The organism is Rhizobium alarense (genome assembly GCF_021555155.1).
Taxonomy (GTDB): domain Bacteria; phylum Pseudomonadota; class Alphaproteobacteria; order Rhizobiales; family Rhizobiaceae; genus Rhizobium_D; species Rhizobium_D alarense.
Genome location: NZ_JAKGBU010000027.1, coordinates 1 through 52,042 on the forward strand (window position 1 = coordinate 1; position 52,042 = coordinate 52,042).

Consider the following 52,042-nt stretch of genomic DNA (forward strand, 5'->3'; position numbering starts at 1 on the left):
GGCGATGGGACGCCGGAAGTAACAACGACCGCGCTCCGCCGGCGACACCGGACCGCGTCAGAACGGCTTCTGATGCAGGTCCTGTGCCGCCGCCTTCAGGCAGGCGAGGTAGAACTCGCGGTTCTTGAGCCCGTCGTCTCGCGGCGCCACGAGGCAGAGCGTGGCGATCGTCGTTCCCAGTTCGCCTCTGACGGGAACAGCGAAACAATGGGTGAAGCTGTCGACGATGCTGTTGAAGGTGAACTCTCCCGCCTTGTCCGCCGCCCTGACCTCCGCGATGAAGGCCTGCGGATCGAGCCACGTGCCGTTTGGCAGGTGAAAATCGTTCTCGGGGATCAGATTCAGGATTTCCGTGTCCGAAAGATGCGCAACCAGCAGGCGGCCCGAGGCAGTCCACGGGATCGGCACGCTGTGGCCGACATCCGCGGAGATGCGGAACGGACGGATACCCTCCTTCATGTGCACGACGGTGTATTTGTTGCCGTCGAGCATGCACAATTGTGCGGTCTCCCGCGTTTCGCCCGCCACGCGCTCCAGCGCCTTCTCGCATTCGCGGGAAAAGTCGAAATGGTTCTCATATGCCGCGCCGAGGAAGTAGAGCTTGCGGCCGAGGAAGATCCTGCCGTCGCCGCCTGAATATTCCACAATGCCGTTGCGCAGCAGCAGGTTGACGAGTTCATAGACCGATGAGCGGGGAGCCCCGATCTGCGAGGCTATCTCGTTCGGCTTCATCGGTGTGCGTGCCAGCCGCAGATGATCGAGGATTTCGAAGGCACGGTCGAGGCCGCGTGCCCGTTTTCCCGTGATGTCTTCCCTGATGGCGTCCATCGCTGCCGTCCGCGTCTTTCCGTTGTGGCCTGCCGGCCGTCTCCCGAGTCCGTTTCTAGACCGCGCCGCGTGCCTGTCAATCGTGCGTTTTGCCAGCCCGACCGGCCGCAAATCGGCAGATCACAATTTCTTCCCACGGCTCTTGCGGGTGCTGGAAAACGGCATAAGATGGCGTTGTCCAATATAACGAGTATATGTCCAATATATTGGAACAAAAGAAATGGCAAGAGCCTTGCCGAGCCAATCCAAAAAAGGGGAACGACGCATGAAACGAGATTTCTTTGACCGCACTGCACGCCCTGTCCGGCTCGTCGCTGGCATCGGCCTTTCCGCCCTCCTTCTCGCCGGCACGGCCGAAACCGCGGCGGCGGCGGCAAATTGTATCAAGGGCGACCGCAAGGCTCCCTACACCGTCGGCTGGGCGAACATTTATTCCGTACCCACCTGGATGAAGCAGACCGAAGGCACGATCGCGGCGGAAGTCGAGGAACTGAAGAAGCAGGGTCTCGTCGACAGCCTGATGATCACCGATGCGCAGGGCAATGCGCAGACGCAGATCCAGCAGATCCAGTCGATGATCGACGCGGATGTCGACGCCATCGTCGTCATCGCAGGCTCCTCGACGGCTCTCGACCGCGTGATTTCCGATGCCTGTGACAAGGGGATCGCTGTCGTCAATTTCGACAGCCTCGTCGAGACCGACAAGGTGACGGCCAAGATCAACACCGACTCCAACGAGTGGGGCAAGACGGCCGCGCAGTGGATGGTCGACCAGCTTGGCGGCAAGGGCAAGATCATCATCATGAACGGCCCGGCCGGTATTTCCGTCAGCGACGACCGCCGCAAGGGTGCGCAGCCCGTGCTCGACGCCAATCCCGGTCTCGAGGTCATTACCGAGACAAACACGGAGTACAATGTCGCGCCCGCCCAGGAGGCTATGACGAGCCTGCTCTTCGCCAACCCGGAAATCGATGGCGTGCTTTCGCTTGGCGGAGCGCTCTCCGCCGGTTCGGTCATGGCCTTCGACCGCCAGGGGCGCGAGCAGGTGCCGACCTCCGGCGAAAACGCCCGTCAGTTCCTGGAGCTCTGGAAGGAAAAAGGCCTGAAGGGCTGGGCGACGATGCAGCCGAACTGGCTCGGCGCGCTCTCCGTCTACACGGCCGTCCAGGCACTCGAAGGCAAGGATATAGCCGCCTTCGTGACGGTGCCTTTGCCGATCATCGACGACGCGAGCATCGACAGCTATCTTGCCCGGGCCGACCAGTTCCCGGCCGACGGCTATATCTATTCGGATTATGACAAGGCCCTGTTCGACAAGCTGCTGGCCCAGTAGCCGATCACGATCGGGGTCATTGCGATGACGAACGGGACAGCTCTGCTGGAGGCCCGGCAGGTATCGAAGGGTTTTTTCGGCAATCCGGTGCTCAAGGGGGTCAGCATCGCGCTCGAGCCCGGACGCATCCACGCCCTTCTGGGCGAGAATGGAGCCGGCAAATCCACCCTCATCAATCTTCTGTCCGGCGCTCTCCAGCCGGACGGAGGAGAGATCCTCATCGAAGGGCGCCCGGTCTCGCGCTACAATCCCGGTGCCGCACGTGCCGCCGGGATTGCTGTCGTGCAGCAGGAACTGAGCCTCGCCTCGGAACTCTCGATCGCGGAAAACATCGGCCTCGGAGCCTATCCGAAGAAATTCGGATTCATCGACTACAGGACGCTTCAGGCGCGGGTTGCCGACGTCTGCGCCCGCGTCGGTCTCACCGAACCGCCTGACATGCCGGTCGGCGATCTGGCACTCGGCCGCCGGCAGATGGTCGAGATCGCCAAGGCCCTGTTCCGCAATCCCCGGGTACTGATCCTCGACGAGCCGACGTCCTCGCTTTCCGCCCACGAGGCGGGGGTGCTCTCGCGGCTCGTCCGCAACCTGTCGCAGCAGGGGAGCGCGCTGCTCTACATCTCCCATCGTCTGAACGAGGTCGAAGCACTGTGTTCGCATGTCACCGTGCTGAAGGACGGCGTCGTGACGGCGGACCAGCCGCTCGCCGGCGTCGGCGGCGCCGGACTGGTGCGCCTAATGGTCGGCCGCGAGGCGGGCGACCTCTTCCCGGCATGGTGCCCTGCGGACGAAGGCGACGAACTGATCGCGTTGGCGGATTTCTCTGCCGGCATGGCGAAGGACGTGGATTTTTCCGGTCGCGCCGGCGAAATCGTCGGAATCGGCGGTCTTGTCGGCCAGGGGCAGGAGGATTTTCTCCTTGGGCTCTACGGCGCCATTCCGGCTACGGCCGCGCAGGCAAGGATCGGCCGAGAGACGGGTCCGCTGCGCCAGGTTGGCGCGGCGAATGCGGCAGGACTCGCCTATGTTCCGGCGGACCGCAAGAAGGAAGGGCTCGTTCTGCCACATTCGATCGCCGCAAACCTTCTCCTGCCGACATTCGGCCGGGCTGCCGGCCACGGCATGCGCGATGCCGCCGCGGAACGTGGGATCGTCGCGGAGCTGGCGGCGCGGCTGACGATCAAGGGGGATACCGCACGGGCGGTCCAGGCGCTTTCAGGCGGCAACCAGCAGAAGGTGGCGCTTGCCAAGTGGCTGCCGCTCCACCCGTCGATCCTGCTGCTCAACGACCCGACGCGCGGCGTCGATATCGAAACGAAGCGCGAGATCTACCTGATGCTGCGCAGCTTCGCGACGGAGGGCAAGCTGATTGTGCTGCTGAGCTCCGATACGCCCGAACTCGTGCATCTCTGTGATCGCGTCACCGTCTTTCGCGAGGGCCGTGCCGTTGCGACGCTTTCACGGGATCGGCTCTCCGAAGAGGCGATCGTCGGCGCCGCCATGGGCATCGCCCCGGAAGGAGCGGCCGCGTGAGTTTCTCCTCCCTCTACCTCTCCATTCAGCACCGTAGAAACCGTGGCCTTCTCGGGCTGTATGCCGTTGTCATCGCCTTCCTCGCTCTCTATGCGGCCTTGTTTCCGGGCATCCTCGGCATCGGCGGATTTTCGAAGTTCACACAGAACTGGTTCCCCCTCGCACTGGTGACCATCGCGCAGGCACTCATGATGCTGAACGGCGGCATTTCGCTGGCGATCGGCCCTCTGGTCAGTCTCGGCGCGGTGATTGCCGCAACGACCATGGGCGGTCCGCTGGGGGTCGTCGGCGGCATCGTCGCCGTGGCGGTTGCCGGCCTGTCGGTCGGTGCCATGATCGGCGTCATCATCGCCTATCTGCGCCTGCCCGCGATCATCGTCACCCTTGCCGGCTCCTTCATCATAGGGGGCATCGCCCTCATCGTCCTGCCGCGGCCGGGCGGCATGATCCCGGCGTGGTTTTCCGACCTGCTGGCCGGCCACACGCCGGTTGCCTTCAGCCTGCTCGTTCTGACCGTCATCGCCTGGAAGCTCTTCATCAAGATGCCGCTCGGCCTTGGCATCTATGCGGCCGGCGACAATCCGCTCGGTGCCTTTCGCTCCGGCGTTCCGGTGGACCGCGTCAGGGTCGCGGCCTTTGCGATTTCCGGCCTGCTCACCGCGCTTGCCGGCCTGTTCGTGGCAGCGCAGACCGGCTCCGGCGACCCGGTGATCGGAACCGCCTTCACGCTCAATTCCATCGCTGGCGCGGTGCTCGGCGGCGTCGGCTTTCTCGGTGGCCGCGGTACCATGAGGGGAGCGCTTTGCGGCAGCCTTCTCCTGTCGGTCATGATCAATGTGATGTTCTTCCTCGGTTTCCCGCCTGTCGCGCAATATGTCGCGCAGGGCCTCATCATCGTCGGCGCCGTCGCGATACCCGAGCTGGCGGGCAGGTGGAGGAAGGCGTCGTGACTGTTCTCAGAAACGCCTTGCGCAATCCGCCGCTGCTGACCTTCCTTCTTGTCGCGCTGGTCTGGCTCGCTGCGAGCCTCGCCTTGAGGGGATTTGGTGCCTACGGCCATCTTCGCTATCTGCTCGAGCTCGCGGCCGTGATCGGCATTGTCGCGGCCGGCCAGACGCTCGTTATCCTGACGGGCGGCATTGACCTCTCCGTCGGCGCCGTGATCACGGTGTCGGCGATCATCCTGCCGCTCATCTCGCCGGCGGCGGATCCGAGCGGCCTCGTCGGCATCGTGCTGACTCTGGCGATCGCAAGCGCCATCGGTCTCCTGAACGGTGCCGGAGCAGCCTATCTGCGCGTGCCGCCCATCATCATGACTCTTGCCATGGCAACCTTCCTGCAGGGCCTGCTCGTGATCGTCGCCGGCGGCAGTGCCGTGTCCGTGAGCAATGCCGCGGTCATCTGGCTCGGCCAGGCGAGGCCGCTTGGCGTGCCGGCCGGCGTGGTGCTCTGGATGGTCGTATCCGCCGCCACCTTTATCCTGATCCATCGCATGCCGATCGGCGCACGGTTCCTGGCGCTTGGCGCCAATCCTCTTGCCGCGCGTCTTTCCGGCGTCGGCGTCACGCGGCATACGCTCATCGTCCATACCCTCTCCGGCTTCTTCGCCGGGTTGACCGGTGTCCTGATCCTCGGCATGAACCGCCAGGGCTATGTCGGCATCGGCGATCCCTATCTCCTGACTTCGATCGCCGCCGTTGTGCTCGGCGGCACGTCTATCCTCGGCGGGCGCGGCACCTATGCCGGCACCATTCCCGGCGCGATCCTTCTGGTGACGACGACGGCGCTCATCACCGTCGTCAATGCCTCCGCCGGCTGGCGCTCCATCATGTTCGGCACCCTGATTCTTGCCCTTCTCCTCATCTCCGGCCGCGAGGCGAGGCGATGACTGCGATTTACGACGGACCGATCATCGATCCGCACCACCATCTCTGGGATCTGTCCCTTGGCCGGCATCCGTGGTTGCAGAGGCCGGTAGGTCAGGAGGCGGATATGGTTTTCGGCAGCATCGACGCGATCCGGCGCGATTACAGCGCCGCCGACTATCTGCGCGATGCGGCCGGCGAGAATATTGTTGCAACCGTGCATGTCGAAGCCGGCTGGTCCGACGACGTCCCTCTGGAGGAAAGCCGCTGGCTGGATGGCCTGGACAGGACGAACGGCGTCGCCCACCGCTACGTCGCGCGCGTGCCGCTCGATTGCACCGACGCCGCAGCGCGGCTTGCTGCGGAGGCCGAGAATCCGCGCGTCGTCGGCATACGCGACATCGTCAGCTGGCATCCCGACCCTGCGAAGAGCTTTACGCCCAAGCCGGACCGGATGGACGATCCGCGGTGGCGCGACGGCCTTCGCGCGGCAGCGCGCCACGATTTCGTCTTCGACCTGATGCTCTTTCCCTGGCAGATGGACCAAGCTGTACGTCTCGTAGCCGCGTTCCCCGAGACGCAGTTCGTGCTCGATCACTGCGGCAGCCCGGCGGAGCGAAGTGCACAGGGCATGGCCCTGTGGCGTTCGGGATTGCGTGAACTCGGACGTGCAGAAAACGTCGCCATCAAGATTTCCGACCTTGTGGCCTATGACCACGACTGGAGCGATGAAAGCCTCGCACCGGTCATCGAACATTGCCTCGACTGTTTCGGCCCGCGGCGTGCGATGTTCGCAAGCGATTTTCCCGTCGCCGGGCTGCACGCGACATTCAGCGAGATCTACGGCGTCTTCCGCCGGGCTGCTGCGCCTCTCTCTCTCGACGAGCAGCGGTCCCTGTTCTTCACCACCGCCGACCGGACCTACGGGCTCGGGCTGGCATCAAACACCGGGACAGATGAGAGCAGATATGGCTGATGCCCGCATTTCGATTGCCGGCTCCGATCCGCTCGTCGATGATCGCATGCGCGGATTCCCGGCCGGTGCAAGACCATTGCCGCTCTCGCAGATCGGGAAGCAAGGGTGGAGACCCTTCGATGGCAGGATGTCGCTGCCGCTGATCTCGCTCGATCGGGCGGCGTTTGCCGGCAATGTCCGGGCGATGATGTCCTATGCGCGGGCGGAGGGGATCGAGATCGCTCCGCACGCGAAAACCCCGATGTCGGCGGCGATCGCGGCAGAGCTGGTCGCGGCGGGCGCTTGGGGCACGACGGTTGCCGACATTCGTCAGGCATCCGTGATGCTGAAGACCGGCCTTCCGCGGCTCATCCTGGCAAACGAAATCGGGGGCCGGATGGCGGCGAGCCGGCTTGCAAGCCTTCTTGCGGGTCATCCGGACGCGGAGGTGCATGTCTTCGTCGATTCCGTCGAGCTTGTGACCGCGCTCGCCGCTGCCTGGCGGGAGAGGGATGACCTGCCGCCCCTCGGCCTTCTCGTCGAATTGGGACTGGCGCGCGCGGGCGCACGTTCCGTGCCGGCCGCCGCGACGGTTCTCGATGCGGTGCTGGCGACCGAAACCTCTCGCTTCCGCCTTGCCGGGATCGGCTCCTATGAGGGCGCCGCGGCGACGGACGATCCGGAGGAGACGAGGACACGGATCGACCGGCTGATGGTGATGACCGGCGACCTGCTTGCGCTCGCGCGGGCTCGCGCCACCGACCGCAAACTCCTTGTGACGGCGGGCGGCTCCATCTATTTCGATCTCGCCGTCAAGGCGCTGAAGCCGCTCGTCGTGTCGGACGGCAGTGCCAGGCTGGTGCTTCGAAGCGGTGCCATCTTTTTCCATGATCACGGCGTCTACGAGCGCGGTTTGGAGGCGCTGGATGTGCGCGGCGGGTTCAGGCGCGCCGGAAAGAGGGCATCGACGGCGTTCAGGCCGGCCTTGCGGCTTTGGGCCGAAGTGCTTTCCTGTCCGGAACCCGGACTTGCGATCTGCGGCATGGGGTTGCGCGACGTGGCGATGGACCAGGGACTGCCACGGCCGTTGAAAACCTATCGTGACGGCCAGTTCCAGTCCCTTCTCGATCGTGCGGCCGTGACCAGGCTCAACGACCAGCACGCGTTCGTCGCCATTCCGGCCGATACCGATATGCGCATCGGCGACGTCGTCGAATTCGGCATCTCGCATCCCTGCACCTGCCTCGACCGGCATGCGATCCTTTACGGCCTCGATCAGGATGGAACGGTCACGGCGGCCTATGCAACCTGCTTCGGCTGATCTCCGAGACCGGCGGACAAGACCGACACACCAGGAAAGGCACAGACATGATCATGCGCTATCAGAAGGCTCCCAGGATGAGGTCAGGCCGTCAGCTACGGCGGCTTCGTCTGCATCGCCGGCCAGGTCGCGGAGGGGCGCAGTGTGCAGGCATCGGGGATCAGACGCGCGCCCGCGTCGAGGCACGGCTTGTCGATCCCGACCGTCGCGTCGAGATGACGGCGGTGGCAGCCCTCTGACATTTGCGGCGGCCGCGTTCCGCTTTCGGCTGCGCTTCCATCTTCTGCGGAGTGATCCATGCATACAGGACTCGCCCATTCCATCGATTTCTCCTTGCGCGGCCGCCAATCCGGCGTTTTGGCCATTCCCCACTCGATCGACCGGTCGCCCTATTATCAAATCAGGATTCCTTATCTGCGGCTGAGGAATGGCGACGGCCCCGGCCTGCTTCTGATGGCGGGCAACCACGGGGACGAATATGAAGGCGAACTGCAGCTCGCCCGGCTGATGCGGCGCCTCCGGCCAGAGATGATCAGCGGCAGTGTGACGATCCTGCCCACCGTCAACGCACCGGCGGTGATGGCGGCGCGGCGGTGCTCGCCCCTCGACGGCGGCAACCTCAACCGGGCCTTTCCCGGCGATCCGGCAGGCACGCCGACGTCACGCTTGGCGCATTTCCTGGAGCACGAACTTTTCCCGCATCACGACGTGGTGTTCGATCTGCATTCCGGCGGCACGTCCATGGCGCATCTGCCATGCACGCTGATCGAGCGCCAGGCTGACGCCGAGCGTTTCGATCGGTCGCTTGCGCTGATGCGCGCCCTGGGAGCACATCATGCCTTCATCGCAGACAACGGCCCACAGGCGCCGACGTCGATGGGAGCCGCAGGTCGGGCCGGCGCGATAGGAATTTCGGGCGAATTCGGCGGCGGCGGCACCGTGACGCCGGCCACGATGGCCTTCACGGCACAGGCCATCGATCGCCTGATGCTGGCCCTCGGCGTCGTGCGGGCACCTGTTCTATCAGCGTCGACCGGCAACCCGCCTCCACTTCAGCTTCTGTCGCTGTCGCGTCACAGCCAGGGCCTCTATGCGACGCGCCGCGGTTGGTTCGAGCCGGCGGTCGGACTCGGAGACCGGGTGGCGGCGGGCGCAGTCGCCGGCTGGTATCACGGTCTCGAACGGCCGGAATGTGCGGAGGAGGAATTGCACTTTGCAGAGGGCGGCATCGTCATCTCGCTCCGACTGCACAGCGACTGCCAGGCCGGCGACTGCCTCATGCAGGCAGCCGAACCGATCGACGGCTAGGAGGCGAGATGGTCGACATCCGTTTCCGCCGTGCCGATGTGATAGACGGGACGGGCATGACAGGCCGGAGACGCCGACACATCGTGTCAAGCGGCCACCCCTCACGCGACAAGAAACGGCGACCCCTTGTCCACAGGCCGGCGCACCGCCGGCGTGGCGGCTCAGGCACGAACCGCGTCCACTGCGGCGCGCACCCAGTCGAGCCGTTTCGCGGGAATGAGGCCGTAGTTGTAGAAGTTGACGCCGCCGGCCCCCGCGGACACGGCAGCCTTGGCGCGGGCTGCGAGCACCTCCGGGCCCGTCACCTCCGGATAGAACACGCGCAATCCGACGCCCAGATATTTGTCGGGACCGATTGCCGTCCGCCCGGCTCTCATCACGGCGCCAATCGCCTCCGGCGTCATGTCGTAGCAGCAGAGAATTGCTCCGTCGCAGACCTTGCCGACCGCTTCGAGGTCAACGCCGCCGAGCCAGCCGTCCTTCAGGTCGATCAGCACGATCCGCGTCGCCGGGTCGGCCGTCGCGCGGATTGCCCCGATCAGGCTGGTCACCGGTTCGCTACGCCAGGACAAATAGGCGTGCAGGGCGGGAAAGGCGTCGAAGGCATCGATGCCTGCCGCTGGAAATTCCGGAAACTGCCGCTCGGGCACCGCCCGCTCGCACGTCTCGGCGATGAAGCGCCGGACGGTCCGCCGGGCGCCATCGACGTCGACCCCGGCGGCAGCGGCCCGCGCTACGCAATGGCCGCAGAAACACAACGACAGCAGGAAATCGTCTTCGGCATTGAGGCCAACACCATCCTTCTCGTGATGGTATTCATGGAAGAAGCCCATGAAGTTCGGGCTCTCCAGTTCCAGCATGTCCGGCCGATAGGCCGTCGTGACATCGCGGACGAGCGTCGTCACGTAATCGCGAGCGGCCGGGCTCGACGGGCACAGATTGTAGTGGTTGGCATTGCCGAAGGCGTTCCGCGTGACATGCTGCGGATGCAGCATGCCGAGGCGCGTATTGTGCAGGCAGACGGTCCAGCACGACACGTTCAACCCCTCTTCCCGGCGCGCCGCGACGAGGGCTGCCAGCATGTCCCCACGTTCGGCGACGTTCTTCGCCACCAGCGGCTGGATCTCCTTGCCATCCCAGAGCGCGGCCTGCGGACGGAAATAGATCGTGCCATCCTCCGGAAAATAGGCCTTCTGTGTCGGACTGCGGGGCTGGAGGAACCGGCCAGCATGGTAGGAGGTCGCAAGGCTGATGGTGTTGAGGCCGGCACGCCCACCGAGATCCGCAAGGGTGCCGGCGACGGTCTGGTCCTGAACATCCCAGGGATAGGTCCACATGGATAGCTGCATTGTCATTTCCGATTCTCGAACGGGGAATTTTAAGCAAAAAATCGAAGATCTGTAAAGTACATTTTGTATAATTTGTTAAAGTTCGACTACAAACACGAGAATTATATTTAGAATCCCATGTGATTTATAAAATAAAATTACTTCAATACATATCTATAGTAAAAATTCCCAACTTTAATTTGGCGTTCTTCCCAGGGATTGCGCGCGTCGCGCGGATGGGCAGGCCGTCGGCATCCACCGACATTTCATTACACGCCGACTCTTTTCCATGCGCTCGGAAGTCGACATCGGGCGAATGCCGACCCTGTTGATCACAGTGGATTGCGAACTCCTTCCAAAATCTGGTTGACAGAATCGTAAATCGGATATTGTATCGGTTATATCGATTAATATAAATCGCATAACGATAGATATGACAATCTTGTTTGATCCACTCGTCCATCCCTTCCCTGATCAGGCGCAGCCCGATCCCCAAACCTATTGGCTGGCCATTGCCGGCACAGGACCGGCGGACGACGGGCCGGTTACCGGCGAGATGGATGCCGAGGTGGCGATTATCGGCGGCGGCTATGCGGGACTGTCCTGTGCACTATCGCTTGCGCGTGACCACGGCATTCGTGCCGTCGTGCTGGAAGCCCGCTCTTCGGCCTGGGGCTGCAGCGGCCGCAACGGAAGCTTCGCGCGCATTTCCGGTGGCAGGGTGCCGCTCGCGCGACTTTTGGAAACCTATGGGGAAGCTTCCGCCCGCGCCTATTTCGACGAGATGAAGCAGGCGCTCGCCAATCTTAAAATCCTGATCGCCGAAGGTGGCATCGACTGCGACGTCCAGCCGGACGGCGTCTACAAGGTTGCCGCCTTCCGGGCACACGCCGAAGGCCTGCGGCGCGAGGCGCACCTCTACAACGCCACCTTCGACTATCCCGCCCGCTTCGTCCCGCCCGAGGCGCTGCCGGGCGTGCATGGCGGTGCCGAAGCCTTCGGTGCGCTCCATCTGCCGGACGGTTTTTCGCTGAACCCCCTGAAGCTCGCGCACGGCATCCATGTCCTGGCAAGGGAGCAGGGCGCCAGGATCCACGCGAATTCGCCCGTCACTGCATGGCAGACCATCAACGGCCGGCACTGGCTGAAGACGCCGTCCGGGACGGTGCGGGCGCGCCATGTCGTCGTCGCCACCAACGGCTACACGTCGCCGAAGCTCCACGCGCAGCTCGCCGGCCGCGTGCTGCCGGTCCATTCGCAGATCATCGTGACGCCGCCGCTGAGCGAAGCGCAGATCGCCGCGAGCCTGCCGTCCGGCAATTGCATGTTCGATACGCGAAGCCTGCTCTTCTACTACCGTCGCCTGCCGGACAATCGCATCCTGTTCGGTGGTCGAAGCGCCATCTCCGGCGAGGACGCGCAGGCGCCGCGCCACCGCCGGTATCTGCAGGATGCGCTCACGCGGAAGTTCCCGGCCCTGGCAGGCACCGGCGTCGACTACTGGTGGGGCGGCTGGGTTGCCGTCAGCCGTAATTCCCTGCCGTTCTGTTATGCCCTGCCGGGCGTCGACAACGCCTATGCCGCCGGCGGATATGCCGGCAGCGGCGTCTCCTTCTCGATCCATCTCGGAACTAAGCTCGCCCTTATGGCGTCGGGCAAGCCTTTCAAGACGGGCGCCTCGTTCCTGACGCGCGAGCCCCGGCGCTATCCGTTCCCGCCGCTCCTGCGGTTCGGCCAATGGATGGCCTACCGCTGGCTGCATGCAAAGGACGCACGACAGGCCAGGAAGCCCTGAACCGCCCGTTCAACACAGCAACAATCATCCGCAAAACCAAAAGGGGAATATCGATGATCATCCGCAAGATTGCCGCCGGCGCACTCGCCCTCATCTTTGCAGCCACCGCGGCGATGGCCGATCCCGTCCGGGTCGGCGTCACAACGACCGGCGTGCCTTTCACCTTCGTCGATACCGGTACGCAGCAGGTGACCGGCGCCATGGTCGATCTCGCCACGGCGATTGCCAGAGACAACGGCATGGAGCCGGCCTTCGAACTGACGGCGTTCTCGGCTCTGATCCCGAGCCTCCAGTCCGACAAGATCGACGCCATCTCGGCCGGCATGCTCGTGACCGATGCCCGCAAGGAAGTGGTGAATTTCTCGGACCCGGTCTACTCCTACGGTGACGCGATGTTCGTCGCCGCGGACAACCCGGAGAACTATACGATCGAGGCCCTGAAGGGGGAAATGGTCGGCGCGCAGATCGGCACGACGTTCGCCGATTCCCTGAATGCGCTCGGCCTATTCGGCGAGGTGACGCTCTATGACAGCATCGCCGACATCATGCGCGACGTAAAGCTCGGCCGCATCAAGGCCGGCTTCGGCGACCAGCCGATCGTCGCCTACCAGATCGCGCAGAATCCCGCACTCGGCGTCCGTCTCGTCGAGGGCTACAAGCCGATGAAGACAGGCAACGTCGCACTCGCGGTCTCGAAGGACAAGGCGGACCTCCTGGCGAAGGTCAACGCCTCGATCGCCAGGCTGAAGGCAAGCGGCGAGCTGGCGAAGATCTTCGCGAAATACGGCCTGTGAAGCGGCACGCCGGCCGCAGCCGGCGTTGCACGGCGACGGGGCGCAGCGACGTCCCGCCGCGCAAGACGGTCAATCAAGGAGACATCCGATGAACGCGTTCCTGTCGCGCGCCTCCGAGTACCTGCCGCTGCTTCTGAACGGGCTGTGGCTGACGATCCTGGTGACATTCGCGTCCCTCTGCCTCGCGACGGTCCTCGGTCTTGTCTGGGCGCTGTTGAGGACATCGGGCATCAGGGCGCTGGCCCTGCCGACCCGCGTCTTCGTCGAGTGCGTGCGCGGCATTCCGATCCTCGTCGTTCTCTTCTACATCTATTTCGTCATGCCGGACATCGGCATCGATCTGACCGCGTTGCAGGCCGGCATCGCAGGCCTTGCGCTCACCTATTCCTGCTATATCGGCGAAACGTTCCGCGCCGGCATCGAAGCAATCGATCGCGGCCAGGTGGAGGCAGCGAAGTCGATCGGCATGCGCCACGGGCTGATGATGCGGCGCGTCGTGCTGCCGCAGGCCGTGCGCATCGTCATGCCGCCCTATGCCAACAACGTGATCATGCTCCTGAAGGACTCCTCGCAGGTCTCGGTCATCACCGTTGCGGAGCTGACGATGCAGGGCAAGGCGCTTGCCTCCTCGACCTTCGACAACATGACGGTCTTCACGCTGGTTGCGCTCCTTTATCTCTGCCTGACGATTCCGCTCAACATCGTGATGCGCAGTGTCGAAACCGCGCTGGGGAAATCCCGATGATCACTTTTGAAGATGTGCACAAATCCTACGGCACGCACAGCGTTCTCAAGGGCATCGACGCGACCGTCGGAAAAGGACAGGTCGTCTGCCTGATCGGCCCTTCCGGCTCGGGCAAGTCGACGATGTTGCGCTGCGTCAACGGGCTGGAGACCTACCAGGCCGGACGCATCACGATCGGCGGCGCCACGGTCGATGCGCAGGCGGCGGACATTCACGGCATCCGGGCCCGCGTGGCCATGGTCTTCCAGCGATTCAACCTGTTTCCGCACCGCACCGCGCTCGAGAATGTCATGGAGGGTCCGCTCTACGTGTTGCGCCAGAACCGAAAGGACGTTCGCGACCGGGCGGCGGCACTTTTGAATAGCGTCGGCCTCGGCGAGAAACTCGACGCCTATCCGCACGCACTGTCGGGCGGCCAGCAGCAGCGCGTCGCCATTGCCCGTGCGCTTGCCATGCAGCCGCAGGCAATCCTCTTCGACGAGCCGACATCGGCGCTCGATCCGGAAATGGTGGGGGAGGTGCTGCAGGTCATGCGCAGCCTTGCCGAGGAGCATATGACGATGCTCGTGGTCACGCACGAAATCCAGTTCGCGCGCGAGGTCGCCGACAGCGTGCTCTTCCTCGACGGCGGCCGGATCATCGAACAGGGACCGGCACGCGAGGTGCTTCACCAGCCGCGGCACGAGCGCACGCAGGACTTCCTGCGCCGCGTCACGCACCCGATCTGAAACGCGCGATGAACGGAGGCGGTGGAAAGCCGTGGTCCGAGCCGCATGTGTTGCGGTTCCTTCGTGACACGCCGCCGCGGCGCGCTAAGACTGTGCCGGGCAACTTCCCATTCGATGAACGGATCCCATGAGCGACGCCGAAGATTCCCCGCTTTTCATCACCTCACTCGCCAAGGGCCTCTCCCTGCTGTCCGCGTTCGGCGCGGCGCGCCCTTCGATGAACCTCGTCGACATGGCCGAGGCGACGGGTCTGAACAAGAGCACGGTGCAGCGGTCGGCCTTCACGCTCGAAGCGCTCGGCTACATCGCCAAGGAGGGGCAGACCAAACGCTACCGCCTGACCGCGAAATCGCTCGAGATCGGCACGGGCTATTTGCAGACGAGCGAACTTGTCGAACGGGCCAATCCCTACCTTCATGAGTTGAACCGGGACACGCAGGAAAGCTGCAACCTTCTGGAACCCTGCGGCACCGATATGGCCTATGTGGCGCGCTTCGCGAGCCACAAGCAGATCTCCATCCATGTGCCGCTCGGCCAGCGCCTGCCGATGTACTGCACCTCGGCCGGTCGCGCCTATCTCTCGGCGCTGGGTGGCGGCGAAGCGGTCGACTGTCTGCGGACGTCCCGGCTGATTGCCTATACGCCGAATACGGTGACGGATTTCGCCCGGCTGCAGGAGATCATCGCACAGGCGCACATCGACGGCTTCGCCTATTCCAACGAGGAGTACTATGTCGGCGACATCGCGGTCGGTGCGGCCATCGTCAATGCCGAGGGCCGGCCGCTCGGCGCGGTCAATATCGCCGTGCCCTTCAGCCGCTGGACCCTCAAGGACGTGCTCGCCAACCTCGCGCCCCAGGTCGTCAACACCGCCCGCTCGATTTCCAGTGCCGCCCGCAGCCTGAAACCCCTCATCTGAACCGGGACGTCCGTTCCGGCCTGTTCTACCAAGGAGTATCCATGTCCATCCAGCGTTTCGAACCCAACGGCAAGCGCCTTAGCCATGTGCTGGTCTACAACGGCATCGCCTATGTGACCGGCCAGGTCGCCGCGGACCGGGGGCAGGACGCCGCCGGCCAGACGGCCCAGGTCCTGGCGCGCATCGACGACCTGCTTGCGAAGGCCGGCACAGACAAGTCGAAGATCCTCTATGCTCAAGTCTGGTTGAAGTATGCGGTGTCCGACTTCGCGGCGATGAACACCGTCTGGGAAGACTGGATCCCGCAGGACGCGCTGCCGGCGCGCGCCACGGTCGAAGCCAATCTCGCCGCCGAGAACATTCTCGTCGAAATCGCGGTGCAGGCCGCCGTCTGAACCTGGATCGCCGTTCTATCTCTGGTCCATCGAGCGCAGCAACTTCACCAGCCAGTCGACGAAGACCCGGACCTTGTTGCTCAGGTGGCGTGTCTGCGGGTAGACGATGTAGAGTGGCAGGCTTTCGCACTGCCACTCGGTCAGCACACGGACGAGGCGCCCGTCGGCAAGCGCCTCGCGGGCCATGAAGAGCGGCACGCGCGCAATGCCGAGCCCCGTCAGAACGGCGTTCATGTAGGTCCGGGCATCGTTGGCCGAGACGACATATTGCGGCGTGATCTCCCTGCGCTCGCCGTTGCGGATGAAATCCATCGGCATGATGCGCCCGGCCTGGGCCATCAGGTAGCCGACGGCGAAATGGCTATCCGTCAGGTCGTCCGGCTTTTCCGGCATGCCTTTCTTGTCGAGATAACGCGGTGCAGCGCAGGTGATCATCTCCATCTCCGACACCTTGCGGGCAACCAGGGACTGGTCGGTCGGCGTGCCGCCGCGCAGCGCGCAGTCGACGTTTTCCGCGATGTAGTCCACCAGCCGGTCGCCGACGCCGAGATCGATGCGGATTTGTGGATAGCGCGTATGGAAATCGCAGAGCGACGGAATGACGAGCAGGTCCGCAAAAACGCCGGCCATCTCGACGCGGAGCCGGCCAGAGGGCTGGTTTTGCGAATGCGAAAGACTGCCGTCGAGTTCATCGATTTCCGACAGGATCTGAGAGGCGCGCTCGTAGTAGAGCGCGCCGTCGGTCGTCACCATGACGCGCCGGGTCGTTCTGTTGAGGAGCGTCGTGCGCAGATGCGCCTCGAGCCCCTGGATGAGATTGGTCACGGTCGTCTTCGGCACGTCCAGTGCGGCGGCCGCGCGGGAGAAATTGCCCGTCTCGACGACACGAACGAAGACACGCATCGCTGAAAGCTGGTCCAAGCTGATATCCTTTCTACTGCAATGCAATATTATTCGAAATTTGGAACAGTGATATCCATTTCACCGACCTTATCCACTAGCAACGGGATAATAATATAAGATCCAAGTGGAGAGCAGGCACCCTTCCCGAAACGGAAGCAGGTTGTATGCGAAAGGCCAGACCGATGGTCAGTGAATGGAGGGACATGGAGGTTGATGGGCGGGAGCACCGTTCCATGCCGGTCCGTGTCTATGAAAGTGCAAACTGCGGAAAGACGCCGCCGCTTGTTCTGTATTTCAGCGGCGGTTCCTTCCTCGACAAAGATAGGAATGGCGAGAGCCCGATCGCAAGGGCCTTTGCACTTTCCGGAGCGATCGTCGTCGAGGCCGATTATGCGAAGCCGTCCGGCAACGCCTTCCCGAAGGCGCTGGAATATGCCTTTGCGGCTTTGCGGTGCCTGTGCGGCAAGCGCAAGCAGTTCGGTGGGCAGCGTTCACTGATTCTCGTTGCCGGCGAAGAAGCGGGCGGCAATGTCGCGGCGGGCGTCGCGCTGAAGGCGCGGGACCAGATGCCGGGTGAGATCGACGGGCAGATCCTGTTGTCGCCGCTCATCGATCCGCTGATGGCCACCGCCTCGTTCCGCGAGGCGGGGGAGGCGGGCATGCGGGACCGCTGGACGGAGGGCTGGAGCCACTATCTCGGGTCCGGCGGGGGGTATTGCCACCCCTATGCCGCTCCGATGCACTGCTCGCGATTGGCGGGCGTCGCGCCGGCGCTGATCCTGACGTCGCAGGACGATCCCTTGCGGGACGAGGCTGCGAGCTATGCCGAGCGTCTCCGGGCGGCCGGCGTCAAGGTCAGGAACCAGGTGCTTCCGCCCTGCACGGGATGGACGCAGATCTACAATGCGGAGACCACGGCGGGATGCGAGCCGCCGGACGAACTCCGGCGTGAATTTCAGGGTTTCGTTGAGGGACTGGAGACCAGGACCTTTTGCATTTGAGATGAAAGACCGGCCCGTTTCGGGGCCATAAGGAGATACCGATGCCGTCGAACAAGAAACGCTGGGCCCTCATGGGCGCCGGCCTGGGACTTGCTGCGTCCGTTTCGGGTGTGGCGTTTCACTTCGATCTTATGGCGGGTGCCAATGCGGCGCCCGCCGCCGCCTCCGCGGAAGTGCCCGCCGTGCCGGTGACGGTCGCGGCTGTCGAGCCGCGCAGCGTCAGCACCTGGCAGGAATTTTCCGGCCGGCTGGAGGCTGTCGATCGGGTCGAGGTCCGCTCCCGCGTCCCGGGGGCGATCCAGTCCGTGCATTTTCGGGAAGGCGCGCTGGTAAAGGCCGGCGACCTTCTGATCACGATTGACCCGGCCCCCTTCGAGGCGGCGGTTGCGCAGGCTGAAAGCCTGGTCGCCTCCGCAAAGGCCAAGCTCGATCTCGCTGACACCGAACTGGAACGCGGCCGGAAGCTCGTCGCCAAGAACACGATCTCCGACAGTGACTTCGTCCAGCGCCAGAGCGTGCGTGCCGAAGCGGTCGCCAACCTGCGGGCGGCGGAAGCGGCACTGACGACCGCCAGACTCGACCTCGGCTATACCGAAATTCGGGCGCCGATCGACGGGCGGGTCGGCAGGCGCGAGATCACCGAGGGCAACCTGGTCGCCGCCGGCCCAGGGTCCCCCGCGCTGACGACGCTCGTCTCTTCAGGCCCGATCTATGCAAGCTTCAACGCCAATGAGGAACTCGTGGCCCGCACGCTTGCCAACCTGCCCGAAACCAACGGCGTACTTCCGGCGATCGACCACGTCCCGGTCGAGATCGAGACGCTTAGCGACGACGGTACGCCGCTTGCCGGCAAGCTGCAGCTCATCGACAACGAGGTCGACAGCACAAGCGGCACGATCCGTGTCCGTGCCGTCTTCGACAATCCGGGCAACCGGCTGATCCCCGGCCAGTTCGTCCGCATCCGCATGGGCGAGCCGGTCGCGCAGGCGCGCCTGATGGTGAGCGAACGGGCCGTCGGCACGGACCAGGACAAGAAATTCGTCTTCGTCGTCGACGCCGAAAACAAGGTGAATTACCGGCAGGTCCAGCTCGGCGCTTCCGTCGACGGTCTGCGCATCGTCGAGGAAGGCCTGAGCCCTGGCGACAGGATCGTCGTCAACGGCCTCCAGCGCATCCGCGCCGGCGTCGTCGTCGATCCGCAGACCGAAGTGGCCGTCGCGCAATAGTTCCAGATACCGGCGGGCGCGGTCCGCCGGCCCGAACCACCAGTCATCCAACATTGCTCGCGGCCACTGGCCGCAGGCAGGGACCGTTGTGTCTCGATCAACCCTGGAGAGGGTACCGCCATGAACATTTCCCGGTTCTTTGTCGACCGTCCGGTCTTTGCTGCCGTGCTGTCGCTGTTGATTCTCATTGCCGGCCTCATCGGCATGCGCTCGCTGCCGATCTCGGAATATCCGGAGGTCGTGCCGCCGTCGATCGTCGTGCGCGCCCAGTATCCGGGCGCCAATCCGAAGGTCATCGCCGAGACGGTGGCAACGCCACTGGAAGAGTCGATCAACGGCGTCGAGGACATGCTCTACATGTCGAGCCAAGCGACCGCCGACGGCGTCATGACGCTTACCGTCACCTTCGCGCTGGGAACGGACCCCGACAAGGCACAGCAGCTCGTGCAGAATCGTGTCTCGCAAGCCGAACCGCGCCTGCCCTCCGAGGTTCGCTCGCTCGGCGTTACGACGGTCAAGAGCTCGCCGGACCTCATGATGGTCATCCACCTGAGTTCGCCGGACGACCGCTACGACATCACCTATCTGCGCAACTACGCGGTCCTCAACATCAAGGACCGGCTTGCCCGTATCGATGGCGTCGGCCAGGTGCAGATATTCGGCTCCGGCGACTATTCGATGCGCATCTGGATCGATCCGCAAAAGGCGGCGGAACACGGGCTTGCGGCAAGCGACATCGTCGCGGCGATCCGCCAGCAGAACGTCCAGGCGGCCGCCGGCGTCATCGGCGCCTCGCCGAGCGAATCCGGCATCGATCTGCAGCTTTCCGTCAACGCGCAGGGTCGCCTGCAATCGCCGGAGGAGTTCGGTCGCATCATCGTCAAAAGCGGCGATAACGGCGCGATCACGCGTCTGAGCGACGTCGCGCGCGTCGAACTCGGCGCTGCTGACTATTCGCTGCGCTCGCTGCTCGACAACAAGGCGGCGGTGGCCATTCCCGTCTTCCAGGCGCCGGGCTCCAATGCCATCCAGATATCCGACCAGGTGACGGAGACGATGAATGAGCTCCAGCTCGCCATGCCCGAGGGTGTCCGCTACGACATCGTCTACGACACGACGCAGTTTGTGCGCGCGTCGATCGAGAAGGTCGTCGACACGTTGCTCGAGGCGGTCGCGCTCGTCGTGCTTGTCGTCATCCTCTTCCTCCAGACCTGGCGCGCCTCGATCATTCCGCTGCTTGCCGTGCCGGTTTCGATCATCGGCACCTTCGCCGTCATGTATGTCTTCGGTTTCTCGGTCAACGCGCTGACGCTCTTCGGCCTCGTGCTGGCGATCGGCATCGTGGTGGACGACGCCATCGTCGTGGTCGAGAACGTCGAGCGCAACATCGAAAACGGCCTGTCGCCGCGCGAGGCGACTTATCGGGCGATGCGGGAGGTATCGGGCCCGATCGTCGCGATCGCGCTGGTGCTCGTTGCCGTCTTCGTGCCGCTCGCCTTCATCACCGGCCTGTCCGGCCAGTTCTACCGGCAGTTCGCACTGACGATCGCGATCTCCACGGTGATCTCGGCGATCAATTCGCTGACGCTTTCGCCCGCGCTTTCGGCGCTGCTCCTGAAGGATCATCACGCGCCGAAGGACTGGCTGACGCGCTTCATGGACAGGACGCTCGGCTGGTTCTTCCGCGGGTTCAACCGGGCCTTCGGCGCCAGCTCCAGGGCGTACGGGCGGGGCGTCGGCGGTATCCTGTCCCGCAAGAGCCTGGTGATGATCGTCTATCTTGTGCTGGCGGGTGCAACCTACCAGCTCTTCCAGGCGGTTCCCGGCGGCTTCGTACCGGCGCAGGACAAGCAGTACCTGATCGGCTTCGCCCAGCTTCCGGACGCGGCGACCCTCGACCGGACGGAAGACGTGATCGAGCGAATGAGCGAGATTACGCTCGCACAGCCCGGCGTCGAGCACGCCATCGCTTTCCCGGGGCTTTCGATCAACGGCTTCACCAACGGCTCGAACGCCGGCATCGTCTTCGTCGGTCTCGCGCCCTTCGAGGAACGTACGACGCCCGAGCTTTCCGCCGGCGCGATCGCCATGCAGCTGAACCAGAAATTCGGGGCGATCCAGGACGCCTTCATCGCCATGTTCCCGCCGCCGCCCGTCCAGGGCCTCGGCACGACCGGCGGCTTCAAGCTGCAGATCGAGGACCGTGCGGGCCTCGGTTACCAGGCACTGGACGAGGCGACAAAGGCCTTCCTCGGAAAGGCCTACCAGACGCCGGAGCTCGCAGGTCTCTTCTCGAGCTTCCAGATCAACGTGCCGCAGCTCTATGCAGACCTCGACCGCGAGAAGGCGGAGCAGCTCGGCGTGTCGGTCACCGACGTCTTCGAGACGCTGCAGATCTATCTCGGCTCGCTCTATGTCAACGACTTCAACGCGTTCGGCCGGACGTACAGCGTGCGGGTGCAGGCGGATGCGAAGTTCCGTGCTCGGGCGGAGGACATCGGCGCGCTCAAGGTCCGGTCGCAGTCCGGCGAGATGATCCCGCTTGCGACGCTGCTCAAGGTGGAGGCGACGACCGGACCGGAGCGCACCACGCGCTACAACGGCTTCCTCGCCGCCGATATCAACGGCGGCCCGGCACCCGGTTTCTCGTCCGGCCAGGCGCAGGCAGCCGTCGAGCGGATTGCCGACGAGACGCTGCCGTCCGGCATCGGCTTCGAGTGGACGGATCTGACCTATCAGCAGATCCTTGCCGGTAACTCGGGCGTCATCGTCTTCCCGCTCGCCCTGCTGCTCGTCTATCTCGTGCTTGCTGCACAGTACGAGAGCCTGACGCTCCCGCTTGCCATCATCCTGATCGTGCCGATGGGGCTGCTTGCCGCCCTGACGGGCGTCTGGCTCACGGGCGGAGACAACAACATCTTCACCCAGATCGGGCTCGTGGTGCTCGTGGGGCTTTCGGCGAAGAATGCGATCCTGATCGTCGAATTCGCCCGCGAGCTGGAATTCGAGGGGCGCACGCCGGTTCAGGCGGCAATCGAGGCGAGCCGTCTGCGCCTGCGGCCGATCCTCATGACGTCCGCGGCGTTCATCATGGGTGTCGTGCCGCTCGTCGTTTCGACCGGCGCGGGCGCCGAGATGCGGGCCGCCATGGGCATCGCCGTCTTCTCGGGCATGATCGGCGTCACCTTCTTCGGCATCTTCATGACGCCGGTCTTCTACGTGCTCGTCCGCCGGCTCGCGGGCAACCGCGCGCTGCGGCGGATGGAGGAACCCGAGTTGGCGCATGCGCCGGCCGAGTAGGCGATCCCGAAGACCGCCACGCACCCATCCCGGTTCCGCCGGGATGGGTTTTTCATGCCGGACGGTAAACGCGCGCGGCGGTATCGTGCAGCATCTCCCGGGCGGCCTCCGGCCCATGCCCTTCGGCTGCAGCGCGATGCGCCGAGAGCACCGAAGGAAAGTCGGTCCAGAGCTTTTCGATCGGAAAGTTGGAGCCGAACATCAGGCGGTTGCTGCCGAGGATTTCCACGGCATTGTCGACGATGAGCGCAATGAGCGCGGGGTCGTTGCGGTGAATAAAGGTGCCGAGGCCGGAAAGCTTGGCGTAGAAATTCGGCAGTCCGGAAAAATGCGAGAGGCCCGCCTTCCACGCCGCCACGGTTTCCGGCGCATCGTCCGTCAGCATGCCGCAATGGGTGAGGATGAAATCAGTCTCCGGGTTTTCCGCGACGAGCGCCGCGCCGTTCTTCATCTGGGCCGGGAAGAGCTGGAGATCGAAGGAGAAGCCGTAGTCCCTGAGCCGGGCGATGTTCCTGCAGACGTTTGCATCCAGCACCTGCTCGGGTCCCGGCGCGAAGCGGTAGGCCGGCACCTCGTGCCAGTGAAGCTGCATGCGCACGCCGCGCACCAGCGGATAGGCCTTCAGCCGGTCGAGCTGCGGACGCACGTCCTCGACCGAGATATCCGCATAGCCGACGATGGCGTGCGGCCAGCCGCTGCGCGCGGCCGTTTCGCTGAGCCAGGCGACCTCCTTCTCGAAATCCGCCTTCGCCCAGTTGGTCTGCACATAGACCGCTTTCTCGACGGCCTGTCCGTCGATCTCACCCAGATATTCCTCGATCGGATAGTCGCGCTGGATCGGCTCGTAGGGTCCGAAGATGCGTGGCACCATCGGACCGTTCAGCCATGGCTGGTCGGCGCGGCGCCAGATGTGAAAGTGCGAGTCAATGACCGGCTGCATGGGTCTTCTCCTTCCAGACGACCGACGCCTTCGGCGCCGGCCAGTCGAGCGTGAGCAGGAAATCGGCGATCGTTTCCGCCGAGGAGCCGTCAACCAGATCGTCGAGCCACTGCAGCACGGCGGCAAGCGCCGCCGTCTCGGGCCGGAAGCGCGGATCGCCGGCAAGCGGAGTGGCGAGCGACAGGCGATGCGCGAGGCCCGAGAGCCGGCGCATGGCGACCTCGAAGTCCGCGTGTCCGCCGCGCTCCAGGCCATCAGAGGCGATGACGACGAGGGCGCCGCGCGAAAGTGCTGCAAAACGCGGCACGGCGAGAAAGGCTTTCAGTGCCGGCCCGATGCGCGTGCCGCCGTTCCAGTCGTCGACGAGGCCCGCAGCGCGGGCAAGCGCCTGGTCCCGGTCGCGAAGGCGAAGCGCGGGCGTGATGCGGGTGAGCCGCGTGCCAATCGTGAAGATTTCCGCGCGCGGGGCGGACTGGCAGGCCGCATGGGCGAGCGCCAGAAACTCGTCCGTATGGCCGCGCATCGAGCCTGAGATGTCGATGACCAGCACGAGACGGCGGGCGATCTCCTGCCGTCGCCGGAGGCGCGGCACCGCCAGATCGCCGTCGGCGCGCACGATGTCGCGCATCGAGCGGCGTAGATCGACGGCTCCCTTCGTCCGCGTGCGCAGATGTCGGAAGGCGCGGCGTCGGGGCAGGGAGCCGGGCAGGTGTCGCCGGAAGCTCTTCAGGATGTCGTCGCTCGTCTCGAAGTCGCGCCCGGCGAGCCGCTCGATCGCCGAGGCATGCGCGCCGCCCTTCTCCTGCCGCAACGACGCATCGCCGCCGGCATCAGCGCCGCCCCGGTCCTTGACGACGGTTTCTTCCTCGTCCTCGCTTGCGGCGGCAGCCACTTTCGTTTCCCCGTGGAAGACCGCGCGGAAGAGCGCGTCGAAGGCGCCCATGCGGTCGATGGAGGGCGCCAGCGTTGCGATCGCCGCGCGGCGGATGTGCTCCATGCTCTTGGGTCCGAGCAGGGTGACGGCCGCGAGGAAGCTTTCCGTCTGGTCCGGCGAGACGGCAAAACCGTTCCGGCGCAGCACGAATACGAAATCGAGGAAAGGGGCGCAGGCGCGGGGCAGGAGGGTTAGCGGCATGATGCAGGCTCCTCTCACTTCGCGCCTGCGGGAAGAAGGTGGCCCGAAGGGTCGGATGAGGGGGTGCGTGAAGCGCCACGAGCAGATGCCGCAAAGACCCCCTCATCGCCTCGCATGCGCTCGGCATGTCTCCCCGCCGGGGAGAAGAGGGAGGAAGGACGGCCGCTCATGCCAGTGCCTCCTCGAGGATGGGCGGCAATTCGCTTCTCATATAGGCGAGGTCCTCCTCGTCCTTCAGCAGGACGCCGATCGCCCGGCGGAAGGCTTCCGGCCAGGGGCTGCCGCCCTTTTCCAGGACGGTCGCGGCGTTGGCCCATTCGACGGCTTCCGAAATGCCGGGTGGCTTGGCGAGCGGGCGGGCGCGGATGGCGTTGACGGCGCGCGCCACCGCAAGGGCCGTCGCCTCCGCGACATCGGACGCACGCGTTAGGATGATCGCCGCCTCACGCTCGGAATCGGGATAGGCGATCCAGTGATAGACGCAGCGCCGACGCAGCGCCTCGGCAAGCTCTCGCGTGCGGTTAGAGGTGAGGATGACGACCGGTGGCTCGGCGGCCCGCACGGTGCCGCGCTCGGGAATGGAGATCTGGAAATCCGAGAGATATTCGAGCAGCAATGCCTCGAATTCATGGTCGGAACGGTCGATCTCGTCGACCAGAAGCACGGTCTTTTCCGGGTGACGCAGCGAGCGGAGCAGCGGCCGCTCGATCAGGAAGCGGTCGGCATAGATGTCGATGTCGGCCGCGCCGGCCTGGCGGATCGCCAGAAGCTGGCGCTGGTAGTTCCACTCGTAGAGCGCATGCTGCGCGTCGATGCCCTCGTAGCATTGCAGGCGGATGAGGTCGCGGCCGAGGATTTCGGCCACGGCCTTCGCCGCCTCCGTCTTGCCGACACCCGGCATGCCTTCCAAGAGCAGCGGCTTGCCGAGACGGATCGCCAGAAAGACGGCGGTCGCCAGCGGCTCGTCGGCAATGTAGCGGCAATCCTCGAAGCGGTCTGCCACCGTCTCCGGGGACTCGAGCACGTCATTTGCCGACCCCTCCCGCATGGCGGCGCTCAATGGCTCGCCGCGGTCTGTCGAAGCGCGCGCAAAATACGTTCCGGCGTGATCGGCAGCGTGTCGATGCGCACGCCGACCGCGTCGAAGATCGCGTTGGCGATCGCCGGGATCTGCGGGTTCGCGCACATCTCGCCGGGGCCTTTGGCGCCATAGGGACCGTCCGCCGCCGGGCGCTCCAGCACGACGATCTCGGTTTCCGCGAGATCGCCGGGGCCGGGCATCAGATATTCGTTGAAGTCGCGCCCGCCATGCTCGCGGCTCGGATAATAGGGCTCCGTCGTCTCGTAAAGCGCGTGGCTGATGCCCATCCACGAGCCGCCGACGAGCTGCTGTTCCACCATCTTCGGGTTCAGCGCGCGGCCGATCTCGAAGACGTTCTTGACGGATTTGACGGTGACCTCGCCGGTCTCGTCGTCCACTTCTACATCCGCGACGGTACAGGCATGGGCGTAGCAGGTGGAGGGCTTCATCGCGCCCGTCGCCGTATCCGGATAGGAACGCGGGATCAGGAACATGCCGCGCCCGGAAATCGACCGTCCGTGCTTGAAATGGGCGGCGAGCGCCGTGTCGAAGATCGAGATGGAGCGCTGCGGCGCGCCCTTGACGTGGATATTGCCTTCGCCGTCCGTGTCGAGGTCGGCGGCATCCGTCTCCAGTTCTTCCGCCGCCACCTCCAGCATGACCTGCCGTGCTTCCCGTGCCGCCTCGATCACGGCGTTGCCGGCGCGGTGCGTGCCGCGCGAGGCAAACGTGCCCATGCAGTGCGGGCCGGTATCGGTATCGGCCGTGTCGATGATGACGCGATCGACCGGCACGCCGATCGTCTCGGCGCAGATCTGCGACATGACCTGCTTCAGCCCCTGGCCGAGATCGACCGAGGAGAGCGAGACCATGAAATTGCCGGTTGGCGTCGAATGCACCAGCGCCTGCGTCGGGTCGCCGCCGAGGTTCATGCCGGTCGGGTAGTTGACGGCCGCGACGCCGCGGCCTTTCCGGATCGTCATCGCTCACCCCTCCCTGACGGCGGAGGACATCCGCATGTATTTGTCCGCCACCGGCCAGTGGCCGATCCTGGAGGCCTCCTGCATGCATTCGATCAGCGCCGCGCCTTCCGTCTTCTGGCGGTGCGCCTTCATGTCGCCGTCGCGATAGGCGTTGACGAAGCGGAATTCGAACGGGTCCATGCCGACGAGCCGCGCCAGCTTGTCCATCTGCACTTCGAGCGCGAAGTCGCCGATGGTGACGCCGAAGCCGCGCATGGCGCTGGATGGCGTGCGGTTGGTGTAGACGCAGTAGCTGTCCACCCAGACATTCGGCACCGTATAGGGGCCGGGGAAATGCGCGGCCGATTTCTGCGCGCCGTAGGGCGAGTGGCGCGAATAGGCGCCTGCGTCGATATAGGCCTTGACGTAGCGGGCGACGATGCGGCCGTCCTTCGTCACGCCGTCCTTGATGACGAGCTTTTCGGCGGCGCGGGGCGAGGAGACCTGCATCTCCTCCTCGCGGCTGTAGATGAAGGAGACGGGGCGGCCCGTCAGCTTGGCGCCGAGGATGGCGATCGGCTCGACGGTCACGTCCACCTTGCCGCCGAAGCCGCCGCCGACGGTGCCGCCGACCATGTGCAGCTTGGCACCCTCCATCTGGAGGATGATCGAGGTGTTGTCGAGCGTGAAGAACATCGCCTGCGTGTTGGTATAGCAGGTGAAGCGGCCATTGCCCTCGGGCATGACGATGCAGCCCGTCGTCTCGGTCGGCGCATGTTCGATCGGCCCTGAACCGTAGGTCTCCTCGAGGATATGGTCGGCCTCGGCGAAGCCCGCCTCGACATCGCCGAAGCGCACCTTGCGGCACTCGCCGCTGTCGTAGCGATAATAGTTCTGGCCGTGATATTCGTTGACGATGGGCGCGCCGGGCACCAGCGCATCGTCGATGCTGAGCACCGGTTCCAGCACCTCGTAGTCGACCTTCACCTTGGCTGCGGCTTCGCTCGCGGCGCGTTCGCTGTCGGCGAGGATCGCGACGATCGCCTCGCCCTTCCAGCGCACCTTGTCGGTGGCCAGCACCGTCTCGTCCTCCGGCCCGACCTGGATCAAGGTGAGGATCGTGTAGACATTGTGCGGCACGTCGGCGGCCGTCAGGATGCGCACGACGCCCGAATGCGTCTCGGCCTCGGACAGGTCGATGCCGCGGATGCGGGCGTGGTGATGGGGGCTGCGGACCATCCTCAGGTGCAGCAGACCCGGAAAGGTCCGGTCGGCGAAATAGCTCGTCGTGCCGGTGACATGGCCAAGCGCGTCGACGCGGAGAGTAGGCCGGCCGATCTCCTTCAGATCGTCCTTCCGCTCGTCGGCGAAATAGGATTTGCGGACGTCCATCATGTCCTCCCTCAGGCCGCGTTGACGGAATTGGCGCGGGCGGCGGTCAGCACCGCCTGGATGATCGGCTCGTAGCCGGTGCAGCGACAGATATTGCCGGCGAGCGCATCGACGACATCCTCGCGCGACGGCTGCGGGTTGCTGTCGAGCAGCGCCCTGGCGGCCATCAGCATGCCGGGCGTGCAGAAGCCGCACTGGGTGGCGAAGCCCTCGTTGAAGGCGCGCTGCAGCGGATGCAGCACACCGCCTTCCGCCAGCCCCGCCGTCGTCTCGATCGCCGCGCCCTCGCAGGTTTCGGCAAGTGTCAGGCAGGAAAGGCGGAGTTCGCCGTCGATCAGCACGGAACAGCTTCCGCAGGTGCCCTGCTGGCAGCCGCCCTTGACCGACATGTCGCCGATCTTCTCGCGCAGCGCTTTCAGCAGCGTCGTGCCGCTCTCGACGAATTCCGCCCGTTCCTCGCCGTTGAGCGTGAACTGAACCGGTACCTTGGCCATTATGTCCTCCCTAGAGCATTTCCAGTCGATGCGCATTCGCATCGACGTCGGATAATGCGGCAAAAACAAAGAACTAGCGCGTCTTCGGTGATCCGGATTGCACCGGAAATGCGCTAGTGCGTTCCGGTGTCCGTTCAGGCGAGCAGCAACCGGCCGAGATGCACCGGCAGAACCTCTGCCCGATACCAGGCGCTGGCGATCGCATCGGTCACCGGCTCCATGCCGTCCGAAGCGACCGCAAGCGCGTCGCCGATGCCGTCCGCCGTCCGCGGCCTGCCGGCGAGTGCCGCCTCGACCGCGGGCGCGCGCACCGGCCGGTCGGCCATGCAGCCATAGGCGATACGGGCGCTGTCGATCGTTCCGTTTCTCTCGTCGAGAAGCGCGGCAATCGTGACGACGGAGACGCCCTTCGGCTTGACGCGCGAAACCTTGAGGAAGCGCAGCGCCCCGTCTGCCGGCAGCGCGAAACTGACCGCCGTCAGCACGGAGCGGGCATGGACCGTGTCGCGGTCGCGCAGGAAGTCCTCCAGCGGTAGCGTCTTGCCTCCGATTGCGACCGTCGCGTCGAGCGCCAGCAACGCCACGCCCAGATCGCCATAGGGGGCGGGGGCATAGAGATTGCCGCCGACCGTCGCCATGTTGCGGATCGCCGGTCCGCCGACCGCGTGCGCCGCGTCGGCCAGACAGTGAAGGCGCTTGTCCGCAAGGATGCGGCCCATGGTGACGGACGCGCCGAGCGTTACCCTGCCGCCTTCGACGGTGATTGCCGAAAGGGAGGGATCGGTGCTGCGCACATAGCGCGAGAAGGAGACGTCGCCCTCGTTGGCGTGGCGCACGATGAGCGTGCCGCCGCCGAGATAGCGTGCCGCCGCGTCGGACGAAAGGGCAGCGCCCGCGGCATCCGCCGTCGCACAGGTCTGAAGCGTCAGGGGCATGGCATCCTCCTCCAGGGTTTTTTGGCGTCAGGGGTTTTCGGCGAAATGGGTCTTCAGCGCGTTGAAGCCGCCCTGGAAGACATTGGTGCCCATGCCTTCGGCCACCTTGTCGGCCTCGGCCGCCGGCGCATCGAAGGTGGCGGTCCATTCGGCATAGGTGCGCTCGCCGTCGGTCACGCGCTTCAGTGTCAGCGTGGCGGTGTGGTTGCTGATCGGCTGCGGCGTTTCGAGGATGCTGTAGCTGACGGAGTGCTCGGCGTCGGAAAAGGCGGTCAGCTTCTCGCGCAGCGTTGCGCCGGAGATAAGCTCGAACTTGCGCACACAGCCGATCTCGTCGGCCGGGCGGCCGTCCTCGATCTCGCTCTTCACCATGCGCGGATGCCAGGAAGGCAGGCCGTTGAAATCGCGGATGCGCGCCCAGACCTTTTCGATCGGGGCGTCGATGACGGAAGAAACGGTAACTGTCGGCATGATGGGCTTCCCTGTCTGGTCCTGATGGGACGATGATAGGGTAGCGGCAAGGCGAGGCTTATCGATCGGTCTGGAGCGCTGATCGCTCCGTCTGATATTCGCTACGGCGCAACAGTTTAACGACAGAGCTCCGCGCCGCGGCGCGACGGCACCATGCGGCCTTCATTGGCGGCGGAGCGGTAGACGGTCGGGGGCACGCCGGTGTGTTCGCGGAAGAAGCGCGAGAAATTGCCCTGCGACGAGAAGCCGAGATTGCAGGCGACCGAGATCATCGATTCGTCGGAGGACTGGAGACAGCGCATCGCCTCGGCGATCCGGAGCGTGTTCCAGTAGACGTTGGGGGTCACGCTCATTTGTTCCTTGAAGAGCGCGAAGAAATGCGGGCGCGACAGGCCGACGCTGCGGGCCACCTGGTCGAAGCAGATGCGCTCGCCGACATTGGCCTCCATCAGCGCTAAGGCCTTGCGGATGCGGAAGTCGCGGCCGCCGCGGGCAATCTCCGAGCCGCGGGCCGGGCGGCAGGCGTCGGCTGCATCCATCACATGGTCGATCAGGCGCTCGACCTCGTAGCCCACCATCTCGTCCTCGCCGTCGACGAGCCGTTCGGGCAGCGTCATCGCCGCATCGACCAGCCAGCCGGGAAGCGGGATCGCCGGATCGGTGAAGGCAAGCGCGCCTGCGGCCATGCCGCGCCGTGCTCGCAGCCATTCCCGGTCGATATAGAAGGCCAGGAACTGGCCGGGGTCCTCGCCGTCGTCGAAGGTGTGGTTGTGCGGCTCGAAAGAATTGATGCCGATGGCGACGCCGGGTTCGGGCACCAGCGTCCGGTTGCCGACCGTCATGCTGCCGGCGCAGCCGGCAAGCCAGATCACGATATGGATTTCCGGATGGGCGTGCGTGACGAGATTGCCGCCGACATTCAGAAGCGAAACATGGCCGAACGGGCCCCGAAAGAGCCTGATGGATTCCGTCATCTGTTCCTCCCGCGAATGAGACCTCCCGTTTCGACGCGCCCGGCGCGCCGTCATCCGCTTGACCGGAGTTTGGGTCTTTCGACCGGGGGCGTCAACCCGGAGCGGACCTGCGGCAGCGACGGTCGGCAGGCCGCCGGGCCGATATTCAGACTGATCGATTGGCGGGGCGTCCATTACGCCGCCGCCTGCCAGCCGTCGCGGATATGGCGGTAGCCGTCGCGGTAGACCGCCTCCGGCGTCTCGGAGAAGTCGCGCCAGACCTTGGTTGCCGCCGCGAGGTCCTTCAGCGCGCGGCCGAAGGCCTCGATGGTCAGCCAGCCGTCATAGCCGTTTTCGCGCAGCGCCCGGAACGTCTCCGCCCAGGGGATATTGCCGCGCCCCGGCACGCCGCGGTCGTTCTCCGAAATGTGCACATGCACGATGCGGTCCCTGTTGCGGGTGAAGGCGCCGATCGGATCGGCTTCCTCGATATTGCTGTGAAACGTGTCGTACATGGCGCGGATGTTCGGGTGGCCGACCGCGTCGATATGCGCGGCAAGGTCGTCCATCGTGTTGAAGAGATAACACTCGAAGCGGTTCAGCGCCTCGAGCCCGATGGTCACGCCGTGCTTGCCGGCATGGTCGCCGATGGCGCGCTGCGAGGAGACCGAGCGTTTCAGTTCCGCAGCTGTCGGGCCGTTGCCGGAGAACTGGCCGAGCGTCGAATGCAGCGGACCGCTCAGCGTGTCGGCACCGAGAGCCTCGGCGCAGTCGATCGCCCATTTCATGTAGTCGATGCCGCGCCTGCGCGTTGCCGTATCCGGCGAGATCAGGTTCATCGCAGGGTCGCCCATGGCGGAGACGGCGGTGCGCTCCAGGCCGATCCGGTCGAGCAGGTCGCCGAGCCGGCGATAATCGTCGGGCGTGCCCTCGAAGATCGGGATCTCGACGCCGTCGAAGCCGGTTTGCCTGATGTCGCGCAACAGCTTTTCGTGCTTCCGTCCGACGCTGGTCGTCCAGAGAAACATGCACATGCCGATCTTCATCCTGTCCTCCCTGCGGCCTCTGTCGGGCCTTGATGCGGCGAACCGTCTCCTCCACGATTGCCGCAATCTGGTCATACCAAATCTGAGCATCTGGTCAAGCCAGTGCCGCTTACGTGGTGCGAGCAGAGTCGTCCGAGACAATCTCATACTCTCGGATAAATGGCGGAAAATGAAGAAAAATACGGATAGGCGCACCTGTCTTGCGAGGCGGGTTGAATTGCGCTAGAGCTTAAGGCAACGACAATTGGCCAAACCAGATTGCCCTATGGCGGTTGGAGAGGCGACAAGCAGGAGGCCCTGCACGGTCATTCGCGCATGTGCAGGCGCCGCAACAGTCTGGGAGGACGTTCATGCATCTTTCGACGCACAACTGGATGCGGGCAGAGCCGCTCGCCGTCACGCTGAAGCGCATCAAGAAATATGGCTACGAGAGCATCGAGATCTCCGGCGAGCCGACGCAATATGACGTCAAGGAGACGCGCGCGCTCTTGAAGGAGCACGGCATCCGCTGCTGGGGCGCGGTGACGCTGACGCTCGGCGAGCGCAATCTTGCGGCGAAGGACGAGGGCCAGCGGGCGAAGTCGGTCGATTACGTCAAGAGCGTCATCACCATGGTGAGCGAACTGGAAGGCGAGATCATCACTCTGGTGCCGGCAACCGTCGGCAAGGTCGTTCCGGACGGGACGGAGGAGGAAGAATGGAAATGGGTGGTGGACGCCACCAGGGAGTGCTTCGCCCATGCCCAGAAAAGGGGTGTGCGCATCGCCGTCGAGCCGCTCAACCGTTTCGAGACCTATTTCTTCAACCGCGCGGCCCAGGCATTGGCGCTTGCCGATGCGGTCAGCCCCGAATGTGGCGTCTGCCTCGATGCCTTCCACCTCAATATCGAGGAAGAGGACATGTATGATGCGATCCGGCTTGCCGGAAAGCGCCTGTTCGATTTCCACGTCGCCGACAACAACCGCTTCGCTGCCGGCCTCGGCCAGCTCGACTGGCCGAAGATCATCGGCACGCTGAAGGAGATCGGCTACGACGGCGCCGTTACCAACGAGTTCGTGGCGCCCGTCGACCGCACGCCGGCCGCCAAATATCCGGACATGGTCGAGCGCAACCCGGTCGATATTCCACCCGAGCAGTTGAAGTTCATCCAGGATCACGGATCGAGCCTGCTGACGGAGAAATTCTACGACGACCAGATGCGCATCACCGCCGAAACCATCCTGCCGCTGATCAAGTGAGGCCGGGCGAACAGCATCACCTTGCGGCCGGTCGGCCGTAGGGCGGGGGATCCGAGACATGCGCATCAAGACAGTAGAGGCCTGGTGGGTCAGCATCCCCATCGAGGCGAACCGCCAGCACCGCAGCGACTTCGGACGGCTGACCACCTTCGACGCCGCGATCCTGCGCATCGAGACGGATGACGGCATCGTCGGCTGGGGCGAGGGCAAGAATGCCGCCGGCAGCGCCGGCACCTACGGCACGCTGGTGCACATGCTGAACCACGAGGTGGGGCCGAAGCTGATCGGCCGCGATCCGGCGGACATCTCGGCGATCTGGGAGATGCTCTATAACGGCGTGCGCCACGAGACGGCGGCCTCGTCCGGCCATGCCATGCCGGAACTGTCGCGGCGCGGTCTTTCGGTCGCCGCGATCAGCGCCGTCGACATCGCGCTCTGGGACATCCTCGGCAAGTCGCTGGGCGTGCCGGTCTGGAAGCTCTTGGGCGGCCGCAAGGCGGACCGGTTGCCGGCCTATGCCTCGGGCGGCTGGGAGAATGCCGAGAAGATCGGCGACCAGCTTCAGTCCTATATCGCGGCCGGCGGCTTCCGGTCGGTGAAGATGCGGGTCGGCGCCATGGACGGCGCGCCGCCGGTCTCTGCGGCCCGCGTCAGGGCGGCGCGCAGGGCGCTGGGGTCCGGCGTCGACCTGATGGTCGATGCGCACGGGACCTATACGGTGGCCGATGCGAAACGCTTCATCCAGCTCGTCGCCGATTGCGATCTCGCCTGGTTCGAGGAACCGGTCATCGCCGACGACAAGCTAGGCATGGCGGAGGTGCGGGCGGCCGGCAACGTGCCGATCGCGGCCGGCGAAAGCGAGGCGACGCGCTTTGCCTTTCGCGACCTTGCCATGCAGCGCGCGGTGGATATATTCCAGCCCGATCCGGCCTTTTGCGGCGGGATCACCGAGGCGATGCGCATTGCGGCGCTCGCCAGTGCCTTCAACCTGCGTTTCGCGCCGCATCTGTGGGCCGGCGCGCCCTGCTTCTTCTCCGGGCTGCATCTCTGCGCGGCCGCGCCTTCCAGTTTCGTCATCGAATATTCGCTCGGCGCGAACCCGATGATCCATGACCTCGTCGAGGAGACAGTGTCCGTTTCGGACGGTATGATAGCGATTCCTGAAAAACCCGGCCTCGGATTCACGATCGACGAGCGGGTTCTGGAGGCTCACGCGCGAAGAGTGTGACGATGAAAGAAAACTCCCTGCTCTCCGACCTGGCGGCCTATCTCTTTTCGCATTCGAGCGACAACGGTCGCACGCCTTCGGAACGGGAACTTGCCGAACATTTCACGGTCAGCCGCGGCCAGATCCGCGAGGCGCTGGCGATCCTCGAGGCAATGCGCATCGTCGAGCGCCGGGCGAAATCCGGCATCTACCTGACGAAGACCGAAGCGAGCGTGGAGGCAATGGCGCTTTTCGCGCGCGCCGGCGTGCCGCTCGATCCGATCCTGATCTACGAGACCGTGGAACTGCGCAAGATTCACGAGATCAAGGCGGCGGAACTCGCCTGCCTGCGCGCGACCGAGGAGAACTACGAGCGGCTGCGGGAGATTCTCGCCATATCAGAGGCAAAGATTTCTGCCGGCGAGGGGCTGGCCCGCGAGGACCGCGATTTCCATCTGGAGATCGTGCGGGCGACGAAGAACAGCGTCTTCCACCGGGTCTGCAGCGTCTATTACACGATGGGCGAACAGCGCCTGCCGATCTATTTCGGCGACGTCGCGCGCAGCCGGCGCTCGCATGAGGAGCACATTCGCATCTACGAGGCGCTGCTCGCCCGCGACGGCAATCTCGCCCAGGCACTGATGAACGCGCATCTGCAAGGGGCCGAGAGCTACTGGAAGGGCCTGATCGGCGGACCGGCGACGGCAGCCGAATAGGCGAACCGGCGGGGAGGGCCGATGAGCTTCATCTTTTCGACGCATGCCCTGCATCCGGAGGCCGAGGCCATGCTGAAGGCTGCCGGCGAGCTGCGCATCGCGTCCAGTCCCGATCCCGAAACGCTGCTTGACGAAGGGCGCGGGGTGGAAATCCTGATCGTGCGCGCGCCAATCCCGCCCGCCTTCTTCGACGACGCCCCAAACCTCCGCGCCGCGATCCGCCACGGCGCCGGGCTCGACATGATCCCGATCGACGCGGCGACGCGGGCCGGCGTGCTCGTCGCCAACGTGCCGGCCGTCAATGCGCCGACGGTCGCGGAACACGTCTTCATGGTTACGCTCGCCTTGTTGCGGCAATTCCGGCCGATGGATCGCGACCTTCGGACAAAGGGCTGGACGGCCGGGCGGGCGCATTCCGACCGCGCGATGGATCTCGGCGGCCGCACGATCGGCATCGTCGGCATGGGCAATGTCGGCACGGCGATCTTCCGCATCGCCAGACACGGTTTCGGCATGGAAGTCGTCGCCAACTCCCGCTCGCCGGGAAGCCTGCCGGAAGGCGCGCGCTTTCTTGCCCTCGACGATCTCGTTGCAGCCGCCGACATCGTCGTGCTCTGTTGTCCGTTGACGCCGGAAACGACGGGCCTGCTCAACCGGGAGCGCATCGCGCGCATGAAGCCGGGGGCGATCCTCGTCAATGTCTCGCGCGGCCCCGTCGTCGATGACGCAGCCCTGATCGAGGCGTTGCAGGAGGCACGGCTTGGCGGTGCTGCACTGGACGTGTTCTCGACCCAGCCGCTGCTGGCGGATCATCCCTATTTCGGCTTCGACAATGTCATTGTCACCCCGCACCTCGCCGGCCTCACGGAGGAAAGCATGATGCGCATGGGCACGGGGGCGGCGGCGGAGGCGGTCCGGATTCTGAACGGCGGGCTGCCGGTCAACCTGCGCAACCCGGATGTGGTCGAGCATTATCGCCGGCGATTCCCCGCATAACCCTGTTTGCGGCGTCAGTCGCGATCCGGAGCGCCGAGCGGAAAGTATTGCCGATAGGGTCGGGCCTCGTCGACGGCGCGTGCGAAGGACGGTCTTTGCAGCAGGCGCTTGCGGTAGGCATGCAGGTTGCCGAAAGCCGCATCGATCCGATGCGTCCAGTCGGCATAGAAGAGCGACGGGGCGGCGGCGCAGTCGGCGAGGGTGAAGGTATCTCCAACCGCCCATGTCCGCCCTTCGAGATATCCCTCTAGCCAGGCATAGGCGCGCTCGAGCATGCCCCGTGCCTCCTGGTCGCCGTAAGGGTCGCGGTCGGTTTCGGGCCGGATGGCGTTGAAGACGATCCTCTGCTGCGGAGTCGACACGTAGTTGTCGAAGACCCGGTCGAGCATGCGGACCTCGATCGCGGCCTCCGGGTCGTCGGGTATGAGTTTCACGGGACCGGGATAGTGCCGGCCGAGATATTCGATGACGATGGAGGCTTCGAGAATCGTCCGGTCGCCGTCCACGAGGATCGGGAAGCGCTTGACCGGCCAGCGCGCCTCGAAATCGGCGAGTGTCTCGGGCTCGTTGTGGTCGAGCAGGCGATAGTCGAAGTCGGTCCCGTTCTCGTAGAGCGCGATCAATGTCTTCTGACAATAGGACGAGAAGGGGTGGGCGTAGAGAACAGGTTTCATCGCGGCCTCCACATGTGATACGGGGGCCTTTTCTCATATCCGATTGCAAAATGCAATCAGCTTTGCGAACATTAGCTGGCATGGCGCAGGCTGATGCCGCTGCCGCCGTCGAAGAGCAGGACATTCTCCGGGTTCCAGGAGAAGCGCACGGTATCGTCGATCTTGAGATTGGTCCCGGCCGACATCGTCGCCTGCAGCACGGTTCCGCCGGCGCGAAGCGTCACGATCTTCTCGACGCCATGATTCTCCACGTCGTGCACCCGGGCCTCGCCCGGCGCGCCGCTTTCGAGAACGAGGTCCTCGGGGCGAATGCCGAAGGTGAGGGACCGCCCGTCCGTCACAGCACCATGGCCGCTTGCAAGCGGCAGGCGGTACCCTTCGTCGGCGACGGCCTCGTTTCCGGCGAGTTTTCCGGGGATCAGGTTCATCGGCGGCGAGCCGACGGCGCGCGCGACAAAGGTGTTCCTCGGATTGCGATAGATTTCCTGCGGCGTGCCGGTCTGAACGAGATGGCCGTTGTTGAGCACGCCGATCTTGTCGCCCATCGACATCGCCTCGATCTGGTCGTGGGTGACGAAGAGAAAGGTTGCGCCGAGGTTCATCTGCAGGTTTTTCAGCTCCGTGCGCAACGCCTCGCGCAGCTTCGCGTCGAGCGCCGAGAGCGGCTCGTCCATCAGGAAGACACGTGGCTTGCGCACGATGGCGCGACCGATCGAGACGCGCTGCATCTCGCCGCCCGACAGCCGGTCCGTCTTGCGGTCGAGCAGGTGCTCGATGCGCAAAGTTTTGGCAACCCGGTCGACACGTTCCTTGATCTCGGCCGGCTCGACACGCCGGATGTGGGATTTCAGCGGAAATTCCAGGTTCTCGCGGACCGTATAACGCGGATAGAGCGAATATTGCTGGAGAACGAGTGCCACATCACGTTCCGCCGCGCCCCAGTCGGCGACATCCTGGCCGTCGACGAGGATCCGTCCGCCGGTTGGCCTTTCCAAGCCGGCGATCAGTCTCAGCGTCGTCGTCTTGCCGGCGCCCGTCTGACCGAGCAGCACGAAGAACTCGCCGTCGGCGATTTCGAGATCAAGATTCCTCAGTGCAGTGTGCTGGCCGAAGGTCTTGGTGATACCCTTGAGTTCGATATGCGCCATCAGAGTCGGATCCCGAGCGACGAACCGGTCGCCGTGTTGAAGAAATGCGCCTGGGCGGGGTCGATGCGCGCCCAGACGGTGTCGCCGGCCCGCGGCACGAAGCCGCTCTTGGTGCGGGCCCGCAGCATCTGCTCGCCCACCTTGAGGTCGACGATGTCATGCGAGCCGAGCGGTTCGATGATATGCGCCTCGACCGGCATGAAGCCGTCGCGGGCCTCGCGCACGACGATGACGCCCTCCGGTCGTACGCCGAGCGTGAGATTGTCGTTCTCGCCCTTTGCGGAAGGCAGCCGGCCGGCAAGTTCGGCCGGAAAGTCGAAAGCCCTTTGCGCGCCCTTGAGTTCCACACGAACGTGCCCCGCCTCCTCGCGGACGCTTGCCTCGGCTACATTCATCACGGGGCTTCCGACGAATTGCGCGACGAAGATGTTGGCAGGCTGTGAGTACACTTGTTCCGGCGTGCCGACCTGTTGCAGGCTGCCCTCGTGCATGATGACGATCCGATCGGCAAGCGACATGGCCTCAACCTGGTCATGCGTCACGTAGATGGTCGTCGAACCCTGCTTGATGTGCAGCCGCTTGATCTCGGCCCGCATCTCCTCGCGCAGCTTCGCGTCGAGCGCACCGATCGGCTCGTCCATCAGCATGGCCTTGGGCTTGCGCACGAGCGCGCGGCCGATCGCCACGCGCTGCATGTCGCCACCCGAAAGCGCCGACGGTTTGCGGTCAAGCAGATCGGAAATGCGTAGCACCCGCGCCATCTCGCACACGGCATTGTCGACGCCGCTCCGGCTCATTCGGGTGGCGCGGAGCGGAAAGGCGATGTTCTCATAGACCGTCATGTGCGGGTAGAGCGAGAACGACTGGAACACCATGGCGATGTCGCGGTCCGACGCCTTCATATGCTGCACCGGCTGTCCGTCGATCAGGATGTCGCCCTCGTCGATCGTCTCGAGGCCTGCGACCGCGCGCAGCGTCGTCGTCTTGCCGCAGCCCGATTGTCCGAGCAGCACGATGAACTCGTTGTCGGCGATGGCGAGATTGAGGTCCTTGATAACCTGGACGGCGCCGAAATATTTCTGGATGCCGCGAAGTTCGATCTGCGTCATGAAGTGATGCCTTCGTCTTGTTTCTCTTCCCGCGGGATCTTGGTGGTCACCATGAAGGCGATCAGCCCGACGAGCGTCATCGTCAGCCCGTAGCGGTGGAGAAAGAAGTTCCAGGGCTGGCAGAGCGCGATGATGCCGAGGATCATCAGCAACTGCGAACCGGGTTCGAGATATTTCTGGTTCAGGGTGCGGAAGGTCATTTGCGGATCGCCCCGAAGCTCATACCGCGCAGGAGATGGTTCCTGAGCAGGAAGGTGAAGATCGCAACCGGCAGCAGGAACAGGAACGTGCCCGCGGCAATCACCGTCCAGTCCGGCAGGCCGGAGCCGACCTGGCTCGGGATGAAGGGTGGCGCCGTCTGCGCGCGCCGGTTCGTCATGATCAGCGCGAAGGCATATTCGTTCCAGGCTGTGATGAAGCAGAAGACGGCGGTCGCGGCGATGCCGGTTGCGGCTTCCGGAATGACGATCTTGAAGAAGGCCTCCATGCGCGTGTAGCCATCCACGAGCGCCGCCTCCTCATATTCCTTCGGGATCTCGTCGATGAAGCCCTTCATCAGCCAGACCGAAAAGGAGAGGTTGAAGGCGGTGTAGAGAATGATCAGGCCCCAGTGCGTGTCGTTCAGGCCGACGACGCGGTACATGAGGAACATCGGGATCGCCACGACGACGGGCGGCAGCATGCGCGTCGACAGGATGAAGAAGAGCAGGTCCGCCTCCCCCTTCACCTTGAAGCGCGAGAAGCCGTAGGCTGTGAAGGTTCCCATGCCGACCGCAAGCACCGTTGAGGTGATCGCCACAATCAGGGAGTTCATGAAGCGGTTCTGATAGCCGGAAGGCTGCACCTCGCCGCGGCCGGAGCGCACGACCTTCTCGCCGCCGTCGAACACCATGCGCTCCCACCAGGGGGCGGCCGCATATTCCTCGGGCGTCGGTGGCTCGCGTAGCTGCGAGCGCTTGGTGAAAAGCTTTACGAACGGCGAAACGTCAGGCTCGAAGAGGACGGTCGGCGGGATCGTGGTGGCGAGGTTGCGCGGCTTGAAGGCCGTCGAGGTGATCCAGTAGATCGGTGCGAGGAAGATCAGCGTGATGACCAGCACGGCGGCGATCGCCACCTTGTTGAGCGCGCGCTCGGAGCGGGTCTGAACGGCCGCCATCTCAGCGCTCCTTCACTTTGTTCAGGTATTTCACGTAGATGTTGGTGATGGCGAGCACCATGATCAGAACGATGTAGGCGAGCGCGCAGGAGCGCCCCGTCTGCCATTCCTGGAAGGCCATCTTGTAGAGCCGGATCGAGATCACCTCGGTCGTCGGCTGGCTGGTCAGGATGTAGGCGAGGTCGAAGGTCTTGAAGGCCTCCATGGTGCGGAAGATGATCGCGATCATCAGGATCGGCGCCACCAGCGGCAACGTGATGCGGAAGAAGGTGTAGAACGGGCCCGCCCGGTCGATCGCCGCCGCCTCATAGAGGTGCTTCGGCACGGCGGAGAGGCCGGCGAGCGACAGCAGCATCACGAAGGGCGACCACATCCAGATATCGGTGATCGCAACGGCATAAAGCGCCATGTCCGGATTCGACAGCCACTCGAAGGAGCCAAGGCCGAGCGTATAGTTGATGATGCCGAAGGACGGATCATAGAGCAGCTTCCAAAAGAGGCCGACGACCGCCATCGAGAGCATCATCGGCAGCAGCAGAAGCGTCGTCAGCAAGCCTTTCAGCGGAATGTCACGGTTGAGCAGCATCGCCGTGCCGAAGCCGACGATCACCTGGCCGGCAACCGAAACGATGACGTATTTCGCCGTGATCGCGAAGTTCGACCAGATGAAGGGGTCGTTCAGGAGTTCGCGATAGTTTTGCAACCCGACGAAGTTTGCCGGCGCGCTGGACGAGGCCCTGAAGTCGGTGAAGGAATAGCCGAGCGAATAGATCAGCGGAAAGATGTTGAAGACGATCAGGAACAGGATCGTCGGGATGATGAAGAGATTGCGGATCCGGATATCGCTCATGCCGCGGGATGCGGCACGCGACTTCGCGTCCAGCGATGCCATGACTGCGGTAGCCAATACTCTCCTCCTCCGAGAATTCGGCGCCGGATGCCGGAAAGCATACCGATGCGCGATGTGAATGCCGAGCGTCGCGCCCGCTCGAACCGCGCCGGCGGGCACGGATGCCGAATGAAAAGGAGAGGGGACGCGGGCCCCCTCTCCAGGGGGACTACTTTTTGCGCCCGTATTTCTCGAACGTGGCGTTCCAGTCTGCAGCCAGTGCGTCGAGCGCTTCCTTCGCCGTGCCTTCGCCGGCGGTGATGTAAGGATAGATGCGCTGGTTCATCTGGATCAGCAGCTCGGCATATTCCGGCGTCGCCCAGAAGTCCTTCACCTTGAACATCGTCTCGTAGAAGGCCTTGTTATACGGCGTCGCGTTCTGGAACTCTTCCGATTCCAGCACCTTGGCGCTTGCGGTATAGCCGCCGAGTTCGGCCCAGCGCTTCTGGGTCTCGTCCTTGACGAACCATTCGAGGAATTTCATCGCCTCTTCCTGGTTCTCAGAATAGGAGACGATCGAAATGCCCTGGCCGCCGAGGGCTGCGAACTGGTCGCCGTCCGGACCGGCCGGGTTGGCGAAGAAGCCGGTGACCTTGGCGTTCGGGTTCGACGCCTCGTTCACCAGCGCCGGGAAGAAGGCGAAGTAGTTCATGCTCATCGCCGCCAGGTTCTCGGTGATCGCCTGGTTGTTCTCGACGAAGAAGGTCTTGGCCCAGCCAGGAGGCGTGAAGCCGTAGAGCTCCCGATAGGCTTCAACCGCCTTGACGTTCTTGTCCGAATTGATGATGCCGTCGACCTGGTAGCTGGCATAGTCGCCAAGCTCGCCGCCGAAGGAGAAGATCGCGTTCTCGACGCCCATAACCAGACCGTCATAGGAATTGTCGGTGTAGATCGCAATGCCGTAGCGCTTCTCGTCCGGACGGTGGAAGAATTCTGCGATATCGCGCAGCTGCTTCCAATCCTTCGGCGGCGCCAGGTCGTAGCCGTATTTCGCCTTGAACGCCTCCATTTCCTTGGGATCTTCGAACCAGTCCTTGCGATATGACCAGCCGACGGCATCGCCTTCGGCCGGGATCGACCAGTACTTTCCGGAATTCGAAGGATACTCGGCATAGTACTTGACCGTCGCCGGTGCCATAACCTCATTCAGCTTGTGCTTGTTGAAGAACTCGGTGAGGTCGACATAGTGGCCGGCCTCGGACGCGGCGCCGATCCACTGGCTGTCGCCGACGACCATGTCGTAGGCGGAACCCCGCGCGTTGAACTCGGTAAAAGCCTTGGTCTGGAAATCGGCCCAGGGCGTCGTTTCGACCGTGACCTTCACGCCCGTCTCGGCCTCGTATTCGTTCACCAGTTCCTGGAGGTAGTTGGCCGGATCCCATTCGGCCCAGAAAATCGTCAGTTCCTGAGCCTGCGCGGTTGTTCCGCAGGCCCACATCAAGCCGACGCCGGCCAAAAGGCCGGCCACAGTTTTGCGCATAACGTTTCCTCCCATTTATGCACACCACCCGCTTTGCTGCGGGCGTTCCGGTTTGGCCCATACATCCTTCCGGGTGTCGCTTGTGCGGCAGGTCCTCCTCGACCCGTCGCCCTTGCAGATATCGAGCCTGAACTTTGCGTTGCGATAATCTGGTAGTACCAAATATCGCGACCGTCAAGGACGCACGCCTGTCCGGCCAATCATCCAAACACCCGCCAGAAAAGCCTATACGCCCGCAATCATCGCGGATTTTTCATGAGCTGCTTTTCCGACAGTCTGATTAACACCGACCGCTCTGGATAGCCGCGGCAAAAGACGATCAATTGAATTGGTCAAACCAATTCTCATCCTCGGTCGGATGTTCGCCGATGTCATGTTCCGCTCTCCGCTTCCCGAACCGTCGCCTCGACAAGGGTGGAAGCCGCCCATTCCGCGACCGATTGTGCCCGTTCCGCGGTCAGGCCCCAGATGTCCTTGAGAATGACGAGCACCTCGACACCGAAGACGAGCGACAGCGCCTGAGCGAGCCGCTCCCGGGTTTCGGCGGACACTTTGCCCTCCAGGGGCGCCGTCACGCTGCGCAGGAGGTCGACGCGATGGCCGCGGGTAAAGCGCGGCTCGTTGCCGAGCGTTCCGGCCTGGCGTTGGGCCCATTGGTCGAGCGAGAGCTTCAGCGCTGCCTTGAAGGTCGCTTCGAACTCATCGATGCGCGGCATGGCGGTTGCCAGCAGATTGGCGATGCGGGTGCGGGGATCCGGCGCCTGCGAGTGCCAGTCGAGGATCGGGCCGAGCGCTTCCTGCACGACGGCGTGGACCAGGGCGGCCTGGCTCGGGAAATAGCGGTATGCCGTGGCGCGCGATACTTCCGCCGCCTCGGCCACTTCGCTGACGGAAGGCGTTATGCCGGACTGCATCAGCCGCGTCGCGGTTTCGAGCATCAGCCTGCGCGTGCGGGCCCGCGGCCCACGCTCGACGGTTGCGGTTTGTTGACGTGAGACATTCATATCGTTATGATACGCACGTCTCAAAAATTTGCAAGAGCCGCAAAGCGGCCTGCAGGAAGAGCGTTGTCCGGGCAGGAGGCCCGGATGGCGTTCGGGAGGACGGATGAAAGCGATCTACGTGGTCGGCACCGCCGACACGAAGGGCGAGGAACTGGCCTACCTGGCAGACGCCATCGTGGCGGCCGGCGGTCGTCCGCTGCGCATCGATATCGGCACGCGACGACCGACCGTCGCGGTGGACATTTCGGCCGATATGGTCGCGGCAGCACATCCGGCAGGCGCTGCGGCTGTCCTGTCCGGCGATGACCGCGGTACGGCCGTCGCCGCCATGGGGGAGGCTTTCGCGCGTTTCCTGCCGGCATGTGACGACATTGCGGGCGTCGTCGGCATCGGCGGCGGCGGCGGCACGTCGATCATCACCGCCGGCATGCGCCAGTTGCCGCTCGGACTTCCCAAGATCATGGTCTCGACGCTCGCCTCCGGCGACGTGGCGCCCTATGTGGACGTATCCGACATCGTGATGATGCCATCGGTGACGGACATGGCGGGCCTCAACCGTCTTAGCCGCGTGATCCTTCACCATGCCGCTCAGGCAATCACCGCCATGGCGAGCCGCCCGCTTGCCGAGGCCGCATCGAAACCTGTCCTGGGCCTTACCATGTTCGGCGTCACGACGCTCTGCGTCACCGCCATCGTCGAGCGACTGCGGGCCGACCATGACTGCATGGTCTTCCATGCCACCGGCACCGGCGGGCGCACCCTGGAAAAGCTTGTCGACAGCGGGCTCCTGTCCGGCGTGCTCGACATCACGACGACCGAGGTCTGCGACCTTCTGTTCGGCGGCGTGCTGCCGGCGACGAACGACCGCTTCGGCGCGATCGCGCGCAGCGGCGTGCCCTATGTCGGTTCGGTCGGGGCACTGGACATGATCAACTTCTGGGCGCCGGACACCGTGCCGGGACGATATCGTTCGCGTCTCTTCTACCGGCACAATCCGAATGTCACGCTGATGCGCACGACACCGGACGAATGCGCGGAGATCGGCCGATGGATCGGACGAAAGCTGAACCTCTGCAACGGGCCGCTTCGCCTGTTTCTGCCGGAAAAGGGGGTCTCCGCCCTCGATATCGAGGGTGGCACCTTCCACGATCCGGTCGCCGACGCCGCGCTGTTCGACGCGCTGGAGTCGACCGTCGTGCGAACCGACCGCCGGCACATCGTCCGGCTGCCGCTGCACATCAACGATCCCGCATTCGCCGAGGCCGTCGCCGCTGCCTACCGCGACATCGCCAACCCGTGAGAGAGACACCGATGCCAGCCATACCCCGCAAGACAATCCTCGAGAAATTCCGCGGCATGGTCGCGGCTGGCGTGCCGATCGTCGGCGGCGGCGCCGGCACGGGGCTGTCGGCCAAGGCGGAGGAGGCGGGCGGCATCGATCTCATCATCATCTACAATTCCGGGCGCTATCGCATGGCCGGTCGCGGGTCGGCGGCCGGCCTGCTCGCTTACGGCAATGCCAACGAGATCGTGAAGGAAATGGCGGTCGAGGTGCTGCCCGTCGTCAGGCGGACTCCAGTGCTCGCCGGTGTCAACGGCACCGATCCCTTCGTGCTGATGCCACAGTTCCTCGGTGAACTGAAGGCGATGGGCTTTTCCGGCGTGCAGAACTTCCCGACTATCGGCCTCTTCGACGGCCGGATGCGACAGAGCTTCGAGGAGACCGGCATGGGCTACGGCCTGGAGGTGGAAATGATCGCCACGGCGCACCGGCTCGACATGCTGACGACACCTTATGTCTTCAACGAGCAGGAGGCCGTCGACATGACGGCCGCCGGCGCCGATATCGTCGTCGCGCATATGGGCGTGACGACCGGCGGCACGATCGGCGCAACCTCTGCAAAGTCGCTGGATGACTGCGTCGGGGAAATCGACGCAATCGCCAAGGCGGCGCGCTCCGTCCGCAAGGATGTCATCGTGCTCTGCCACGGCGGGCCGATCTCGATGCCACAGGATGCGCGCCATATCCTAGAGCGCTGCCCCGGCTGCAACGGCTTCTACGGCGCGAGCTCGATGGAGCGTCTGCCGGCCGAGACGGCGATCCGCAAGCAGACGGAGGAATTCAAGTCGCTGACCATCGGCACTGTGGTCTGAGGCGAAGCATGCGGGAGGAGGCCGTTTCATGGCGAAGGACAGGTATTTTCTTTACCCGAAGGACGTCAACGCCTTCGGTTTCGACTGGGGAAGACTGGCATTGACCGTGGCGCCTGAGGTCAACGGGGCAAGCCGCTTTTCCGGAGGGGTGGTCGACCTCCCGAGCGGCGAGGGGCATGCCCGCCACAACCATCCGGGCGCAGAAGAGATCATCTTCGTGATCTCCGGTGAGGGCGAGCAGATGGTCGAGGACGACGCCGGCAATCCCATCACGAGGACGGTCGGCCCCGGCTGTACCGTCTACGTACCGGAGAACCGATATCATTCGACGAAGAACACCGGCGCCGGGCCGATGCAGCTCTTCGTCGTCTATTCGCCGGCGGGGCCGGAGCTGGCGCTTCGCGACCTGCCCGACTTCCGTCTGATCCCGCCCGCACCCTGAGCGGGCCGTCGGTTTCTGGGAGGATACCGTGAACATCAGTGCAAGAGAAACACGTCCGACAGCGCCGCCATTCGATACAGCCAAGCTCGACCGGCTCATGGAGGCAGCAGGCATCGACGTCATCGTCGCCACCTCCAAGCACAACACGCAGTACCTGCTTGGCGGCTACAAATTCATCTTCTTTGCCGCCATGGACGCGATCGGCCACAGCCGCTACCTGCCGGTCGTGGTCTACGAGAAGGGTGCTCCGGATCATTCGGCCTATGTGGGAAACCGCATGGAAGGCGGCGAACACCAGAACAATCCGTTCTGGACGCCGGCCGTGCACACGGCTTCCTGGGGCACGCTCGATGCGGCCGCGCTGGCGGTCGAGCACCTGAAAAAGATCGGCAGGGCCGGCGCGCGGATCGGCATCGAGCCAGCCTTCCTGCCGTCGGACGCCCGCGATCTGCTGGCTTCGCGGCTCGAGGGTGCGCGGTTCGTCGACGCGACGCATACGCTCGAGCGGCTGCGTGCCGTCAAGTCACCGGAGGAACTCGCCAAACTCAAGCGCGCTTCCGACCTCATCACCGCCTCGATGCTGGCGACGATTTCGGCGGCCCGCGACGGCTCGACCAAGACCGAGATCATCGAGCGGCTTCGCCGCGAGGAAACCAACCGTGGCCTGCATTTCGAATATTGCCTGCTGACGCTCGGCGCCAGCCACAACCGCGCAGCCTCGCCGCAGACCTGGAAGACGGGCGAGGTGCTGTCGGTCGATTCCGGCGGCAACTATCACGGCTATATCGGGGACCTCTGCCGCATGGCCGTTCTCGGCGACCCGGATGCGGAACTGGAGGATCTGTTGGCGGAGGTCGAGACGATCCAGCAGGCAGCCTTCGCGAAGGTCAAAGCCGGTACAGCGGGCAGCGAGATGATCGTCGCGGCTGAGGCGCTGCTCAAGGCCTCTCCTTCGGCTGCCTTCACCGATTTCTTCTGCCATGGCATGGGCATCATCACGCACGAAGCGCCGTTCCTGATGACCAACCATCCGGTCGCCTATGACGGCATCGATGCCGACCAACCCCTGGAGGCGGGCATGGTGATTTCGGTCGAGACGACCATGCTCCATCCAAGACGCGGCTTCATCAAGCTGGAGGACACGCTGGCGATCACCGAAAGCGGCTACGAGATGTTCGGCGATCGCGGACGCGGCTGGAACCGCGGCGGGGCGCGGTAGGACAGAGGACGTCGCACCCTACCGCAGGGCAAACATGCGCCCGATCGTCGCGCCGTCGGTGCGGTCGATGCGGCAGGCAATCCCCTCGCTCTGCCGGTCACCTGCAACGAGCACGACGGAGACCGGCTCCGCGGGACGGAGATTGCCGGAAAAGAAGACGTCGCGGCGCGAGACGGAGTGCGCCGCGTCGGGGTGCCAGGCATCCAGCGCCCGCGTGCACATCGCCTGGAATTCCGCGAAATAGAACAGGCCGGCACCGTTGAATTCCTCGCTGATGCTCGGCGTGAACCGAAACCTCGGTGATGGGGCCCCGGCTTCCAGATCCATCCCCAGATAACGGTCGACACTGCCGCGCCGCAGGGCCGCCGCCGTTTCGGCGAGCGCACAGCAGGCCGTTCCGGTCAGCGGATTTCCGGTGCGCTCGACGCGGACCAGCGAGTGATTGTCGTCGGTCCTGTCGCGCCGGACGAAGGTCGAGATCAACTCCACCTCGGCGACCGGTTGCTCGCCGCATGCGATCTTGTGAAGGCTCATGACCTGGCTGCGGGAGACCGGTGCGAGGAACGAGCGGATGGCCAAAACGTCGTTGGCGCGAACGGTCCCGAGCCGCGCCTGCCTGAGCGAGGTGGCGCAGATCGCGGCATAGGCCGCCGTCCCGTCCGGCGTGCGGAAATCCGCGTCCCCCATGCCGAGATGCCTGGCGAGCATCAGCCAGTGGCGGTGGCCGAGTTCCTTCATCAGCCACGTCTCGGAGAGGCCGTGCGCATTGAGGTGCGGCATGCCGACCAGAAGATGCGGTTCGAGCGCACGCTCCATCAGCTCGCCTGCACTCGGCAGCCGCGCGGGAAAGTCGATGAGCGTCGCGTTCATCATCGGTTGCCTGCCGCCATCTTGGCCGCCGTCTTGATTGTCGGCACACCGGTTGCGAGGCGTGCCGCGAGACGCCCGACGACATGCTCCGCGTCCTTGCCGACGCTGAGGAAACGTCCCGAACCCCAGGTCCAGAGCCACGGAAGGCCGAGGACGTAAATCCCGTCGACCGCCGTCACGCCGCGCCGGTGGACTGGATAGGCATTGCCGTCGAAGATCGGCAACCCGACAAACGACCAGTCCGGACTGAAGCCGGTCGCCCAGACGACGGATGTAATGCCGGCCGCGGCCAGGTCTACGTCCGTGATCTCGGTTTCGGGCTGCCAGACCGGCTCGTACACGGAGCCCGCCGGCGCCGCGATGCCCTTCTCTGCGATGTGGCGGTCGATCAGCGCATTGATGCCGTTATAGACCCGGTCTGCACCGTCGAGATTTTCCTTCAGGTTCGGCTCGAACAGCATGCGCCCGCCGGAGACGCCCGACATGCGGCCATAGAGCGCCATGCCTTCCAGCGCGAACTTCCTGAGGTCGATGTCCCGCCCACCGTCCCGGCCGGTCAGATAGTGGTTCGTGTCGTGTTTCTTCTTCGTCATCCCGTCGTGCTCGACAGTGATGTCGTACTGGCCGATGTCCGACAGCCAGTCGACCACATCGCGGCCGCGGTAGAAGCGCGCGCAGCGCGGCGCGTTGCCGGTGGCGAGATGCACCTTGCGGCCGGACAGATGCAGGTCCTCGGCGATCTGGCAGCCCGACTGGCCGGAGCCGACGACCAGCACCGCGCCCTCCGGCAACTGCGTCGGGTTGCGGTAGGCCGCGGTGTGGATCTGTATGACGGCTTCCGGCAGACGCTCGGCGGCGCGTGGAATGGCGGGCCGCGCATAGAGGCTGGTCGCGAGGATCACCGCATCGGCGGTCACCGTGCCGGCGCTCGTCTCGATACGGAAGCAGTCGCCCTGCCGCTCCAGCGCGGTCACGGCCGTTTCCTCGCACAGAGGGGCGTCCACCTTGCTGACGAACCGGTCGATATAGCCGAGGATCTCGTCCCTCACCATGAAGCCGTGCGGGTCGTCGCCGTCGTAGGGATGGTCCGGAAGCTGGCATTGCCAGTTAGGCGTCACAAGGCAGAAGGCGTCCCAGCGTTCCTCCTTCCATTTATGCGCCGCCGTCTTCTTCTCGAAGACCACGTGGTCGATGCCGTGTTTTTTAAGATAGTGGCTCGCCGAGAGGCCAGCCTGCCCGCCGCCGACCACGACGGCGCTGTAGTGGGGTTCAAGGTTCAATGTCATGTCGCTACCTTTCAGGTCAGGAAGGCTTCGAGGCGGACCGCGGCGTCAGGCCGGTCGCGGAAGGCGGAGGCTGCGTCTTCGATGCGGGCGAGTTGGCCGAGCGCGCGGGAACAGGAAATGCCGTATTTCGCCCGAACCCGATCGCTGGCGACCGTCAGCGCGTCGCGGCTGCGGGCGAGGAAATCGGCCAGCGGGTAGGTCTCGCCCTCCGCGAAATAGTCCTGGATCACCAGTGACGGCGAGTAGCAGGTCTCGCTGCGCCCATCGGGCCAGGTGACGACGAAACGCATTTCAGGCATGGGCGGGCTCCAGAAGGCGTTCATAGGGGACAAGATGCGCGGCGGCGGTTGCCTCCCAGCCATGTCGTGCGGCGACGGCGAGCCCGCGGGCGACGACCCGCATGCGGACGGGCTCGACCAGCGACAGCGCCATGCCCTCGGCGATGGAGGCGGGATGGCCGGGGTCGCACCAGATCGCGTCCTCGTCGCCGAGATATTCGGTGAAGGGTGGGATCGAGGAGACGACGGCCGGCGTTCCGCTCGCCATCGCCTCCAGCACGACGAGGCCGAAGCCCTCCTTCACCGATGCGAAGACCAGCGTATCGGCAACCCGGTAGAGCGCCGGCATGTCGCTGTCCGCAACCGTTCCGATCAGGTGCACGGCGGCGGCGTGCTCGCCGAGTGCCGAGAGCTTTTCGCGGAAAACGGACTGGTAGTCGCCATGGTCGAGAAGCGACGCGCCGCCGGCGATGACGAACTGGGCGTCCGGTCGGATCGCGCGCACCTGACGGAAGGCCTCGAGCATCGCGAGCGTGTTCTTGCGGGCCTCGACGCCGCCGACCGCCAGAAAGACCGGACCTGGCGGCAGGTCGAGGTGCGCGGCAAGATCGGTCGCATCGACCGTCGGTGAAAAGCGAACCGTATCAACACCGTTGCCGACATTGATTGCCGCAATTGCACGTCTCCCGGCAAGCTCGCGCTGCCAGAGCGCGCTGACCGTGAAGAAGGCGTCCGCGCGCTCGATGGATCGATCCTGCAGGGCCATCAGCCGTGGATCGGAAAAACTGTCGATGTGATGCACGGTGCGGGCGAAGGTCGGGATAGACCCGCGCTCCTTGAGCGTCGCGAGCGCGTTTCCCGAAATGCCGTCATGGGCATGAAAGAGGTCGAAGTCCCGTGCGGCCGGGCTTTCGAAGTACGTCACGTAGTTGGCGATGCGCTGCTCAACCGTGGCCGTCATGTCAGGCAGGGCAGGAGCAACCGGGATACAGACCGCGCGGCAGGACGGCGTTCGAAAGAATCCCTTGCCGGCGGCGTCAGGTGCATGCAGCACGACCTCGTGGCCGAGACGGCAGAGCGCTTCGGACAATTGCATGGCGTGAACGACACCGCCGCGCGGATTGGTCGAGTGCGCGAGCATCGCGATGCGGAGCGGGCGGCTCATGCGGCACGCTCCGGTCCGCCGAGGCGCATGAGCGGGGTCGCCGCATGGTTGCGGACGATGGCCCGGCTGCCCTTTGCCGCGATGGCGACATCGCTTCCCTCCACGACGGTCCCGATCACGGCGGCGCTGATGCCGCGGGCGGCGAAGCGGCTGAGGATCACGTCGGCGGAGCCCGGCACGACGGAAAGCAGATAACCGAAACTCGGGAAGGTTGCGAGCCACCGGTCGAGCGATATGCCGGACGGCAATGGTATGGCCGAAACGTCGATCTCGATGCCGACACCCGAACATTCGGCGAGCATGATTGCCGTGCCGACGATGCCGCCCTGGCTGATGTCCTTCGCCGTCCGCGCCAGCCCTGCCTCGGCGATAGCCGGCAGCAGTTCGAGATCCGCCCGCAGCCGCGCCGGCGGGGCATCGATCGCGGCCTCCCAGTTGTTGAACGGTTCGCGGTAGCGCCCGCGGTGGTCGACGGCGGCGATCAGCACGTCGCCGGGCCTGGCGTCGAAGCTGGTCAGCAGCCGTTTCGCCCGGCCCAGGATGGCAACGGAAAGCTGGCCGCGATCGGTCCTGATGTTGGTATGGCCGCCGACGATCGGCACGCCGAAGGCGCATGCCGCCGCGCGCATGCCGTCGAGCACCGGTGCCGCGCCGGTTTCCCCGTCCGCCCAGACCGCATCGACGACGGCGACGGGCCTGCCGCCCATTGCCGCGACGTCGGAGATGTTGACCATGACGCCGCACCATCCGGCAAACCAGGGGTCTGCAGCGACGAATTCGTTCATGAAACCTTCGATGGCGAAGAGAAGATAACCATCCCCGTCCGGTAGTGCCGCGCAGTCGTCACCGACCGAGACCGTCTGGCCGGAAACACCGAGCCGGGCCGCGATCGCGCCGATATCGGCCTTTGCCGCGACGCCGGCGCCGCTAGACAACCGGGCCGCGAGCGCTGTTATGTCGATCCCGGCCGTCATCACGCGGCTTTCTTCGGCAGGGCGACGAAGCCTGCTTCCGGCGTCGGGCAGGGCGGGTACCAGGCGAGGTCCGCCTTCATCCTGAGATGCGGCTTGCCGTGGAGTTCGAATTCCTCGATCGCCTCCCAATGCAGCCGGCGGAAGAGCAGGCCGTTCTGTACCTGCACATTGGCGAGAAACGTGCGGCAGCCCATCGCATGTGCGGAGGAGACGGCAAGCCGGATCAACGTCGCGCCGAGCGCACCGATCTTGCGATAGTCGGAATGGACGGCGAGCCTGGAGCCCCACCATACACCCGGCTCCGGCTCTTGAATGCGGACCGTGCCGACCAGCCGGTCGGCGGCGACGCCC

The 52,042-nt window shown here is 64.7% G+C and carries 51 protein-coding genes; 24 read left to right on the forward strand and 27 right to left on the reverse strand.

Annotated features, from left to right (window positions below):
- Nucleotides 1–57: 57 nt before the first annotated feature.
- Nucleotides 58–828 (reverse strand): IclR family transcriptional regulator, encoded by a 771-nt coding sequence (locus LXM94_RS10515; RefSeq protein WP_235771203.1) that lies wholly within the window; start codon nt 826–828, stop codon nt 58–60.
- Nucleotides 829–1,093: 265 nt separating this feature from the next.
- Between LXM94_RS10515 and LXM94_RS10520 the strand changes: the two genes are divergently transcribed.
- The 7 genes from LXM94_RS10520 (at nt 1,094) to LXM94_RS10550 (ending at nt 9,143) form a co-directional block, all read left to right on the forward strand.
- Nucleotides 1,094–2,161, forward strand: coding sequence for an ABC transporter substrate-binding protein (locus LXM94_RS10520; RefSeq protein ID WP_235771205.1), 1,068 nt, complete (start codon nt 1,094–1,096; stop codon nt 2,159–2,161).
- Nucleotides 2,162–2,185: 24 nt separating this feature from the next.
- Nucleotides 2,186–3,694: a sugar ABC transporter ATP-binding protein gene (locus tag LXM94_RS10525; RefSeq protein ID WP_235771206.1), complete on the forward strand. Its 1,509-nt coding sequence runs from the start codon at nt 2,186–2,188 to the stop codon at nt 3,692–3,694.
- On the forward strand, nt 3,691–4,644 hold the full coding sequence (locus tag LXM94_RS10530; RefSeq protein WP_235771207.1) for an ABC transporter permease: 954 nt from the start codon (nt 3,691–3,693) through the stop codon (nt 4,642–4,644). The genes LXM94_RS10525 and LXM94_RS10530 overlap by 4 nt, the downstream gene beginning before the upstream one ends.
- Nucleotides 4,641–5,582: an ABC transporter permease gene (locus tag LXM94_RS10535; RefSeq protein ID WP_235771208.1), complete on the forward strand. Its 942-nt coding sequence runs from the start codon at nt 4,641–4,643 to the stop codon at nt 5,580–5,582. The genes LXM94_RS10530 and LXM94_RS10535 overlap by 4 nt, the downstream gene beginning before the upstream one ends.
- Entirely contained in the window at nt 5,579–6,535 is a 957-nt protein-coding gene (locus tag LXM94_RS10540; protein WP_235771209.1) for an amidohydrolase family protein, read from the forward strand. The genes LXM94_RS10535 and LXM94_RS10540 overlap by 4 nt, the downstream gene beginning before the upstream one ends.
- Nucleotides 6,528–7,835 carry an alanine racemase gene (locus LXM94_RS10545; RefSeq protein WP_235771210.1) on the forward strand — a complete coding sequence of 436 codons (1,308 nt, stop codon included), beginning with the start codon at nt 6,528–6,530 and terminating at the stop codon, nt 7,833–7,835. Before LXM94_RS10540 ends, LXM94_RS10545 begins: the two co-directional genes overlap by 8 nt.
- Nucleotides 7,836–8,132: 297 nt before the next feature.
- A complete protein-coding gene (locus LXM94_RS10550) occupies nt 8,133–9,143 on the forward strand; it encodes a M14 family metallopeptidase (protein ID WP_235771211.1) in 1,011 nt (336 codons plus the stop codon).
- A gap of 161 nt (nt 9,144–9,304) precedes the next feature.
- On the opposite strand, the gene LXM94_RS10555 is transcribed toward LXM94_RS10550, so the two are convergent.
- On the reverse strand, nt 9,305–10,492 hold the full coding sequence (locus LXM94_RS10555; RefSeq protein WP_235771212.1) for a hypothetical protein: 1,188 nt from the start codon (nt 10,490–10,492) through the stop codon (nt 9,305–9,307).
- Nucleotides 10,493–10,904: 412 nt separating this feature from the next.
- On the opposite strand from LXM94_RS10555, the gene LXM94_RS10560 reads away from it, so the two are divergent.
- The 6 genes from LXM94_RS10560 (at nt 10,905) to LXM94_RS10585 (ending at nt 15,847) form a co-directional block, all read left to right on the forward strand.
- Nucleotides 10,905–12,266 carry an NAD(P)/FAD-dependent oxidoreductase gene (locus LXM94_RS10560; protein WP_235771213.1) on the forward strand — a complete coding sequence of 454 codons (1,362 nt, stop codon included), beginning with the start codon at nt 10,905–10,907 and terminating at the stop codon, nt 12,264–12,266.
- A gap of 53 nt (nt 12,267–12,319) precedes the next feature.
- On the forward strand, nt 12,320–13,060 hold the full coding sequence (locus tag LXM94_RS10565; protein ID WP_235771214.1) for an ABC transporter substrate-binding protein: 741 nt from the start codon (nt 12,320–12,322) through the stop codon (nt 13,058–13,060).
- Nucleotides 13,061–13,148: 88 nt separating this feature from the next.
- Entirely contained in the window at nt 13,149–13,805 is a 657-nt protein-coding gene (locus LXM94_RS10570) for an amino acid ABC transporter permease (protein WP_235771216.1), read from the forward strand.
- Nucleotides 13,802–14,533, forward strand: a complete 732-nt coding sequence (locus tag LXM94_RS10575; protein ID WP_235771217.1) for an amino acid ABC transporter ATP-binding protein — start codon at nt 13,802–13,804, stop codon at nt 14,531–14,533. Before LXM94_RS10570 ends, LXM94_RS10575 begins: the two co-directional genes overlap by 4 nt.
- A 127-nt stretch (nt 14,534–14,660) precedes the next feature.
- Nucleotides 14,661–15,452: an IclR family transcriptional regulator gene (locus tag LXM94_RS10580; protein ID WP_235771218.1), complete on the forward strand. Its 792-nt coding sequence runs from the start codon at nt 14,661–14,663 to the stop codon at nt 15,450–15,452.
- Nucleotides 15,453–15,493: 41 nt separating this feature from the next.
- A complete protein-coding gene (locus tag LXM94_RS10585; protein ID WP_235771219.1) occupies nt 15,494–15,847 on the forward strand; it encodes a RidA family protein in 354 nt (117 codons plus the stop codon).
- Nucleotides 15,848–15,862: 15 nt separating this feature from the next.
- Here LXM94_RS10585 and LXM94_RS10590 read toward each other — a convergent pair whose 3' ends face one another.
- Nucleotides 15,863–16,768 carry a LysR family transcriptional regulator gene (locus tag LXM94_RS10590; RefSeq protein ID WP_235771220.1) on the reverse strand — a complete coding sequence of 302 codons (906 nt, stop codon included), beginning with the start codon at nt 16,766–16,768 and terminating at the stop codon, nt 15,863–15,865.
- Nucleotides 16,769–16,932: 164 nt separating this feature from the next.
- Between LXM94_RS10590 and LXM94_RS10595 the strand changes: the two genes are divergently transcribed.
- From LXM94_RS10595 to LXM94_RS10605, 3 genes are all read left to right on the forward strand, one after another.
- On the forward strand, nt 16,933–17,751 hold the full coding sequence (locus LXM94_RS10595) for an alpha/beta hydrolase fold domain-containing protein (protein WP_408015620.1): 819 nt from the start codon (nt 16,933–16,935) through the stop codon (nt 17,749–17,751).
- A gap of 41 nt (nt 17,752–17,792) precedes the next feature.
- Entirely contained in the window at nt 17,793–18,977 is a 1,185-nt protein-coding gene (locus LXM94_RS10600; protein WP_235771222.1) for an efflux RND transporter periplasmic adaptor subunit, read from the forward strand.
- 120 nt (nt 18,978–19,097) lie between these two features.
- Nucleotides 19,098–22,277 carry an efflux RND transporter permease subunit gene (locus LXM94_RS10605; protein ID WP_235771223.1) on the forward strand — a complete coding sequence of 1,060 codons (3,180 nt, stop codon included), beginning with the start codon at nt 19,098–19,100 and terminating at the stop codon, nt 22,275–22,277.
- Between the two features lie 52 nt (nt 22,278–22,329).
- On the opposite strand, the gene LXM94_RS10610 is transcribed toward LXM94_RS10605, so the two are convergent.
- The 10 genes from LXM94_RS10610 to LXM94_RS10655 all read right to left on the reverse strand — a co-directional run bounded on the left by LXM94_RS10610 (nt 22,330) and on the right by LXM94_RS10655 (nt 31,686).
- On the reverse strand, nt 22,330–23,217 hold the full coding sequence (locus LXM94_RS10610; RefSeq protein ID WP_235771225.1) for an amidohydrolase family protein: 888 nt from the start codon (nt 23,215–23,217) through the stop codon (nt 22,330–22,332).
- Nucleotides 23,201–24,352, reverse strand: coding sequence for a vWA domain-containing protein (locus LXM94_RS10615; RefSeq protein ID WP_235771227.1), 1,152 nt, complete (start codon nt 24,350–24,352; stop codon nt 23,201–23,203). Before LXM94_RS10615 ends, LXM94_RS10610 begins: the two co-directional genes overlap by 17 nt.
- Nucleotides 24,353–24,518: 166 nt before the next feature.
- Complete coding sequence (locus LXM94_RS10620) at nt 24,519–25,400, reverse strand: AAA family ATPase (RefSeq protein WP_235771228.1); 882 nt, start codon at nt 25,398–25,400, stop codon at nt 24,519–24,521.
- 8 nt (nt 25,401–25,408) lie between these two features.
- The gene (locus tag LXM94_RS26165) at nt 25,409–26,416 is read right to left on the reverse strand and encodes a xanthine dehydrogenase family protein molybdopterin-binding subunit (RefSeq protein ID WP_329605602.1); all 1,008 of its coding nucleotides are present in this window, start codon (nt 26,414–26,416) and stop codon (nt 25,409–25,411) included.
- A gap of 3 nt (nt 26,417–26,419) precedes the next feature.
- Complete coding sequence (locus LXM94_RS26170; RefSeq protein ID WP_329605603.1) at nt 26,420–27,787, reverse strand: xanthine dehydrogenase family protein molybdopterin-binding subunit; 1,368 nt, start codon at nt 27,785–27,787, stop codon at nt 26,420–26,422.
- Between the two features lie 11 nt (nt 27,788–27,798).
- Nucleotides 27,799–28,281, reverse strand: a complete 483-nt coding sequence (locus LXM94_RS10635) for a (2Fe-2S)-binding protein (RefSeq protein WP_235771230.1) — start codon at nt 28,279–28,281, stop codon at nt 27,799–27,801.
- Nucleotides 28,282–28,415: 134 nt separating this feature from the next.
- Nucleotides 28,416–29,216 (reverse strand): FAD binding domain-containing protein, encoded by an 801-nt coding sequence (locus tag LXM94_RS10640; RefSeq protein ID WP_235771231.1) that lies wholly within the window; start codon nt 29,214–29,216, stop codon nt 28,416–28,418.
- Between the two features lie 27 nt (nt 29,217–29,243).
- Complete coding sequence (locus tag LXM94_RS10645) at nt 29,244–29,687, reverse strand: SRPBCC family protein (RefSeq protein ID WP_235771233.1); 444 nt, start codon at nt 29,685–29,687, stop codon at nt 29,244–29,246.
- Between the two features lie 116 nt (nt 29,688–29,803).
- Complete coding sequence (locus tag LXM94_RS10650) at nt 29,804–30,661, reverse strand: helix-turn-helix domain-containing protein (protein ID WP_235771235.1); 858 nt, start codon at nt 30,659–30,661, stop codon at nt 29,804–29,806.
- A 173-nt stretch (nt 30,662–30,834) separates the two neighbouring features.
- On the reverse strand, nt 30,835–31,686 hold the full coding sequence (locus LXM94_RS10655) for a sugar phosphate isomerase/epimerase family protein (protein ID WP_235771236.1): 852 nt from the start codon (nt 31,684–31,686) through the stop codon (nt 30,835–30,837).
- Nucleotides 31,687–32,036: 350 nt separating this feature from the next.
- On the opposite strand from LXM94_RS10655, the gene LXM94_RS10660 reads away from it, so the two are divergent.
- From LXM94_RS10660 to LXM94_RS10675, 4 genes are read left to right on the forward strand one after another with little or no spacing between them, the layout of a single operon-like run.
- Complete coding sequence (locus LXM94_RS10660) at nt 32,037–32,924, forward strand: sugar phosphate isomerase/epimerase family protein (RefSeq protein WP_235771238.1); 888 nt, start codon at nt 32,037–32,039, stop codon at nt 32,922–32,924.
- A gap of 58 nt (nt 32,925–32,982) precedes the next feature.
- Complete coding sequence (locus LXM94_RS10665) at nt 32,983–34,152, forward strand: mandelate racemase/muconate lactonizing enzyme family protein (RefSeq protein WP_235771240.1); 1,170 nt, start codon at nt 32,983–32,985, stop codon at nt 34,150–34,152.
- Nucleotides 34,153–34,154: 2 nt separating this feature from the next.
- Nucleotides 34,155–34,847 (forward strand): FadR/GntR family transcriptional regulator, encoded by a 693-nt coding sequence (locus LXM94_RS10670; RefSeq protein ID WP_235771241.1) that lies wholly within the window; start codon nt 34,155–34,157, stop codon nt 34,845–34,847.
- Nucleotides 34,848–34,868: 21 nt separating this feature from the next.
- The gene (locus LXM94_RS10675) at nt 34,869–35,843 is read left to right on the forward strand and encodes a hydroxyacid dehydrogenase (protein WP_235771243.1); all 975 of its coding nucleotides are present in this window, start codon (nt 34,869–34,871) and stop codon (nt 35,841–35,843) included.
- Between the two features lie 14 nt (nt 35,844–35,857).
- On the opposite strand, the gene LXM94_RS10680 is transcribed toward LXM94_RS10675, so the two are convergent.
- From LXM94_RS10680 to LXM94_RS10715, 8 genes are all read right to left on the reverse strand, one after another.
- The gene (locus tag LXM94_RS10680) at nt 35,858–36,517 is read right to left on the reverse strand and encodes a glutathione S-transferase family protein (protein WP_235771245.1); all 660 of its coding nucleotides are present in this window, start codon (nt 36,515–36,517) and stop codon (nt 35,858–35,860) included.
- A gap of 71 nt (nt 36,518–36,588) precedes the next feature.
- Nucleotides 36,589–37,665, reverse strand: a complete 1,077-nt coding sequence (locus tag LXM94_RS10685) for an ABC transporter ATP-binding protein (RefSeq protein ID WP_235771246.1) — start codon at nt 37,663–37,665, stop codon at nt 36,589–36,591.
- The gene (locus LXM94_RS10690; protein ID WP_235771247.1) at nt 37,665–38,774 is read right to left on the reverse strand and encodes an ABC transporter ATP-binding protein; all 1,110 of its coding nucleotides are present in this window, start codon (nt 38,772–38,774) and stop codon (nt 37,665–37,667) included. Before LXM94_RS10690 ends, LXM94_RS10685 begins: the two co-directional genes overlap by 1 nt.
- Nucleotides 38,771–38,974 carry a hypothetical protein gene (locus LXM94_RS10695; RefSeq protein WP_235771248.1) on the reverse strand — a complete coding sequence of 68 codons (204 nt, stop codon included), beginning with the start codon at nt 38,972–38,974 and terminating at the stop codon, nt 38,771–38,773. The genes LXM94_RS10690 and LXM94_RS10695 overlap by 4 nt, the downstream gene beginning before the upstream one ends.
- On the reverse strand, nt 38,971–39,930 hold the full coding sequence (locus LXM94_RS10700; protein WP_235771249.1) for a carbohydrate ABC transporter permease: 960 nt from the start codon (nt 39,928–39,930) through the stop codon (nt 38,971–38,973). The genes LXM94_RS10695 and LXM94_RS10700 overlap by 4 nt, the downstream gene beginning before the upstream one ends.
- A gap of 1 nt (nt 39,931) precedes the next feature.
- Nucleotides 39,932–40,822 carry a carbohydrate ABC transporter permease gene (locus tag LXM94_RS10705; RefSeq protein ID WP_408015621.1) on the reverse strand — a complete coding sequence of 297 codons (891 nt, stop codon included), beginning with the start codon at nt 40,820–40,822 and terminating at the stop codon, nt 39,932–39,934.
- A 166-nt stretch (nt 40,823–40,988) separates the two neighbouring features.
- Entirely contained in the window at nt 40,989–42,299 is a 1,311-nt protein-coding gene (locus LXM94_RS10710; protein WP_235771251.1) for an extracellular solute-binding protein, read from the reverse strand.
- 371 nt (nt 42,300–42,670) lie between these two features.
- Nucleotides 42,671–43,303, reverse strand: coding sequence for a TetR/AcrR family transcriptional regulator (locus LXM94_RS10715; RefSeq protein WP_235771252.1), 633 nt, complete (start codon nt 43,301–43,303; stop codon nt 42,671–42,673).
- 103 nt (nt 43,304–43,406) lie between these two features.
- Between LXM94_RS10715 and LXM94_RS10720 the strand changes: the two genes are divergently transcribed.
- The 4 genes from LXM94_RS10720 to LXM94_RS10735 are packed head-to-tail and all read left to right on the forward strand — an operon-like array spanning nt 43,407 to nt 47,118.
- A complete protein-coding gene (locus LXM94_RS10720; RefSeq protein ID WP_235771253.1) occupies nt 43,407–44,603 on the forward strand; it encodes a Tm-1-like ATP-binding domain-containing protein in 1,197 nt (398 codons plus the stop codon).
- 11 nt (nt 44,604–44,614) lie between these two features.
- Nucleotides 44,615–45,457: a phosphoenolpyruvate hydrolase family protein gene (locus tag LXM94_RS10725; RefSeq protein WP_235771255.1), complete on the forward strand. Its 843-nt coding sequence runs from the start codon at nt 44,615–44,617 to the stop codon at nt 45,455–45,457.
- Nucleotides 45,458–45,485: 28 nt separating this feature from the next.
- A complete protein-coding gene (locus LXM94_RS10730) occupies nt 45,486–45,899 on the forward strand; it encodes a cupin domain-containing protein (RefSeq protein ID WP_235771256.1) in 414 nt (137 codons plus the stop codon).
- 28 nt (nt 45,900–45,927) lie between these two features.
- The gene (locus LXM94_RS10735) at nt 45,928–47,118 is read left to right on the forward strand and encodes a M24 family metallopeptidase (protein ID WP_235771257.1); all 1,191 of its coding nucleotides are present in this window, start codon (nt 45,928–45,930) and stop codon (nt 47,116–47,118) included.
- A gap of 18 nt (nt 47,119–47,136) precedes the next feature.
- Here LXM94_RS10735 and LXM94_RS10740 read toward each other — a convergent pair whose 3' ends face one another.
- From LXM94_RS10740 to LXM94_RS10765, 6 genes are all read right to left on the reverse strand, one after another.
- On the reverse strand, nt 47,137–47,988 hold the full coding sequence (locus LXM94_RS10740; protein WP_235771258.1) for a Pnap_2097 family protein: 852 nt from the start codon (nt 47,986–47,988) through the stop codon (nt 47,137–47,139).
- Nucleotides 47,988–49,274: an MSMEG_0569 family flavin-dependent oxidoreductase gene (locus tag LXM94_RS10745; RefSeq protein ID WP_235771259.1), complete on the reverse strand. Its 1,287-nt coding sequence runs from the start codon at nt 49,272–49,274 to the stop codon at nt 47,988–47,990. The genes LXM94_RS10740 and LXM94_RS10745 overlap by 1 nt, the downstream gene beginning before the upstream one ends.
- A gap of 11 nt (nt 49,275–49,285) precedes the next feature.
- The gene (locus tag LXM94_RS10750; protein WP_235771260.1) at nt 49,286–49,573 is read right to left on the reverse strand and encodes an MSMEG_0570 family nitrogen starvation response protein; all 288 of its coding nucleotides are present in this window, start codon (nt 49,571–49,573) and stop codon (nt 49,286–49,288) included.
- A complete protein-coding gene (locus tag LXM94_RS10755) occupies nt 49,566–50,717 on the reverse strand; it encodes an MSMEG_0565 family glycosyltransferase (protein WP_235771261.1) in 1,152 nt (383 codons plus the stop codon). The genes LXM94_RS10750 and LXM94_RS10755 overlap by 8 nt, the downstream gene beginning before the upstream one ends.
- On the reverse strand, nt 50,714–51,691 hold the full coding sequence (locus LXM94_RS10760; protein WP_235771262.1) for a sll0787 family AIR synthase-like protein: 978 nt from the start codon (nt 51,689–51,691) through the stop codon (nt 50,714–50,716). The genes LXM94_RS10755 and LXM94_RS10760 overlap by 4 nt, the downstream gene beginning before the upstream one ends.
- On the reverse strand, nt 51,691–52,042 hold a 352-nt coding region (locus LXM94_RS10765; RefSeq protein ID WP_235771263.1), incomplete at its 5' end, for an MSMEG_0567/Sll0786 family nitrogen starvation N-acetyltransferase. The genes LXM94_RS10760 and LXM94_RS10765, both read right to left, overlap by 1 nt.

Coding starts and splice junctions, on each gene's coding strand:
- LXM94_RS10515 (WP_235771203.1), bottom strand. CDS start 828: ATGGACGCCATCAGGGAAGACATCACGGGAAAACGGGCACGCGGCCTC.
- LXM94_RS10520 (WP_235771205.1), top strand. CDS start 1,094: ATGAAACGAGATTTCTTTGACCGCACTGCACGCCCTGTCCGGCTCGTC.
- LXM94_RS10525 (WP_235771206.1), top strand. CDS start 2,186: ATGACGAACGGGACAGCTCTGCTGGAGGCCCGGCAGGTATCGAAGGGT.
- LXM94_RS10540 (WP_235771209.1), top strand. CDS start 5,579: ATGACTGCGATTTACGACGGACCGATCATCGATCCGCACCACCATCTC.
- LXM94_RS10545 (WP_235771210.1), top strand. CDS start 6,528: ATGGCTGATGCCCGCATTTCGATTGCCGGCTCCGATCCGCTCGTCGAT.
- LXM94_RS10550 (WP_235771211.1), top strand. CDS start 8,133: ATGCATACAGGACTCGCCCATTCCATCGATTTCTCCTTGCGCGGCCGC.
- LXM94_RS10555 (WP_235771212.1), bottom strand. CDS start 10,492: ATGCAGCTATCCATGTGGACCTATCCCTGGGATGTTCAGGACCAGACC.
- LXM94_RS10560 (WP_235771213.1), top strand. CDS start 10,905: ATGACAATCTTGTTTGATCCACTCGTCCATCCCTTCCCTGATCAGGCG.
- LXM94_RS10565 (WP_235771214.1), top strand. CDS start 12,320: ATGATCATCCGCAAGATTGCCGCCGGCGCACTCGCCCTCATCTTTGCA.
- LXM94_RS10570 (WP_235771216.1), top strand. CDS start 13,149: ATGAACGCGTTCCTGTCGCGCGCCTCCGAGTACCTGCCGCTGCTTCTG.
- LXM94_RS10575 (WP_235771217.1), top strand. CDS start 13,802: ATGATCACTTTTGAAGATGTGCACAAATCCTACGGCACGCACAGCGTT.
- LXM94_RS10580 (WP_235771218.1), top strand. CDS start 14,661: ATGAGCGACGCCGAAGATTCCCCGCTTTTCATCACCTCACTCGCCAAG.
- LXM94_RS10585 (WP_235771219.1), top strand. CDS start 15,494: ATGTCCATCCAGCGTTTCGAACCCAACGGCAAGCGCCTTAGCCATGTG.
- LXM94_RS10595 (WP_408015620.1), top strand. CDS start 16,933: ATGGTCAGTGAATGGAGGGACATGGAGGTTGATGGGCGGGAGCACCGT.
- LXM94_RS10600 (WP_235771222.1), top strand. CDS start 17,793: ATGCCGTCGAACAAGAAACGCTGGGCCCTCATGGGCGCCGGCCTGGGA.
- LXM94_RS10605 (WP_235771223.1), top strand. CDS start 19,098: ATGAACATTTCCCGGTTCTTTGTCGACCGTCCGGTCTTTGCTGCCGTG.
- LXM94_RS10610 (WP_235771225.1), bottom strand. CDS start 23,217: ATGCAGCCGGTCATTGACTCGCACTTTCACATCTGGCGCCGCGCCGAC.
- LXM94_RS10615 (WP_235771227.1), bottom strand. CDS start 24,352: ATGCCGCTAACCCTCCTGCCCCGCGCCTGCGCCCCTTTCCTCGATTTC.
- LXM94_RS10620 (WP_235771228.1), bottom strand. CDS start 25,400: ATGCGGGAGGGGTCGGCAAATGACGTGCTCGAGTCCCCGGAGACGGTG.
- LXM94_RS26165 (WP_329605602.1), bottom strand. CDS start 26,416: ATGACGATCCGGAAAGGCCGCGGCGTCGCGGCCGTCAACTACCCGACC.
- LXM94_RS26170 (WP_329605603.1), bottom strand. CDS start 27,787: ATGGACGTCCGCAAATCCTATTTCGCCGACGAGCGGAAGGACGATCTG.
- LXM94_RS10635 (WP_235771230.1), bottom strand. CDS start 28,281: ATGGCCAAGGTACCGGTTCAGTTCACGCTCAACGGCGAGGAACGGGCG.
- LXM94_RS10640 (WP_235771231.1), bottom strand. CDS start 29,216: ATGCCCCTGACGCTTCAGACCTGTGCGACGGCGGATGCCGCGGGCGCT.
- LXM94_RS10645 (WP_235771233.1), bottom strand. CDS start 29,687: ATGCCGACAGTTACCGTTTCTTCCGTCATCGACGCCCCGATCGAAAAG.
- LXM94_RS10650 (WP_235771235.1), bottom strand. CDS start 30,661: ATGACGGAATCCATCAGGCTCTTTCGGGGCCCGTTCGGCCATGTTTCG.
- LXM94_RS10655 (WP_235771236.1), bottom strand. CDS start 31,686: ATGAAGATCGGCATGTGCATGTTTCTCTGGACGACCAGCGTCGGACGG.
- LXM94_RS10660 (WP_235771238.1), top strand. CDS start 32,037: ATGCATCTTTCGACGCACAACTGGATGCGGGCAGAGCCGCTCGCCGTC.
- LXM94_RS10665 (WP_235771240.1), top strand. CDS start 32,983: ATGCGCATCAAGACAGTAGAGGCCTGGTGGGTCAGCATCCCCATCGAG.
- LXM94_RS10670 (WP_235771241.1), top strand. CDS start 34,155: ATGAAAGAAAACTCCCTGCTCTCCGACCTGGCGGCCTATCTCTTTTCG.
- LXM94_RS10675 (WP_235771243.1), top strand. CDS start 34,869: ATGAGCTTCATCTTTTCGACGCATGCCCTGCATCCGGAGGCCGAGGCC.
- LXM94_RS10680 (WP_235771245.1), bottom strand. CDS start 36,517: ATGAAACCTGTTCTCTACGCCCACCCCTTCTCGTCCTATTGTCAGAAG.
- LXM94_RS10685 (WP_235771246.1), bottom strand. CDS start 37,665: ATGGCGCATATCGAACTCAAGGGTATCACCAAGACCTTCGGCCAGCAC.
- LXM94_RS10690 (WP_235771247.1), bottom strand. CDS start 38,774: ATGACGCAGATCGAACTTCGCGGCATCCAGAAATATTTCGGCGCCGTC.
- LXM94_RS10695 (WP_235771248.1), bottom strand. CDS start 38,974: ATGACCTTCCGCACCCTGAACCAGAAATATCTCGAACCCGGTTCGCAG.
- LXM94_RS10700 (WP_235771249.1), bottom strand. CDS start 39,930: ATGGCGGCCGTTCAGACCCGCTCCGAGCGCGCGCTCAACAAGGTGGCG.
- LXM94_RS10705 (WP_408015621.1), bottom strand. CDS start 40,822: ATGGCATCGCTGGACGCGAAGTCGCGTGCCGCATCCCGCGGCATGAGC.
- LXM94_RS10710 (WP_235771251.1), bottom strand. CDS start 42,299: ATGCGCAAAACTGTGGCCGGCCTTTTGGCCGGCGTCGGCTTGATGTGG.
- LXM94_RS10715 (WP_235771252.1), bottom strand. CDS start 43,303: ATGAATGTCTCACGTCAACAAACCGCAACCGTCGAGCGTGGGCCGCGG.
- LXM94_RS10720 (WP_235771253.1), top strand. CDS start 43,407: ATGAAAGCGATCTACGTGGTCGGCACCGCCGACACGAAGGGCGAGGAA.
- LXM94_RS10725 (WP_235771255.1), top strand. CDS start 44,615: ATGCCAGCCATACCCCGCAAGACAATCCTCGAGAAATTCCGCGGCATG.
- LXM94_RS10730 (WP_235771256.1), top strand. CDS start 45,486: ATGGCGAAGGACAGGTATTTTCTTTACCCGAAGGACGTCAACGCCTTC.
- LXM94_RS10740 (WP_235771258.1), bottom strand. CDS start 47,988: ATGAACGCGACGCTCATCGACTTTCCCGCGCGGCTGCCGAGTGCAGGC.
- LXM94_RS10745 (WP_235771259.1), bottom strand. CDS start 49,274: ATGACATTGAACCTTGAACCCCACTACAGCGCCGTCGTGGTCGGCGGC.
- LXM94_RS10750 (WP_235771260.1), bottom strand. CDS start 49,573: ATGCCTGAAATGCGTTTCGTCGTCACCTGGCCCGATGGGCGCAGCGAG.
- LXM94_RS10755 (WP_235771261.1), bottom strand. CDS start 50,717: ATGAGCCGCCCGCTCCGCATCGCGATGCTCGCGCACTCGACCAATCCG.
- LXM94_RS10760 (WP_235771262.1), bottom strand. CDS start 51,691: ATGACGGCCGGGATCGACATAACAGCGCTCGCGGCCCGGTTGTCTAGC.